Here is a 55,740-nt window from a genome sequence, read left to right as displayed (position 1 = left end):
GATGGAGCTCCATGAAGGGGGCGCAGTCCTCGACCCGGATGCCGATCTCCTCCCACAGCTCCCTGTCCAGGGCCGCCAGCAGATCCTCTCCCGCCTCGACCTTGCCCCCCGGGAACTCCCAGCGATCACCCTGATGGCGATCCGAAGAGCGCCTGGCGATGAAGATGTCACCCCGTTCGTTCTCGATGACGCCGACCGCCACCCATATCCGCTTCTTCTGTTCCATCTCAATCCTCAACCTAAGCACGACAACCTGGCGATCCAGGGGGCCAGGCGCCGGGCCTGGCGCTCCCTCTGCGCCGTGAACATATCCTGACCCACATGCTCGCTCCCTTCCGGGGCGGGCAGTGGCCATGGCTGGGTCCCCGGGGGGCTGAAGCAGCGATCCTGGATCAGGCTGCTCTGGCGCAGATAGCGCCACAGACAGTCCCGCAGGAACCACTGGTCGATATTGGGCGTCTCCATGACGCCGGGGCGATAGGCCTCGAGCAGGGGCGCCAAGGGCGGCAATACCCCGGCCACCCCGCCCCACATGCCCGCCAGCACCAGATCGGTGTGGCTCCACCAGTCACGCATGATATGAAACCAGCGCCCCGATGCAAGCCAGCCATCGACGGCGACCCGCTCGCGCACGCTCGGCACCGAGTCCACGTCCCGCACCAGGAAGCGGCCAACCCCGGGATCATTGGCCACCTGAAAACGCCAGCACAGACGCTGGCGCAGGGACTGGCCATCGGGCTGCACCCGGATCTCGGCGCCCTGCTCCTGCAGGCAACTCAGCAGCTCCGCCGGCACGCTCTCATCGACGTAGAAGCGCAGCCGCCAGCCGGGGTAGAGGTAGGGGGCGGCCAACACGTTGTCGAGCGCCCCCCGCAAGTAACGGGCCTGCCTGCCCCACAGGGAGAAGGCGATGACCAAGGGCTTGTCGCCCTGCCCGGCCAGCCAGGCGTCCGGCCCCTCTGTCGGCAGCGCCCACCCTGCGACGGGCTGCGAGACGGCCTCATCCTTGAGTGTCAGGGCACGGGTCCCCGCTTGCGCCGCCTCTTCATGGCGTCCGAGCTTGGCAAGGGAGGTGCAAAGCCCGTCATGGACCAGATAATCATCCGGTTCACGCGCCGCCAGTTCGGTCAGGTGCGCCACCGCCCTCTCATGCTGGCCCGAGCGCGACAGGCAGACACAGAAATTGCGCAGCACCTCGTCGTTGTCGGGGGCGGCCTGATGGGCCAGGGCCAGCACCTGGGCGGCCGAGGTCGGATCCCCGGACAGGAAGAGGTAATAGGCAAACTGCAGTTGCAGGGGAACCGGTTTGAGCGGCTCCTCGTTCAGCCGTGCCAATACCCGCTGGATCGCCTCCTGGCGATGGCCCCGCAGCCAGTCGGCCTGCGCCTCCCCGTCCCATCCCGTCGGCAGCTTGCTCATCCTCAGCCCTCCTCCTTGATGACCCTCAAATGAATGCACCGCCCGGAGGCGGTGCATTCATCAGCATAACGCAGTCAGGTCAACTGACCGTGACAGTGCTTGTATTTTTTACCCGAACCACAGGGGCAGGGGTCGTTGCGACCTATCTTCTGCTCGTCGCGCACGAAGGTGGTCCTGGCATCCCCCTCCTCGGCCCCTTCCTCCGCCAGCGGATCCCCGGCGCTGGCATGGGTGTAGGTGCGGGGAGCGGCTTCGGCCTGCTGGCGCTGCTGCTCTTCCAGGGCTTCCACGTCGCGCTCCTGCACCTGGACCCGGCTCAGGATGCTGACCACGTCGCGCTTGAGGGTTTCCAGCATCTGGGTGAACAAGTCGAAGGACTCGCGCTTGTACTCCTGCTTGGGGTTCTTCTGGGCGTAGCCGCGCAGATGGATGCCCTGACGCAGGTGATCCATGGCCGCCAGATGCTCCTTCCACAGGCCATCCAGGGTCTGCAGCATCACCGCCTTCTCGAAGTTGCGCAGCACCTCGAAACCGACCAGCTCTTCCTTGCGGGCGTAGAGCTTGGCCGCCTCTTCCAGGATGCGCTCGCGCAGCTTCTCTTCATACAGCTTGTCATCCGCCGCCAGCCACTGCTGGATGGGCAGGACCAGGCCAAAGTCAGAGGCCAGGCGGGTCTCCAGGCCCGGCACGTCCCACATCTCTTCCAGGGACTGGGGCGGGATATATTCGTCGATGACGGCGCCATAGACGTCGTCGCGGATGATGCGGATGGTCTCGGAGATGTCGTTGGTCTCCAGCAGTTCGTTGCGCTGCTCGTAGACCACCTTGCGCTGATCGTTGGCCACGTCATCGAATTCCAGCAGATTCTTGCGGATGTCGAAGTTGCGACCCTCCACCTTGCGCTGGGCGTTCTCGATAGCCTTGGTCACCCAGGGGTGCTCGATGGCCTCGCCCTCTTCCATGCCCAGCTTCTTCATCATGCCGGTGACGCGGTCGGAGGCGAAGATCCGCATCAGCTGATCTTCCATGGAGAGGTAGAAACGGGAGGAACCCGGGTCACCCTGACGGCCGGAGCGGCCGCGCAGCTGGTTGTCGATCCGGCGCGATTCGTGACGCTCGGTGCCTATGATGTGTAGGCCACCGGCCTCGAGCACGGCGTCATGACGCAGCTTCCAGGCGGCCTTGATCTCGTTGATCTGTGCCTCGCTCGGAGACTCCAGCGCGGCTATCTCCGCCTGCCAGTTGCCCCCCAGCACGATATCGGTACCCCGACCGGCCATGTTGGTGGCGATGGTGACGGCGCCGGTCTGGCCCGCCTGGGCGACGATCTCCGCCTCCATGGCGTGGAACTTGGCGTTCAGCACCTTGTGGGGGATCTTCTCCCTGGTCAGGATGCCGGACAGCAGCTCCGAGTTCTCGATGGAGACTGTGCCTACCAGCACCGGCTGGCCGCGCTCGACGCAACCACGGATGTCTTCGACGATGGCGGCATACTTTTCTTGCGCCGTCAGATAGACCAGATCGCCCATGTCCTTGCGCACCATGGGACGGTTGGTCGGAATGACGACGGTATCCAGGCCATAGATCTGCTGGAATTCGAAGGCTTCGGTATCCGCCGTCCCCGTCATGCCCGCCAGCTTGTCGTACAGACGGAAGTAGTTCTGGAAGGTGATGGAGGCCAGGGTTTGGTTCTCGTTCTGGATCTTGACCCCTTCCTTCGCCTCGACCGCCTGGTGCAGGCCGTCTGACCAGCGACGACCCGGCATGGTACGGCCGGTATGCTCGTCGACGATGACGATCTCGTCCTTCTGGACGATGTAGTCGACGTTGCGCTCGAACAGGGTGTGGGCCCGCAGACCGGCGTTGACGTGGTGCAGCAGGCTGATGTTGGTGGCGGAGAACAGGGAGTCCTCTTCCGCCAGCAGCCCTTCCTTCTTGAGCAGCTCTTCCACGAAGATCTGGCCGTTCTCGGTCAGCAGCGCCTGGCGGTTCTTCTCGTCCACCGTGTAGTGGCCGTCGCCGGTGTACTCTTCCGAATCTTCCTTGTCCTGCTTGACCAGCAGCGGGATCAGCTTGTTGATCTGGATATACATGGCGGAGCTGTCTTCCGCCGGGCCGGAGATGATGAGCGGGGTGCGCGCCTCATCGATGAGCACGGAATCCACCTCATCCACCAGGGCGTAGTTGAGCGGGCGCTGCACCCGCTGCTCGGGCGAGAACGCCATGTTGTCGCGCAGGTAGTCGAAACCGAATTCGTTGTTGGTACCGTAGGTGATGTCGGCGGCATAGGCGTCGCGCTTCTGGGACGCATCCATGCCGGGCACGTTGCAGTCCACGGTCAGGCCGAGGAAGGTGAACAGGGGGCGGTTCGCCTCCGCATCACGCTTGGCCAGATAGTCGTTCACCGTCACCACGTGCACGCCGCGACCGGTCAGGGCATTCAGGTAGGCCGGCAGGGTCGCGGTGAGGGTCTTGCCTTCACCCGTCTTCATCTCGGCGATGCGGTTGGAGTTGAGCACCATGCCACCGATCAGCTGGACATCGAAGTGACGCATGCCGAACACCCGGCGAGACGCCTCGCGCACCGTGGCGAAGGCTTCCGGCAACAGCTGCTCCAGGGTCTCACCCTGCTCCAGGCGCTGACGGTATTCGGCCGTCTTGGCCTGCAGCTCGGCATCGGACAGCGCCTCGAACTGAGGCTCCATCGCATTGATCTGTTTTACAATTTTGCGCAAAGCCTTGAGCGTTCTGTCGTTCCGGCTGCCGATAATCTTGGTAAGCAGTGTGCTAATCATGGGTACCAACTATTTCTGGTTATAAGGTTCCGTCACTGGAACTGGAGAGAAAAAAACCTAACCCCGTCTGGCATTGAGAAATCGACTGGGGTTGACCTGACGACCATCTTTCAACACTTCGTAATGCAAATGGACCCCGGTCGCCCGACCGGTGCGTCCCATCAGGGCTATCTTCTGGCCCTGATCGACTAGGGTGCCTACCTCCACCAGCAGCTTGGCGTTGTGGGCATAACGGGTCACCAGGCCGTTGCCGTGATTGACCTCGACCATGTTGCCAAATTCCGGGTGGCGCCCAGCCCAGCTGACGATCCCCTTGCCGGTCGCCAGTATGGGGGTGCCCGGCTTGCCACGAAAATCCACACCCTTGTGCATCTTGGCGCGGCCGTTGAAAGGATCGACCCGGCCACCAAAGCCAGAGCTGATCCAGACCCGCTCCTGCTGCACCGGCGAGCCGGAGATGAAGCCCGCGTCAGTGATATGGTGATTGAGCACGAAGGATTCAAGTACCGACAGCTGTTCTTCGCGGCTGCTGAGCTGTTTGCTGAGGTGGGCCATGGAGCTTTGCAGCTCATCCAGGTTCACTTCGAGATCGGCATCATAGGAGGGGCCGCCCATGGGAGGCAGCTCTTTGAAATTGAATTCGTCCGGATCGAGATCCGCCTGTTCGGTCAGGCGCTCGCCGAGGGCATTGAGCCGGCCGAGCTGACCCTGCATGGTCCCCACCTGGGCGGCCAGCATGGCGAGTTGCTCGCGGGCCTGTTCGGTGGTCTGGGTCACCTGTTGCTGCTCGGCCTGGGCCAGGGCGAGCTCGAGGGCCGCCATCTTCTGGTGCCAGCTCTGCCACAGCAGCACGCCTGCCAGCATCAGGGTGGAAAAGAATAAACCGCCGACCCAGGCCAGACGCTGTTTGGGGAAGTGCAGCTTGCGCCGCTGCTTGCCATTGAGGATCAGGGTAATGCTCATAGAAATCTGTCTTCTCGGTCAGGTGAGGCCAGCAGCCTGCACGGGCAATAAAACCGGGAGATAATCGGTATTAAAGGATGGAATAAACAAATGACAGGACGTCGGCGCGGAGAGGAGACCGACGTCCTGTTGCACAGCTATCAGGCCAGAACCAGACCGTTGTCGTAGTAAGCGATGGGCGCTTTGTCGCCCTCCGCCTCGAAGGTCACCAGTTCCCATGCCTCCTGCTGGGCCAGCAGGGCACGCAGCAGCTTGTTGTTCAGGGCATGGCCCGTCTTGTAGGCGCGAAATTCGCCGATGATGCTGCGGTTGCACATGTACAGATCACCAATGGCATCCAGCATCTTGTGTTTGACGAACTCGTCTTCGTAGCGCAGACCATCTTCGTTCAGCACCCGATAGTCATCCAGCACCACGGCGTTTTCCAGGCTGCCGCCCAGGGCCAGGTTCTGGGAACGCAGGTACTCGATGTCGCGCATGAAGCCGAAGGTACGGGCCCGGCTGATCTCCTTGACGAAAGAGGCGCCGGAGAAGTCCAGTACGCAACGCTGGTTGCGGCCTTCGAACACCGGATGCTGGAAGTCGATCTCGAGATCCATTTTGAAGCCGTTGCGATAGGGGTGGAATTCCGCCCACTTGTCGCCGTCTTCCACCCGGATGCTCTGCTTGATCCGCACAAACTGCTTGGGCGCATTCTGTTCACGGATCCCGACTTCCTGCAGCAGGTAGATGAAGGGGTGTGCACTGCCGTCCATCACCGGGATTTCGGGGGCATCAACCTCGACGTAGAGGTTGTCGATCCCCATCCCGGCCAGAGCAGCGGAGAGGTGCTCTATGGTGGAGACACGCACACCGGCCTCATTGACCAGAGCGGTACAGAGTACGGTATCACGCACCTGGTCGGCATTTGCTGGCAGCGCAACCACAGGATTCAGATCGGTACGCAAGTAAACGATCCCTGTGTTCACAGGTGCCGGACGGAACGTCATCGTGACTTTCCGGCCCGAATGCAGGCCCACACCAGTGGCCTGGACACTCGTTTTCAAGGTTCTTTGTCTAATCATGGGCGTATCCACAGCTAAATTCCGGACCAGATGGTCGTTGACGGGCCATCTTAGCACATTCCTTAAACAACAAACAAACCAGCCTCGTTAGAGGCTTAGTCTGCCTGCTTGCGCAGGAAAGCCGGAATATCCAGATAATCCGGTTCGCGACGAGCTTGCGGCTCGGCGTTCACCACCTTGGCCGGGGCGTCTTCCATCACGCGAGACTGCAGGGCTTCGCTGATCAGGGGCTGACGGGCCGGACGCTCTTGAACCATGTTGTTCTTGACCAGCGTGATGTCGCTCTTGCGCTCGGCACCGATACCGGTCGCCACCACGGTCACCCGCAGTTCGTCCTGCATTTCCGGGTCGATTACAGTACCCACCACCACGGTGGCGTTCTCGGAGGCGAAAGCCTTGACCGCGTTGCCCACGGTCTCGAACTCTTCGATGGTCATGTCCATGCCGGCGGTGATGTTGACCAGGATGCCACGGGCACCGGCCAGATCCACGTCTTCCAGCAGCGGGCTGGAGATGGCCTTCTCGGCCGCTTCCTCGGCGCGATCGTCACCGGAGGCGGAACCCGTCCCCATCATGGCGGTGCCCATCTCGCGCATCACGGTACGCACGTCCGCGAAGTCGACGTTGATGAGGCCCGGACGGGTGATCAGCTCCGCAATGCCCTGCACCGCGCCCAACAGCACGTCGTTGGCCGCCTTGAAGGCGTCCAGCAGGGAGATGCCGCGACCCAGCACCTTCAGCAGCTTGTCGTTGGGGATGGTGATCAGGGAGTCGACGTTCTTGGACAGCTCCTCGATACCGTGGGCGGCGAAGCCCATCCGCTTCTTCCCTTCGAAGGAGAACGGCTTGGTCACGACGGCAACGGTCAGTATGCCCATCTCGCGGGCCACCTCGGCCACGATGGGGGCGGCGCCGGTACCTGTACCGCCACCCATGCCGGCGGCGATGAACACCATGTCTGAACCGGTCAGCAGCTCACGCAGCGCTTCCCTGTCTTCCATGGCGGCATCGCGACCCACTTCCGGGTTGGCCCCGGCACCCAGACCCTTGGTGATGCCACCGCCGATCTGCAATGTGGTGTTGGCACTGGAGTTGCGCAGTGCCTGGGCGTCGGTGTTGACGGTAATGAACTCAACACCCTCGATGTTTTGACGAACCATGTGTTCGACGGCATTACCACCGCCGCCACCCACGCCAATCACCTTGATGACGGCTTCGTCCGTGTGGCTATCCATAAATTCAAACATGTTGTCTCTCCGCTTTATTTGCCTGACTCAGCAAAATCTTTTAGAACTCGCCGCGCAACCAGTTGCTGACTCGTTTGACCAGCCCACCGACGCTTGCCTTGGCGGTGTAATCGTTGCTACTGCCTGTGGATTGATGGGTACGGCCGTATTGCAGCAACCCGACCGCGGTCGAGTAGACTGGCGCCTGCACGTAATCGCTCAATCCGCGCACATTCATGGGTTCACCGACCCGGACCTGGCACTGGAACAACTGCTCTGCGCACTCCACTATGCCTTCGATCTGGGCAGCACCGCCTGTCAGTACTACACCGGCGGCCAGCTGATGCTTGACCCCCTGCTGTTTCAATTCACTCTGCACCTTCACCAGCTCGTCATTGATCATGGAGAGCAGCTCGGTGTAGCGGGGTTCGATCACCTCGGCCAGGGTCTGCCGTTGCAGACTGCGGGCCGGGCGTCCGCCGACGCTGGGCACCTCTATGTTGTCTTCCTTGCTCACCAGACGGCCGAGGGCGCAGCCGTAACGCACCTTGATGGCCTCGGCGTCCAGGGGCGGCGTGCCGAAGGCGTAGGCGATGTCGCTGGTGACAGTGCTGCCGGCGTACGGGATCACCTTGGTGTGACGCAGGGCACCGCCGGTAAACAGCGACATGTCCATGGTGCCGCCACCTATGTCCACCACGCAGACACCCAGCTCTTTCTCGTCTTCGGTCAGCACCGCATAGCTGGAGGCCAGGGCCGAGAAGATCAGCTGATCCACCCGCAAGCCCACCTTCTCCACACATTTCTCGATGTTGCGAGCCATGTCGTTGTGGCAGGTGATCAGGTGCACCTTGGCGGCCATCCGCACCCCGGACAGACCGACCGGGTTCTTGATACCCTCCTGATAGTCGATGGCGAACTCCTGGGGCAGCACGTGCAGCACCCGCAGTTCGTCAGACAGACGCACCGACTTGGCGGTATGGATGACGTTGTCCACGTCCTCCTGGGTCACCTCCTCGTCGGAGATGGGCACCATGCCGGTCTCGTTGCGGCAATCGATGTGCTTGCCGGACAGCCCCAGATAGACGGAGCTTATCTGGCAGTCTGCCATCATCTCGGCCTCTTCCACCGCACGGCGCAGGGACTTGACCACGGAATCCAGATCGTTGACCCCGCCCTTGTCCATGCCACGGGAGGTATGGCTGCCCATGCCGATGACATTCAGCTCACCGTCCGGCAGCACTTCTCCCACCAGAACCGCCACCTTGGTAGTGCCGATATCCAGCCCAACAATCAGATTTCTATCTGCGGTTTTGGTCATGCGCTTTCTCTTCGTTCTTCTTCCAGCCAACCGCCATCCCGGTGTCGTATCGAAGGTCCACATAAGCCACTTGCTCACGGGGTTCGATGACAGGGAAGACATCGATAAATCGCTGCAGACGGAGCGCCATATCCGAGCGCCCCACAAACAGTTGAATATTGTTATCCAGCGTCAGCTCCCAGCCGTAACGGGGAGTCAGATTGACCGCCTCCAGCTGGTAGCCACGCTCTGCCAGCTGCGCCTCAAACTGACGGCTGGTCTCCAGTACCTTGGCCGCCTGGTCATCCGGACCGGACAGCTGCATCAAGGGGCTCTTCACCCTGTTGGGGGCGCTGAACACCTCCCCCTTGGCATTGACGAAGCGGTTGCCGTTCCAGCGGGCCGCCACCGCCTGCTCGGTGAGGTAGACCTTGATCTTGTCTGGCCACTTCTTGCGTACCGACACTTGGGCTACCCAGGGCAGGGCCGTCAAGCGCTCCTGCAGTTCATTCACATCCAGCTCGAAGAAGTTGCGTGGCGCATCGCCATCGAGCACGGCGCTGCGCAACTCCTCCGCCTTGATATATTGGTGTTGCCCCTGTACCAGCAAGGCACTGATGGGCAACCGGTTGGCATCTGTCAGCCACTCTTTAACATCCAGCGCACTCTGGTAGAGCCCCATCATCACCAGGAGGAAAAACATGACCCCTATGATGAAGCCACCCTTGGTGCGCCCTTGTGCCCTTGCCTCCACCCGTTATATCCCCGTAAAACGCGGCCAGGCCGCCTGCCGGGCCGGGTGCGCCATTATATAGGCCCCGGCTTGGCGGTCAAAATACTCATTAGGCCCTCAGGCGCCGGATTTCATGCTCTCTATGCTCAATTTCATCTCCCCCAGACGGCGGGCCAGGGCGCCCACGTTGCCGGCCCCCTGGGTCAGCACCAGATCCCCCTCGCCGATGAGGTCCGCGAGCACGGCGGGCACATCCTCCGGGGTGGCGACAAACACCGGCTCCAGGCTGCCACGGGAGCGGATGGAGCGGCACAGGGCGCGGCCATCGGCCCCGGGGATCGGCTCCTCGCCGGCGGCATAGACCTCCAGCATCACCAGCACATCCACCTTGGAGAGCACGTCGGCGAAATCTTCGTAGAGATCCCGGGTACGGCTGTAGCGGTGGGGCTGGAACACCATCACCAGCCGCTTGTCCGGCCAACCGGCACGGGCGGCATTGATGGTCACCTTCACCTCGCTCGGGTGATGGCCATAGTCGTCCACCAGCATGGCCTTGCCACGCCCGGTCTCGAACTCGCCGTATTGCTGGAAGCGGCGCCCCACCCCTTCGAACTTGGCCAGGGCATTGATGATGGCCTCATCGCTGACGCCATCTTCGGTCGCGACCGCGATGGCGGCGGCGGCGTTGAGGGCGTTATGAACACCCGGCAGATTCAGGGTGACGGTCAGCTCGCCGGCCTCTTTGCGACGCACCCGGAAGCGGCTGCGATTGCTGGTCTGCACGAAGTCCAGCACTTGTACGTCGGCATCGTCGCACAGACCGTAGGTCAGGGTCGGGCGCGCGATCTCAGGCAGCATGCCACGGATCACGGGATCGTCAACACATACCACGGCCAAGCCGTAAAAAGGCAGGTTGTGGAGGAACTCGATGAAGGTGGCCTTCAGCCTGGAGAAGTCGCCGCCATAGGTGTCCATGTGATCCGCTTCGATGTTGGTCACGATGGAGACCATGGGTTGCAGATGCAGGAAGGAGGCATCGCTCTCGTCCGCCTCGGCGATCAGATAACGGCTGCTGCCCAGGCGCGCATTGGTGCCTGCGCTGTTGAGCAGGCCGCCGATGACGAAGGTGGGATCCCGGTCCGCTTCGGCATAGATGCTGGCCACCAGACTGGTGGTGGTGGTCTTGCCGTGGGTGCCGGCGATGGCGATGCCGTGGCGAAAACGCATCAGCTCCGCCAGCATCTCGGCGCGGCGCACCACGGGGATGCGCTGCTCCCGGGCGGCCAGCAGTTCGGGGTTGTCGGCCCTGATGGCAGTGGAGACCACCACCACGCTGGCGCCATCCACATGCTCGGCGCTGTGGCCGATGCAGATCTGGGCCCCCAGGCTGGCAAGCCGCTCGGTCACCCCGTTGGTGGCCAGATCCGAGCCGGAGACCTGATAGCCCTCGTTGGCCAGCACCTCGGCAATGCCCCCCATGCCCGCGCCACCTATGCCGATGAAGTGGATGCGGCGCACGCGGCGCATTTCGGGGATCACGGTACGCAGTTTTGCCAGTTCAACCTTGTTCATATTTCTCTCTTTACTCTGCCGTCAGTCCCGCGCGCATCTGCGACGGGGTCTGCGGCCTCAATACATTGAGGGGTAAGACGGCACGGCTTGGCCTGTGCTGTCTTGATCAGCATGCCTTGTCACCGGTGGCGAGCCGCTTGCACTCATCGGCAACCCGCTCTGCGGCATCGACGATGGCGACGCGCCGCGCCGCCTTGGCCATGTTCAACAATATGTCCCTGCGTCCGGCCAGCCAGGCGAGACGCGCCGCCAGGGTCGACGGGCTCAGCTCGGACTGGGGCAGAAACTCTGCCGCCCCGCCATCGACCAGGGTCAGGGCGTTGCGGGTCTGGTGATCGTCCACCGCATGGGGCAGCGGCACGAAGATGGCTGCCACACCGGCGGCGGCCACCTCGGAGACGGTCAGGGCCCCGGCGCGGCACACCACCAGATCGGCCCAGGCGTAGGCATCGGCCATCTCCTTGATGAAGTCGCTCACCTCCGCCTCCTGACCCAGGGCAGCATAGGCAGCGGCAACGGCGTCCCGGTTGCCCTTGCCGGTCTGGTGACGCACCGCGATGGGTACGCCGGCGGCGGCGACCGCGGCGGGCACCTGTTCGTTGAGCACCCGGGCCCCCAGGCTGCCCCCGATGACGAGCAGGCGCAGTGGCGCGGCCCGGGTGCCGATGCGGCTGGCCGGATCCGGCAGGGTGACCACCTCGGGCCGCACCGGATTGCCCACCACGGCGGTGCGACGACTCGGTGCAAAGGCCCCCGGGAAGGCCATCAGGACGCGACTGGCGATGCGGGCCAGCAGCTTGTTGGTCATGCCGGCGGCGGCGTTCTGCTCATGGAGCAGCAAGGGGATGCCAGACAGCCAGGCCGCCACCCCGCCGGGACCGGAGGCGAAGCCCCCCATGCCGAGCACCACGTCCGGCTTGATCGTCTTCAAGACCTGACGGGCCTGCAGGATGGATTTGACGATGCGATAGGGGGCCACCAGCAGTCGCTTGAGGCCATTGCCACGCACCCCCTGAATGTCGATGAAGGAGATGGGGTAGCCGTGGGCCGGCACCAGCTCGGCCTCCATCCGGTCGGCGGTACCGAGCCAATGGATGCGCCAGCCCTGGGCCCTGAGCCTGTCGGCCACCGCCAAGCCGGGGAACACATGGCCCCCGGTACCACCGGCCATTACCAACAACGTCTTGCTACTCACACAACCTCCCGCACGCGCGCCTGGGCACTGGCCTGACGCAATTCGAAATCGATCCGGATCAACATGCTCACCGCCACCGTCATGATGATGAGACTGGAGCCGCCATAGCTGACCAGGGGCAGGGTCAGCCCCTTGGTGGGCATCATGCCGCTGGCGGCGCCGACGTTGACGAAGGTCTGAAAGCTGAACCAGATGCCGATACCGATGGCCAGGTAACCCTCGTAGAGCTTGTCGGCCACCAGGGCCTGGTGACCCAGTTTGAGGGCCTTGATCGCCAGGGCGAAGATGAGGAAGAGGGCGCCGAGCACGCCGAGGTAGCCCAGCTCTTCCCCCAGGATGGCGAACACGAAGTCGGTGTGGGCCTCCGGCAGGTACTCCATCTTCTGGATCGAGTTGCCGAGCCCCTCTCCCAGCCAGCTGCCGCGGCCGAACGCCATCAGGGACTGGGTGAGCTGATAGCCGCTGCCGAAGGGATCGGCCCAGGGGTCGAGGAAGGAGGTGACCCGCCGCATCCGGTAGGGTTCGGCGATGATCAGAGTCACCACTGCGCTGATCCCCACCAGGATGAGGCCGATGAACTGCACCAGGCGCGCCCCGGCCAGGAACAGCATGCCGAGCGAGGTGACGAACATCACGATTACCGAGCCCAGATCGGGTTGGGCCAGCAGCAGGATGGCCACTACGAACAGCACCGCCATGGGCTTCATGAAGCCGATGAAGCGCTCGCGCACCTCGCTCTGGCGCCGCACCAGGTAGCCCGCCAGGTAGACGAACAGGGCCAGCTTGCCGAACTCCGCCGGCTGCAGGTTGAAGGGGCCGAGCGGCAACCAGCGCACCGAGCCGTTGACGCTGCGCCCCACCAGCAGCACCAGCACCAGCATCAGGATGGCGAGCAGCAGCATGGGGCCGTTGTAGTGTTGCCAGCGGGCCATGGGCACCTGCAGCACGAACCAGGAGATACCCAGCGCCATCACCAGGAACATGCCGTGACGCTTGACGAACATGAAGGGATCCCCTGCCAGGGCGATCCCTTCCGGAATGGAGGCGGAGGCCACGATCACCAGCCCTACCGTCATCAGGGAGAGGGCCAGCACCACCAGCTGCCGATCGTAGAGCGCACCGGGCCTGGCGGGAAGCAGGAGCCGCTGCAGCAAGCCGAGGGTCGCGCGCAGGGCGTTCATAGGGCCATCACTCGTTCGGTGAAGCGATCGCCGCGGGCTTCGAAGGAGGCGAACTGATCCAGGCTGGCGCAGGCGGGGGCCAGCAGCACCCAGTCACCAGGCCTGGCGTCCAGCGCCGCCTTGGCGACGGCGGCATCCAGGTCCGCCACCTGCTCGGTCTGCTCGCCCAGGGCCAGCAGCCGCTCGGCATCCTGACCGAAGCAGTACATGTGATCGATCTGGTGGCCGAGCAGCGCCTGGATGGGGCCGAAATCCTGTCCCTTGCCCTGGCCACCGGCCAGCAGCAGCAGACGCCCCTTGACGGCTTCACGCACCCCGGCCACGGCGGCCAGGGTCGCGCCCACGTTGGTGGCCTTGGAGTCGTTGATCCAGCGTACCCCGTTCACTTCGCGCACGAAGCGGGCACGGTGGGGCAGACCCTCGAAGCGGCGCAGCACGGCGAGCTGGGGTTCACGGGGGATGCCAACCGCATCGCACAGGGCCATGGCCGCCAGGGCATTGGCCTGATTGTGGGCGCCGACTATCTTCATCTCGCTCACCGGGAGGAGCGGCTCGCCGTGCAGGGTCAACCAGAGCTCGCCATCGAACTCGCCACGGCCATAGGCATTGCCGTCGAGGCCGAAGCTGCTCCAAAGTTCTCCCACGTCGGGCAGGGTCAGGGCATCGTCCCGGTTCACCAGGATGTGCTGGGAGTGCTGATGGATCTCCTGCTTGGCGGCGCGGTAATCGGCCATGCCGGCATAGCGATCCATGTGATCCTCACTGAGATTGAGTACCACGGAGGCGGCGGCGCGCAGGCTGTGGGTGGTCTCGAGCTGGAAGCTGGAGAGCTCCAGCACGCAGAGATCCATGGGCTGCTTGAGCAGGCTCAGGGCCGGGGTGCCGATATTGCCGCCCACCCCCACCTTGAGGCCCGCCTCGGCGATCATCTCGCCCACTAGCGTGGTGACCGTGCTCTTGCCGTTGGAGCCTGTGATGGCGATGACGGGGGTACTGGTCTCGCGCACGAACAGCTCTATGTCACCGACGATGTCGATGCCGCGCTCGGCGGCGGCTTTCAGCGCCGGGGTCGCCAGGGCGATGCCCGGGCTCGCGACGATGAGGTGTGCCTGGGTGAGCAGGGCTTCATCCAGCCCCTCGCGCAGCTCGACCCCGGCCGGCAGCTGGTCGCGGCCGGGGGGATGCTGGCGGGTGTCCATCACCAGGGGCGTCACGCCACGGCCGAGGAAGTAATCGACGCAGGAGAGACCGGTTTTGCCCAAACCCAGGATGATGACCATGATCAACGCACCTTCAGGGTGGCGAGACCCAGCAGCACCAGCATCAGGGTGATGATCCAGAAGCGCACTATGACGCGCGGCTCGGGCCAGCCCTTCTTCTCGTAGTGGTGGTGGATGGGGGCCATGCGGAAGATACGCACGCCGCGTAGCTTGTAGGATCCCACCTGCAGGATCACCGAGACCGTCTCCATCACGAAGACACCGCCCATGATCACCAGCAGAAACTCCTGGCGCACCAGCACGGCGATGGTGCCAAGGGCTCCGCCGAGGGCCAGGGAACCCACGTCTCCCATGAACACCTGGGCCGGATAGGTGTTGAACCAGAGAAAGCCCAGGCCCGCCCCCACGATGGCGGTACAGACGATCACCAGCTCGGAGGTGTAGGGCACATAGGGAATGTGCAGGTAGTTGGCGAAGTTGACGTTGCCGGTGGCCCAGGCGATGAGGGCGAAGCCCCCCGCCACCATCACGGTGGGCATGATGGCCAGGCCATCGAGACCATCGGTCAGATTGACCGCGTTGGAGGTACCGACGATGACGAAGTAGGTCAGTATGATGAACATCAGGCCGAGCTGGGGCATCACGTCCTTGAGGAAGGGCACCACCAGCTGGGTCTGGCCGTCGTGGGTCGCGGTGGCATAGAGGAAGACCGCCACGGCCAGGGCGACCGCCGACTGCCAGAAGTACTTCCAGCGGGCGATCAGGCCGTCGGTGTTCTTGCGCACCACCTTGAGGTAGTCGTCGGCAAAGCCGATGGCGCCGTAGGCGCCAAGCACGAACAGCACCAGCCAGACATAGGGGTTGTCGAGGCGGCTCCAGAGCAGCACCGAGATGAAGATGGCGGCGATGATCATCAGGCCGCCCATGGTCGGGGTGCCCCGCTTGCTGAGGTGGGACTCGGGGCCGTCGTTGCGGATCACCTGGCCGAATTTCAGGATCTGCAGGCGGCGGATGAGGCGCGGCCCCATCCAGAGCGCCACCACCAGGCCGGTGATGATCGACAGGATGGCGCGAAACGTCAGGTAGGAGAAGACGTTGAAGAAGGTGAAGTGCGGGGTGAGCAGTTCTGCCAGCCAGACTAGCATGAGGCTTGCTCCTGATGGTCGGCGACCATGTTGACGATATCTTCCATGCGCGAACCCCGCGCCCCTTTCACCAGAATGGCGATGCTTTGTTCTGTCGTGATCATCTGTGCCAGCACGTCATAGAGAGACGCCTTGTTATCGAAATGTCGGCCGCCCGCGGCGTCTGCGGTATGGCGGCTCTCCTCGCCGACCGTGAGCACGGCATCCAGCCCGCACGCGCGGGCATGGTGGCCGACCCGGGCGTGCTGCTCGGCCGAGCCCTCGCCCAGTTCTCGCATGTCGCCGAACACCAGCACCTTGTAGCCACCCATGGCGGTCAAGGCATCGATGCCCGCCAGCACGGACTCCACGCTGGCGTTGTAGGTGTCATCTATCAGGGTCAGGCCACCCCAGCGGCGCACGCAGAAGCGCCCCTTGACCGGTGCCATCTGCTCCAGCCCCGCCTTGACTGAGGCAAGCGAGGCCCCCAGCGCCAGACAGCCGGCCGCGGCGGCCAGGGCGTTGGCCACGTTGTGGCGACCGGGAATGGCCAGGGTCAGGTTGACTTCCCCCTGGGGAGTCACCATCACGAACCCGGCACACCCCTGCTCGTTGAGCACTATGTCGCGGGCGTGGAAGGGCTGGCTCGGGTCCTCGAGGGAGAAGGCGCAGCGGATGCCCTTTTCACGCCACTTCGGCCAGAACGCGTTGTCGGCATTGACGATGGCGCTGCCGCCCTCGCGCAGGCCCTCAAAAATTTCGCTCTTGGCGTGGAACACCCCTTCCAGGGAGCCGAAGCCTTCCAGATGGGCCGCCGCCACGTTGTTGATGATGGCGGCATCGGGCCGGGCCAGGGAGGTGGTCCAGGCGATCTCGCCCGGGTGGTTGGCCCCCAGCTCCATCACCGCAAACTGGTGCTGCGGCTCGAGGCGCAGCAGGGTGAGCGGCACCCCCACCTCGTTGTTGAAGTTGCCGGCGGTGGCCAGCACCTCCCCCTCACAGCGCAGGATGGCGGTCGCCATCTCCTTCACCGTGGTCTTGCCGCAGCTGCCGGTGATGGCGAGCACTTTCGGGTTGATGCGCTCGCGCACCAGCTTGCCGAGGCGCCCCAACCCCTTGAGGCTGTCGTTCACCACCAGCTGGGGAATGGCCAGGGGCAGTTCACGCTCCACCAGCAGGGCAGAGGCCCCCGCCAGCACCGCCTGATCGCAGAAATCGTGGGCGTCGAACCGCTCGCCGCGCAGGGCCACGAACAGGGCACCGGCGCCCAGGGTGCGGGTGTCGGTGCTGACGGCGGTGATCTCGTGATCGCCGCCAATCAGGCGGGCATCGAGCGCCCGGGCCAGTTCGGCAAGCCTGAGGGTCATCATCTGAATGACTCCATTAATGTGTGCAACGCGGCCGCGACGGTTTCCCGGTCGCTGTAGTGCCGCTTGTCTTTGCCAATGATCTGATAATCCTCGTGACCTTTGCCGGCCACCAGGATGATGTCCTCTTTGCTCGCCTGCGCCAGCGCCAGCCCTATGGCCTTGACCCTGTCGTGCTCTATGGTCACGGCGCCAGGATCGGCAAGACCCGCCACCATGTCGGCCATGATGCGGGCCGGCGATTCGGTACGGGGATTGTCATCGGTCAGGATCACGCAGTCCGCATGCAGCTCGGCCACGGCGGCCATCATGGGACGCTTGCCGCGATCGCGGTCGCCACCGCAACCGACGATGCACCACAGCCGCCCCTCGCAGTGCACCCGCAGGGCCTGCAGCGCCTTCTCCAGCGCATCCGGGGTGTGGGCATAATCGACCACCGCCAGCGGCGCATCGCCGCCGCCGAAACACTCCATGCGACCTGTTACCCCCTGCAGGCGGGGGGCGGTGGCGATCAGCTGCTCGAACCCGTGGCCGAGCACCAGCATGGCCCCCATGGCCGCCAGCACATTGCTGACGTTGAAGCGGCCGAGCAAGGGGGCGGATAATACACCATTCCCCCAGCTGGAGTTAATGGTTGAACTGAATCCCTGCTGATGAAATTGGGGATGCTGCGCCGTCAACTGTCGCCCTGGATGGTTTTCAATCGGGCCATTGGTGCCGAAGGCCACCGCCTGGGGATAACGGGCCAGCCATTCGCGGCCCAGCGGGTCGTCGTCATTGATGACGGCACAGTGCTCATCGACCTGCTTGAGCAGCAGCGCCTTGGCCTCGCCATAGGCGGCCATGGAGCCGTGATAGTCGAGATGATCCCGGCTCAGGTTGGTGAAGACGGTGGCGGCGAAGTGGAGATCCGCCACCCTGTGCTGCACCAGACCATGGCTGGAAACCTCCATGGCCACCAGGCTGGCGCCCTGGTCGCGCAGGGCGGCCAGATTGGCCTGCACCTCGAGGGCGCTGCCGGTGGTGTTGGCGGCTTCCACCAGCTCGCCGAACAGGCCATTGCCTATGGTGCCCATCACGGCCGCCTTGCCGGCCCCGCTCTGCTCGGCGAGCAGGCTGTGCCAGTTGGCCACCAGCAGCGCCGTGGTGCTCTTGCCATTGGTGCCCGTGATGCCGATCAGTTGCAGCGCCCTGGCCGGATCGCCGAAGAAGCGCCCGGCCAGGGCACTGAGCCTGGCGGGCAGGTCGCCCATGCCGATGCAGGGGATCGCCAGCGCCGGGGGCAGGAAGGCGCCGTCATCTTCGAACAGCACGGCGCTCGCCCCCCGGGCCGCCGCCTGCTCGATGAACTGCCTGCCGTCGGCCTGATGCCCCTTGAGTGCCACGAACAGGCAACCCGGGCCGACCCGTCGGCTGTCGAGCTGCATGTCGGTCAGGGGGAGCGCCTGGGCTTCGATGCCGAAGGGGCGCACCAGCGCATCAAGTGTGAGGGACAACGGCGGCCTCCAGTCGGGCGAGTGAGGGGGGCGGCGCATTGGGCACCGCATCGGGACGAATGTTGTAGAGCTGCAGCACGCCGCCCATGGCTTCGGCAAAGGGCGGGGTCGCCACGGCACCGCCGTAATAGGCACTGCCCTTGGGCTCGTTGACCACCACCACCATGACGAAGCGGGGGTTGCTGGCCGGGGCGAAGCCGGCAAACCAGGCCATGTAGTCCTTGCCGTAGCCGCCGGCGACGGCGACCTTGGCGGTGCCGCTCTTGCCGCCGACGCGGTAGCCGGGCACCTTGGCCTTGGGAATGGCGTTGTCGACCACGAACTCCAGGGCCTGCATCATGGCCTTGGCATTGTTGTGGTCGATGACCTGCTCACCCTGGGGCGCCTTGTCCAGCTTGATGGTGGAGATGGGCACCCGCTTGCCCTGGTTGGCCAGGGTGGCATAGGCGGAGGCCAGCTGCAGCGGGGTGACCCGCAGGCCGTAGCCGAACGACAGGGTGGCCCGCTCGATATCGGACCAGCGCCGGCGCTGGGGCAGCATCCCCAGGCTCTCGCCGATCAGGCCGCTGCCGGTGTCATTGCCAAAGCCGAACAGGCTGAGGGTGTTGATCATCTCCTGGGCCGGCATGCGCAGGGCGATGCGGGACATGCCGATGTTGGAGGAGTAACGCAGGATGTCGAACAGGTTGTTGGCGTTGTGGATGCTGACATCACGGATCTGCTTGGCCCCGATATAGAGGGGGCCGCCCTGGATGTGATCCTTCCAGCTCGTCACCCCGGCCTGCAGGGCGCTGAGCAGGATCAGCGGCTTGACGGTGGAACCCGGCTCATAGGTGTCCGTCACCACCCGGTTGCGCACCCGGAAGCTCTGGTACTGACCCCGGTTGTTAGGGTTGTAGGAGGGGGTGTTGACCATGGCCAGCACCTCCCCCGTCTTCACATCCAGCATCACCAGGGAGCCGGACGTGGCCTTGTTCTCGTCGGTGGCCCGTTTCAGGGCGCGATAGGCCAGGGCCTGCACCCGCTGATCGATGCTCAGGGCCAGGTTGTTGGCGTTCTTGCCCTCCTTGACCACGCCGAGCCGCTCTATGACCCGGCCCTGTCTGTCCTTGCGCACCCGCTGCTCGCCCGGGGTCGCGCTCAGCCACTGATCGTAGCTGCGCTCGATCCCCTCTATGCCATGGCCATCTATGTTGGTCACCCCCACCAGGTGGGCGCTGATCTCCCCCGTGGGGTAGAAACGGCGCGACTCGGGACGCAGGAAGACGCCCCCCAGCTTGAGGCCCTTGATGTACTCGGCCACGGCCGGGGTCACCTGACGCTGCAGATAGACGAAGCGCTTCTTGGGGTTGGAGATGCGGTGCTTGAGGGTGTTGATATCGACCTTGAGCACGGCGGAGAGGGCCAGCCAGGCCCGCTCGTTGTGGATGGAGCCGGACTCGTGGACCGTCTTGGGATCGGCCCAGACCGCCTCGACCGGCACCGAGACCGCCAGCTGCTCGCCGTTGCGATCCGTGATCATGCCGCGCACCGCCTGGGTCGAGGTGGTGCGCAGGGAGCGCATGTCTCCCTCCTGGCGCAACCGGTCCGGGCTTATGACCTGGATCCAGGCCAGACGCAGGATCAGGCCGACAAACGCTATCCCGATGAACAACACCAGGGTGCGAAAACGCCATGGGTAGAGTGACGGGGCTTTGACCTGCGCCTTGGCGGGCGTCTTGCGTTTCATGGTTGGCTGATTACCTTCTCGGTGGTCACCAGGGGGCGAGCCATCTGCAACTTGTCCATGGCCAGTGCCGCCACCCGGGAGTGCTCGGCCAGGGTGCCCTGCTCCAGCAAGAGGTGGCGCCACTCTATGTTGAGCCTGTCCTCCTCGGCCATGAGATCGTTCTGGGTCGAGGTCATCACCCGGGTCATGTTGGTCACTAGGATCACCGCGAAGCAGGTGACCAGCACGGCAATGGCCAGGGCCAGCTGCAGCTTGTGACGCCAGAGGTCCTGCACTATCTCCTTGCCGAGGTGGACGCGAAACTCACTCATGACTCACTCCGCCAGCCGCTCTGCGACCCGCAGCACAGAGCTGCGGGACCGGGTGTTTTCGGTGATTTCGTGTTCCGACGGCTTGAGCGCCTTGCCCACCGATTTCAGCTTGCGGCCACCGGCCAGCTGGGCTTCGGTCAGGGGGATGCCCCGCGGCACCTCCGGCCCCTTCTCATGCTTGCGGATGAAGTGTTTGACCAGCCTGTCTTCCAGGGAGTGGAAGCTGATGACGGAGAGGCGCCCCTCGGGGGCCAGTGCCTGCAGGGCACCATCCAGCGCCGTTTCTATCTCGTCCAGCTCGCTGTTGATATAGATGCGGATGGCCTGGAAGCTGCGGGTGGCCGCGTGCTTGCCCTTCTCCTTGCTCGGGTTGACCCTGGCAATCATCTCCGCCAGCTGGCGGGTGCGCACATAGGGTTCGGTCGCCCGATCGTGGACGATGGCGCGGGCTATCTTCTTGGCGAAACGCTCCTCGCCGAAGGTCTTCAATACCCAGGCGATGTCATCCACGTCGGCCTTGGCCAGCCACTGCGCCGCGCTCTGGCCCGTGGTGGGGTCCATGCGCATGTCGAGGGGGCCGTCCTTCATGAAGCTGAAGCCGCGCTCGGCATCGTCCAACTGGGGGGAAGAGACCCCCAGATCCAGCAGGAAGCCGTTGACCTTGCCCAGCAGACCGCGATCGGCCAGGTAGCCGGTGATCCCGGAGAAGGGACCGTGCACTATCTCGAAACGGGGATCCTGGATCTTGGCGGCTTCGGCGATGGCCTGAGGATCGCGGTCAATCGCGATCAGACGGCCATTGGGACCGAGTTTTTGCAAGATGAGACGGGAGTGACCGCCACGGCCAAAGGTGCCGTCGACGTAGATGCCGTCCGGCTGGATGGCCAGACCTTCGACGGCTTCGTGCAACAGCACTGTGATATGTTCAGCGGCTTGGCTCATTTATAGCGAGAAATCCTGTAAGCGATCCGAGCCGGCCCAGTCATCCTCGGGCAGGCTCGCGATATCGGTATCGATCTGATGTTGCCAGCGGGCTTCGTCCCACAGCTCAAACTTGTTGAGCTGGCCCACCAGCATGATTCTCTTGTCCAGCCCGGCATGGGTGCGCAAGGGCTGGGAGAGCAGAAGACGGCCATTGCCGTCCAGTTCACATTCGGTCGCGTGCCCCAGCAACAGGCGCTGCAGACGGCGTTGCGCGGGATCCATGCTGGAGAGCGTCTTCAGCTTGCGTTCTATCTCCTCCCATTCATGCAGGGGGTAGAGCAGCAGGCAGGGGTGGGCAATATCTATGGTGCAGACCAGCTGGCCGTCGCATTCGTCGCGCAGCCAGTCACGGAACTTGGTCGGAATCGCCAATCGCCCTTTGACATCCAGGCTGATGGCGTGAGCGCCACGCAACAAATTTGCCATCCCCGATGAATAAATGGTGGGTCTCTGCCCAGAAAAACCACTTTGATCCACTTTTCTCCACTGTGAAGTTTAAGGACGAGTAAAGGGCTTTTCAAGCAAGGATCCTTGTGGCGGGGAACATATTGACGCAGCGTTTGGCAGGCTCGGATTAAGCGGGTTGATTTTCCACGAGTTATTTCAGGGAAAGTGCATGCGATTAATGTGAGTCCCCATGAAAGAGGCCCGCGATTCAGGGGGAAATAATAAAGCGATAGAGGATCAAGGTACACTCGAAGCCTATTTATACCCGGATGACGGGACGGGCAAGACGAGGGGACCAGTCGAGTTGAAGCGACCAAAATGGGCGGGAACTGTATTACAAAATCGAAAAAGGCGCCATCGGGCCGAACCGGGCCCATAAAGAAAAATCCCGGACCAGAAGGTACCGGGATTCTTGTGGGTAGCATCTACCCTGGAATAAGGTCGGAGTCGGCCTGTAAGCCGGGTTCTGTACCGGGTTGCCCCGGTGACAATCATTCCTCTAGGCCAGCAATCGCTCACTGGCTCCAGCAACCTACCCGCCCCCAACGCGGGCCGCGCCAATAGGGGCCTATTTGGTCTTGCTTCGGGTGGAGTTTACCGTGCCACGAACTGTTGCCAGTCGCGCGGTGCGCTCTTACCGCACCCTTTCACCCTTACCTGATCCCTTGCGGGCCATCGGCGGTTTGCTCTCTGTTGCACTGGTCGTAGGCTCACGCCCCCCAGGCGTTACCTGGCACCCTGCCCTATGAAGCCCGGACTTTCCTCCCCTCCGCCCGTCTGTCCCGAGGGACACAACGACGAAGCAGCGATTGTCCGGCCGACTCCGAGGCGCGGATTATAGCCCTGCCCCGCCGCCCGGGTAAACCGGCAATTGCCCTTTCGCCGGATTAATCGTGCCCGAGACCATATTGGCAGAGGAGATTCGCCTTCATCCTGTGGATGCCGGCGGTCAGGGCTGCTCTCTTTGTGTTCGAATGATGTTCGGATGGAGCACCCCTGCCTTCAATCGGGCTCAATAATGCTCCAGGCCGTATTTGTAGAGGGCATTCTTCTTCACGCCGTGGATGTCGGCGGTCAGGGCCGCCGCTTTTTTCAGGGGCAGCTCGGCCACCAGCAGTCCCAGGGTGCGGATCGCCTCGGCAGGCAATGCTTCATCCAGCTTGCTGGCACCGGCGACCACCAGCACGATTTCGCCGCGGCAACGGTTCTCGTCCTCCCCCAGCCAGGCCAGCATCTCGGAGGCGGGCAGGCCGTGAATGGACTCGAAGGTCTTGGTCAGCTCGCGGCACACCACCACCTGACGCTCCCCCAGGATGCGGGCGATGGCCTCCACCGTCTCCTGGACCCGACGCGGAGACTCATAAAACACCAGAGAACGGGTGTCTTCGATGACGGCCTGCAGCCTGTCATCGCGCCCCTTGGTTTTCGCCGGCAGGAACCCTTCGAAGGCGAAGCGGTCGGTGGGCAGACCGGCGGCGGAGAGCGCCGTGATGGCGGCGCAGGGACCCGGCAGCGGCACCACCTTGACCCCGGCCTCGCGACAGCGGGTGACCAGGTGGTAGCCGGGGTCGCTGATGAGGGGGGTACCCGCATCCGAGACCAGGGCGACGCTCTTGCCCTCCTTGATCTTCGCTATCAGGACGTCGGCCTTCTGCTGTTCGTTGTGGTCATGAAGGGGGAAGGTCGCCACCGAGATCTGGTAGTGATGCAGCAGTATGCCGGTGTGACGGGTATCTTCCGCCGCCACCAGATCGACACGGCGCAGGGTGTCCAGGGCGCGCTGGGTGATATCCGCCAGATTGCCTATGGGGGTGGGGACTATATAGAGGGTTGGGGTATCACTCATGGGATCTCCGAGCGTCCCGACAATTGTGTCGCCATATTGGCCCGTTTACACTATGGGGAACTTCAACACTGGTCGGGGAATAAACTTGAACCGGGTTACAAAGCAGCTAAGTGTATCACGACTCTTCGGCATCCTACTCGCGGCCTTGCTGCTCGCGGGTTGTGCGTCGGAACCCAATCAACCGTCAGGGCAGGAAGGGGGCCTCTCCGCCTTCGCCAAACTGACCCAGACCCCGGATGCCTATCTCGCCAAGGTGGACCCGGCCAAGCCGGACGAAGCCTTCATCTGGCAGGCCCTGGCCGCTCGCAGTTATCTGGCCCAGGGTCAGATCAATCCGGCCCAGGCCCTGTTGCAGCAGTTGCAAAAGCAGGCAAAAACCCCGCAGCAGCAGGCTCAGGCCCAGCTGCTGGAGGCTCATCTGCTGCTGGCCCAGGGCAATGCCAACCAGGCCTTGATCCTGCTGGAGGCCAAGCCGGCGGTGGCGCTCGATGGCGATACCCAGCGTGACTGGTATCGTCAGCGCACCGTGCTGCAGCTCGACATCAACAACAAGTTTGGCGCCGCCAAGTCATTGATCCTGCTCGAGCCCTACCTGAGCCAGGGGGACATCGCCACCAACCACAAGCAGATCTGGTCCCTGCTCAAAAGCATGACCCCCTCCACCCTGCTGGCGCTGGAAGAGGCGCCTGCCCCTGATGTGGTCACCGGCTGGCTGCGACTGGCGGCCCTGGTCAACGAGTTTGGCGCCCAGCCGAGCCAGCTGGCCCGCCAGCTCGATGGCTGGAAGCGTAACTTCCCGAACCACCCCGCCCAGCAGGACATGCCGGCCGGTCTCGGCGACCTGGCCAGCACGGCGGGGCTTGCTCCCCAGCAGATCGCCGTCCTGCTGCCCCTGTCCGGCAATCTGGAACAGCAGGGGTCGGCTATTCGCAACGGCATGCTGATGTCCTACAAGGAGCAGGGCGGACAATACAGCCTGAACTTCTACGACACCCAGACCAAGGCCGTCGGCGATCTCTACCGGCAAGCCCTCCAGGATGGAGCCGACATGATCATAGGCCCCCTGCTCAAGGACAGGGTCGACGAGCTGCTCAAGCTCAACCCGACCGTGCCCGTGCTCGCCCTGAACGAGCTGGACAAGCCGGTGGTCAATGACAATACCTTCTACTTCTCCCTCTCCGCCGCCGCCGATGCGAGCCAGGCCGCCAGCTACCTGTTTGGCCAGGGCTATCGCAAGCCCTTGCTCATCGCCGCTCAGGGCCGCATCGGCTATGGCAGCATCAAGGCGTTCGAGCAGACCTGGAACGGCCTGAGCCAGGACAAGCCGGTGGTCGCCACCTTTGGCTCGCGCAAGGAAGTACCCGGCATGGTGAAGAATGCCCTCAGTGGCCGCTCCACCGCCCGGGCCGGCGAGATAGTGCAGCTCAGCGATGAGACGCCCCGCAGCATAGACGTGGTCTACCTGGTCGCCAACAACCTGGAGACCCGGATGGTGAAGCCCTATGTGGATATCTCGGTCAATCCCATGGGCAGCCTGCCCATCTACACTGGGCCGCGCGGTTATGACAGCGGCGCCACCGAGGTCACCTCCGAGCTCAACGGCCTGCACATCGGCGACATGCCGCTGATGCTGGGCGAATTCAACGAGCTGCGCGGCAAGGCACAGCTGCTCTGGCCACAGACCCAGGGCGATCTGCTGCGCCTGTTCGCCCTCGGCTATGACGCCATCAGCCTGAGCCCCAACCTGATGCAGATGCGCAGCGTCGGCGCCATGAAGCAGGCGGGCCTGAGCGGCCAGCTCAGCGTCGGCCCGGACGGGGTGATACAGCGTGAACAGAGCTGGGCCACCTATCGGGATGGCTCACTGCTCGACGCCGCCGGCAACCCCATCGGCATGGCGCAACCCCAGCTCCCCGACACCCCGGAGTCCAGCGATGAAGAACCGGCTCAAGCCCCTGATACAGCGTTGCCTGAACCTGTTTCAGACGCCGCAGACACCGGGTCAACACTTTGAGTCAGCCGCGGCGGACTGGTTGCAGGCCCGGGGCCTGCAACTGATCAGCCGCAACTACCGCTGCCGGGGTGGTGAACTGGATCTCATCATGCGCCAGGGCGAGACCCTGGTGTTTGTCGAGGTCAGATACCGGGCTGATGGCGGCCATGGCGGCGCCGCCGCCTCGGTCACCCCTGCCAAACGGCGCAAGCTCATGCTGGCCGCGCGCCACTATTTGACGCACCATGGCATCAACGAGGCCAGCCAGGCCTGTCGATTCGATGTGCTGGCGTTCGAGGGCAACCAGCCTGACTGGATCCAGAACGCATTTTAAGAGGACCCCATGACAGATCGCATCAAAGAGAATTACACGGAAAGCATTCAAACCAAGATCGCCGCCGCCGAGGCGCTGCCGGATGCCATTCACACCGCCGCCCAGATGATCACCATCTGCCTGCTCAACGGCCACAAGGTGCTGGCCTGCGGCAATGGTCCCTCCGCCGCCCTGGCCCAGCTGTTCATCAGCGAGCTGGTCAACTGCTACGAGACCCAGCGCCCCTCCCTGCCCGGCATGGCCCTGACGGCAGACATGGCCACCATCAGCGCCGTCGCCACCGACCATGGCTTCGAAGAGGTCTATGCCAAGCAGATCCGCGCCCTGGGTCAACCCGGCGACATTCTGGTGGTCATCACCACCACGGGCAACAGCCGCAGCCTGATCAAGGCCGCCGAGGCCGCCCTCTCCCGCGACATGACCATAGTCGTGCTCGGGGGCGGCGATGGTGGCGAGATGGCCGGCCTGCTCGGCCCGAATGACGTGGAGATCCGGGTTCCCTCCTCCCGCCGGCCACGCATTCTGGAAGTCAACCTGTTGACCCTGCACTGCCTGTGTGATCTCATCGATCAGACGCTTTTCCCGCAACAAGAGGACTGACATCTTGAAAAAGACCATGATAATGGCCTTGGTGACCGGCACCCTGCTGCTGCAAGGCTGTGCGGCCGTGCTGGTCGGCGGCGCCGCCGGCACCGCAACGAGCGCGGGGGATCGCCGCACCCTGAGCACCCAGTGGGACGATCAGGCCATCGAGCTGAAAGCGGCCAACCTGCTGGCCGACAACAAGGCGCTCTCTGCGGCCAGCAAGATCAGTGTCTACAGCAACAACGGCCGCGTGCTGCTGGTCGGCCAGACGCCGACCGATGCCTACAAGCTGGCGGCGGGTCAGACGGTCGGCCGCATCGAGGGGGTGCGTCACGTCTACAACGAGCTGCGCCTGGGCAAGCCGGTGAGCATAGCCACCCGCAGCAACGACTCCTGGATCACCTCCAAGGTCCGTGCCGACATGCTGGCCACCAAGAACTTCGACAGCACCAAGGTCAAGGTGGTCACCGAAAATGGCGAGGTATTCCTGATAGGCCTGGTGACCCGCAAGGAGGGGGAGCAGTCGGTCGAGATTGCCCGCCACGTCAGTGGCGTCACCCGGGTCATCAAGGCATTCGAATACGCCCAGTGAGCCCCCTGAATAGAAAAACGCAGCCCATGGGCTGCGTTTTTTATTGGTTTCAGGCGATCACTTGATGACCTTGAGACTCGGTCTGCCGCTCGGCCGTGGCGGCTCAGGATCCGGCAGTTCCTGCTCCTGTGCCTGCTCCAGCCAGAGATCATAACCAGGCTCGGGCGGGAACAGGGTGCCCACACCGTTCTCCCTGGCATGGATGGCCAGGATGGCCGCCATCGGGATATAGACCTGCTGGGATACGCCACCGAAACGGGCACTGAAGCTGACCGCATCATTGTCCATGTGGAACTGCATTACCGCCCGCGGCGCTATGTTCAGCACTATCTGCCCATCCTGGGCATACTGCAGGGGCACCTGCACATGGGGGATGTTGACGTTCACCACCAGGTGCGGGGTCAGGTCATTGTCCAGCAGCCAATCGAAGAACGCCCGCAACAGGTACGGGCGACTCGGCGTCATTGTCGGTTCCATGCTCATACGCCGGCGCGGATCTCGCGCTCGGCTTCGGTCAGGGAAGCCTGGAAGGATTCACGCTCGAACAGGCGAACCATGTAGGCTTTCAGCTCTTTCGCGCCACGGCCACCCAGATCGATGCCCAGGCTCGGCAGACGCCACAGCAAGGGGGCCATGTAGCAGTCGACCAGACCGAACTCTTCGCTCATGAAGTAAGGCATTTCGCCGAAGATGGGCGCGATGGCCAGCAGGTTGTCCCGCAGCTCGTTGCGTGCCGCCTCGACGTCGTTACCCGCCAGGATCTTGTCTGCCAGCGAGTACCAGTCCAGCTCGATGCGATGCATCATCAGACGGCTGTTACCACGGGCGACCGGGTAGACAGGCATCAGCGGCGGATGAGGGAAGCGCTCGTCCAGATACTCCATGATGATGCGCGAGGTGTAGAGCGCAAGCTCACGATCCACCAGGGTCGGAACGGAGTTGTAGGGGTTCAGCTCCGCCAGTTCATCCGGCAGGTTGCTCGGGTCAACCTGGCAGATATCTACGCTAACACCCTTCTCCGCCAGGACAATGCGCACCTGATGGCTGAACATATCGTTGGCACCGGAAAACAGCGTCATTACCGAACGCTTATTGGCAGCTACAGCCATTGAACCCTCCCGTCATTAAAAAGCAGAAACGGCAATGAAGTAGCTTGGACCTCATTGCCGTGCATTATATTACTCGGATCTGGTCGCTTAGTGAACGTCGCGCCAGAATTCCTTCTTCAACAGCACAGTGAAGATGAAGAAGATAGCGATAAAACCCAGCACCCAGAAGCCCATGCGTTCGCGCTCCAGTTTGACCGGCTCAGCCGAGTAGACCAGGAAGTTTACCAGATCCAGCACCGTCTGATCATACTCTTCGTTCGTCATTTCACCATTGCCGTCGGATTTGATGCCGACAACCTCGTGCACCTCCTGACCATCGACCAGACGGGTCTCCTGTTCCAGACGCGGCGTGCCCTGGAGCGGTTCCAGCACGTGGGGCATGCCCACCGACGGGAACACCAGGTTGTTCACCCCGAACGGACGGGTCTCGTCCACGTAGAAGGAGCGCAGGTAGGTGTAAATCCAGTCAGCGCCACGCACCCGGGCAACCAGGGTCAAGTCCGGCGGCGGAGCACCGAACCAGCGGGCCGCATCCTTCTCGGCGATGGAGCTCTTCATCAGATCCCCCACCTTGGCGCCGTTGAAGATGAGGTTGTCCCGCATCAGATCTTCGGGAATATCCAGATCCGCGGCCACCCGGTTGTAACGCTGATACTGGGTCGAGTGGCAGCCGGCGCAATAGTTCATGAAGGTGGTGGCACCGCGCTGCAGGGATGCCTTGTCGCTCAGATCATAGTGAGCCGTGTCCAGTGGCACGCTGGTTCCCGCCGCCATGGCCAACCCGGGCAGCAGCGCGAGCACAGCAAAGATTATCCTTTTCATTTGAATGTGACCCTCTCCGGCAGCGGCTTGGTGTTTTCATTTTTGCTGTAGAAGAACAGCAGGACAAAGAACCCGAAGTAGCCGAGTGAACAGATCTGTGCGATCAGCGTCAGGGTCGGCGTGGAGGGCAGCACCCCCAACACCCCGAGGATGAAGAAGCAGACCACAAACTGAGCGATGTTCAGCTTGTGCAGCATGCTGCGATAGCGCACCGAACGTACCTTGCAGCGATCCAGCCAGGGCAGCAGGAACAGCACCACGATGGAGAGCCCCATCATGATGACGCCGAGCAGCTTGTCCGGTACCGCCCGCAAGATGGCGTAGAAGGGGGTGAAGTACCAGACCGGGGCAATGTGCTCCGGGGTCTTCAGGCCATTGGCCACTTCAAAGTTCGGCTTCTCTAGGAAATAGCCCCACATGTCCGGTTTGAAGAAGATGATGGCGCAGAAGAAGAACAGGAAGCCGGCCACGCCGATCATGTCCTTGACCGTAAAGTAGGGATGGAAAGCGACGGCGTCCAGCGGCCAGCCGTTCTCATCCTTATGCTTCTTGATGTCGATGCCATCCGGGTTGTTGGAGCCCACCTCGTGCAGCGCCAGGATGTGCATGGCCACCAGCAGCACCAGCACCAGCGGCAAGGCGATGACATGGAGCGCAAAGAAGCGGTTCAGGGTAGCCCCCGAGATGACGTAGTCTCCGCGGATCCACAGGGTCAGATCGTCGCCGATGACCGGAATGGCACCAAACAGCGAGATGATGACCTGGGCACCCCAGAAGGACATCTGGCCCCAGGGCAGCAGGTAGCCCATGAAGGCTTCCGCCATCAGCACCAGGAAGATCAGCATGCCGAAGATCCACAGCAGCTCGCGGGGCTTCTGGTAAGAGCCGTAGATGAGACCACGGAACATGTGCAGATAGACCACCACGAAGAAGGCGGAAGCACCGGTACTGTGCATGTAGCGCAGCAACCAGCCGTAATCCACGTCGCGCATGATGTATTCGACGGAGGCAAAGGCGCCTTCCGCCGACGGGTTGTAGTTCATGGTCAGCCAGATGCCGGTGATGATCTGGTTGACCAGCACCAACATGGCAAGGGAACCGAAAAAGTACCAGAAGTTCAGGTTTTTCGGCGCTGGGTACTTGGCCATATGATCGTTGTACATGGCCGTGAGCGGGAAACGATAGTCAATCCAGCCCATCAATTTGGCAAACATGGTCAGGCCTCCTTGCCATCGGCACCGACCAGGATGGTGGTGTCGTTGAGATACTGGTACGGCGGGATCACCAGGTTCAGCGGAGCCGGAACTCCCTGGAACACGCGACCGGCCATGTCAAACTTGGAGCCATGACAAGGGCAGAAAAAGCCAGAGCTGACCCCCTCGACCTGCTCGCCGAAGCTGTCCGGCAGATAGGACGGGGAACAACCCAGATGGGTACAGATACCGACTGCCACGAAGATTTCAGGCTTGATGGAGCGATATTCGTTGTGAGCGTAATCTGGCTGCTGGGGTTCGTCAGAGTTGGGGTCACGCAACAGCTTGTCGTGGGTAGGCAGGCCATCCAGCGTCTGCTTGGTACGATTGACCACCCAGACCGGCTTGCCGCGCCATTCAACGCGAATGAGTTGACCCGGTTCCAACTTGCTGATGTCGACTTCAACCGGAGCACCTGCGGCCTTGGCCTTGGCACTCGGGTTCCATGATTTTATAAACGGCACTGCGGTAAAAGCAGCCCCTACCCCACCAACGGCGACCGTTGACCAGGTAAGAAATCTGCGGCGACCGGTATCAACTGGCGCATTGCTCATCCAAAAACTCTCCCATGTGGACTCCGCGCATTCTTATAATGTCCCTGTTCCCCTGTGACAACAGCGGCGGAAGCAGGAGTTACAATTGTCACAGAAAAATCGAGGAAATTTTAAAGAAAAGATAACAAGTTGACAAGAAAGACAAGCGGAGGGCAAAAACAATAAAGACACAAATTTTTGTCTTTTGTGACGTGAGGTTAGCAATGGCGTGCAAAATGTTACGCATAAAAAAAGCCTGGCGGTCGCCAGGCTTTTTTGACACTCGAAAGAGTGAGTACCAAAAGCGAATTAACGCTTGGAGTACTGCGGACGCTTACGAGCTTTGTGCAGACCGACTTTCTTACGCTCAACCTTACGGGCATCGCGAGTAACAAAGCCTGCTTTACGCAGTTCGGAACGCAGGGTTTCATCGTACTGCATCAGAGCACGAGTGATACCGTGGCGGATCGCACCAGCTTGACCGGAGATGCCACCACCGTTAACGGTGATGTACAGATCCAGTTTCTCGGTCATCTCAACCAGTTCCAGCGGCTGACGAACTACCATGCGGGCAGTCGGACGACCGAAGTACTGCTCCAGGGAGCGCTGGTTGATTACGATTTTACCGCTACCCGCTTTGATAAATACGCGAGCAGTGGAGCTTTTGCGACGGCCGGTACCGTAGTATTGATTTTCTGCCATGTTGCCAGTTCCCGATTAGATATCCAGTACTTGAGGTTGCTGAGCAGCATGAGCGTGCTCGGCGCCTGCGTAAACTTTCAGTTTACGGAACATGGCACGGCCCAGCGGGCCCTTCGGCAGCATGCCTTTAACAGCAGCTTCGATAACCATTTCCGGTTTACGCTGAATCAGCTTGTCAAAGCTGATTGACTTGATACCACCCGGGAAACCGGAGTGAGCGTGGTACATTTTGTCGGTAAATTTCTTACCGGTTACGTGTACCTTCTCGGCGTTTACCACGATGATGTAATCACCGGTGTCAACGTGCGGAGTGTACTCGGCTTTGTGCTTACCACGCAGACGAGCAGCGATCTCGGTTGCGATACGACCCAGAGTTTTACCTTCTGCGTCCACAATGTACCAGTCACGTTTTACGGTTTCTGGCTTGGCAACGAAAGTTTTCATTAAGTTAAACCCAATTACCTGTTACAGACCCAATTGCTTATGGGGGCTCTCCCACAAACAACAAACGATGGCCTACCTGTACCCCTTCGAATACAAGTAAAGCTTTAAAGTATTGCTGTCTTATCGACAGCTGTAACGTGGGCCGGGCGATTATAAGTGAAGTTGCCTTAAATATCACCTGCTAATTTCACTGCCATGAAGCTAGCAAATGTCGCCCGGCCCTACCTGCCGCAGATGCCCATCCGACTGGCAGGCGCGGTATTGTGACTAAGGAAGGTGCACTCTGGCAAGGTATTCGTGCGATTGCATCTCTTGCAGCCGTGAAAGACAGCGCCGGAACTCGAAGTTGAGCAAGCCGCTGCCATAGAGCTCGGCCATGGGAACCGCGGCCGAGACGATGAGTTTGACGTGTCGCTCGTAGAACTCGTCCACCATGGCGATGAAGCGGCGCGCCGCATCGTCTGAGCCCGCCCCCATGGGTTGGACTCCGGCCAGCAAGACGGAGTGGAACAGCCGCGACAACTCTATGTAGTCCCCCTGGGAGCGGGCGGTGCAGCAGAGCTCGTCGAAGCTGATGTAGAGCACGCCTTCCTCGGCACCCAGGCAGTTCAGTTGGCGGTGGTTGATCTCTATGGTGCCTGGCTGCGCCTGCTTCTTACCCGCCAACTGCTGAAAATAGCGATCCAGGTTGGTCCTCGCCTGGGTGTCGAGGGGATAATGATAGATCTCGGCCTGCTCCAGGGTTCGCAACCGGTAATCGACCCCGCCATCGACGTTGAGGATCTCGCAATGCTGCTCGATGAGCGCGATGGCCGGCAGGAAGCGCGCCCGTTGCAGGCCATTGCGATAGAGATCCACGGGGGGGATGTTGGAGGTAGCCACCAGCACCACGCCATGGCCAAACAACGCCTGAAACAGGGTGCCAAGCAGCATGGCATCCGTGATGTCGGAGACAAAAAACTCGTCAAAACAGATGATGTCCGTCTCATCGGCCAGGCGACGCGCGATGATCAGCAGGGGATCGGCCTGCCCGGTCAGCCCCTTGAGTTCATCGTGCACCCTGTGCATGAAACGGTGGAAGTGGACTCGCAGCTTGCGCTCCCCCGGCAGGCTGTCGAAGAAGGTATCCATCAGCCAGGTCTTGCCTCTGCCCACGCCGCCCCACATATATAACCCCTGGATGGGTTGCCGCGCCTTGGGCTTTTGCCACCACCCCAGCAGGCCGCGGGATCTGGTCGGAGTCGGGCGGGCGCAGAAATCCTGATAGAGTCGCTCCAGGTGTGTCACTGCCATCGCCTGGGCCGGATCGGCCTGAAAATCAGCGCGTTGCAGATCTTGCTGATATTTTTGCTGCGGGGTCATCCTGTCAAACGCCTCCAAGTCCCTGAATTGAGGACAAAAGGGTATCACGGCCTCGGGGCGCACGGTATAGTGCCCCCAGGTCTGACGGCCATCCTGAGCCGTCATCCACATGTTGAATCTGCTGTAACAAGGAGCATCTATGAGTCTGTTGAATGGGATACTGCTGGCCATCGCCGCCCTGATTATCGGAGTCCTGATCGGTCGTTTTACCGTGCGCAGCCGCGATGCCGGTCGCCTCGAGCGCGAACTCAACACCGCCCGCAAGGACATGGAGAACTACCAAGGCCAGATCAACAACCACTTTGCCGACAGTGCCGCCCTGATGGAACAGCTGGCCGAGCAGTATCAGACCCTGTATCGCCACATGGCCGAGCAGAGCAAGTTCCTGGCCAAGGCCGAGGAGCCACTGTTCCGCGAGCCGGAAGTGGAAGCCGCTCCCGCCGACGAGGAAGCGAATCAGGGCCTGCCCCCGCGGGACTACGCCGGCAGCGCCTCCGGTCTGCTGAAGCAATCCAGTTGACACGTTTCGGGAACTAATCCCTTGATCTGCGGTCAGATCCTTGGCGAAAGCACAGTCAATTAACTGGGAGCTGTTATTCATATGCGTAAACCTCTTTCTCTGCTCAGCGTGCTAGCCCTCAGCGTCGGTATCGCCCTCTCTGCGGCCCCCGCCCAGGCGGCACTGCCCTCCCTGATGGGCAATCAGGATATTCCGAGTCTGGCCCCGGTGCTGGAACAGGTGACCCCTGCCGTGGTCAACATCTCCGTCTCCGGCAAGAAGATCACCAGACAGCGTCTGCCCGAGCAGTTCCGCTTCTTCTTCGGCCCCAACATGCCCAATGAACAGGTGAGCGAGCAGCCCTTCCAGGCGCTCGGGTCCGGGGTCATCATCGATGCCAAGAAGGGTTACGTGATCACCAACGCCCACGTGATCCACGAGGCGGACGAGATCAAGGTCAGCCTGAAGGATGGCCGCGAGTTTACCGCCAAGAAGATCGGTGAAGACAAGCAGTCCGACATCGCCCTGCTGCAGATCAAGAGCGATGACCTGACCGCCATCAAGCTGGCGGACTCCGACGATCTGAGGGTCGGCGATTATGCCCTGGCCATCGGCAACCCATTCGGTCTGGGCCAGACGGTCACCTCCGGCATCGTCTCCGCCCTGGGCCGCAGCGGCCTCAATATCGAGAACTTCGAGAATTTCATCCAGACCGATGCGGCCATCAACTCGGGCAACTCGGGCGGCGCCCTGCTCAACCTGCGTGGCGAGCTTATCGGCATCAACACCGCCATCCTTGGCCCCAATGGCGGCAACATCGGCATCGGCTTCGCCATCCCGTCCAACATGGTGCGCGACCTGTCCGAGCAGATCATCAAGTATGGCGAGGTGCGTCGCGGCCAGCTGGGCATCACGGGCGCCGAACTGACCTCTGATCTGGCCAAGACCTTTGGTTCCACCAAGCAGAATGGCGCCTTCGTCAACCAGGTCATGCCGGACTCGGCCGCCGACAAGGCTGGCATCAAGGCCGGTGACATCATCTCCAGCATCGATGGCAAGGCCATCCGCTCGTTCGGGGAGCTGCGTGCCAAGATCGCCACCATGGGCGCGGGCAAGCAGGTCACCCTCGGCATAGTGCGCGATGGCAAGGAGGAGAGCGTCAAGGTCACCCTGAAACAGGCCGATGACAGCGAGGTGCGCGCCAGCGCCCTGCATCCCGCCCTGGAAGGTGCCAAACTCAGCACCACCACGGATCCGGTGACCGGCGTCGCCGTGTCCGACATCGATGCCCGCTCCCCGGCGGCCGCGTCCGGCCTGCAGAAGGGGGACGTGATCATCGGGGTCAACCGGCTGAGGGTGAACACCCTGGCCGACCTGACCAAGGCGCTGAAGAACAAGCCGGATGTGCTGGCCCTCAACATCCAGCGGGGCGACTCCTCCCTCTATCTGGTGATCCGCTAGGGCCACATCCCTTACTTGTAGCCTCCATCACCCGCGACCCAGGTCGCGGGTGATTTTTATTCATCGTTAGTGTTATTCTCTGCTGGCAGCGACCAGCAATGAGAATGACATGAAAATCCCACCTCTGATCAGTTACTTGGGCAAGTCGATCGCCTTTGGCCTCATGGTCGCAGCCCTGTTGCTGTTATTCTTTCCCACCCTCAGAGGCGGCGCCCTGCTGCCCGACCTCATCAGCAACAGCCGGGAGATGAGTTTCTCCTATGCCGCCCACCGTGCCGGCCCTGCCGTGGTCAACATCTATACCCGCAGCTTTGCCGGCGCCCGCGGCGAGAAGGCGGAACTGAGACCTCAGGGGCTGGGCTCCGGGGTCATCATGAACCAGCGCGGCCATGTGCTGACCAACTACCATGTCATCGCCGACGCGGACCAGATCATCGTCGCGCTGCAAGATGGCCGCGTGTTCAGCGCCGAACTGGTGGGAACCGATCGCCTGACCGACCTCGCCGTGCTCTACATCGAATCGGACAACCTGCCGGTGATCCCACAGGATCCCGAACTGCGCCCGGACGTGGGGGACGTGGTGCTCGCCATCGGCAACCCCTACAACGTCGGCCAGACCATCACCCAGGGCATCATCAGCGCCACCGGCCGTCTCGGCCTCTCCAGCATGGGACCCGACAGCAACGGCCGCCAGGATCTGCTGCAGACCGACGCCGCCATCAACGAAGGCAACTCGGGTGGCGCTCTGGTCAATGCCAACGGCGATCTGGTCGGCATCAACACCGCCGCCTACCACCTCAACGGCAACCAGGAGAGCTACGGCATCAGCTTCGCCATTCCCTATCGCCTCGCCAAGCGCATCATGGACGAGCTGATCACCAACGGCCGGGTCATCCGCGGCTACCTCGGCATCTCCAGCGTCGAGATCAACCCCATAGTGGCGCGCATGATGAACCTCGGCGATCTGCGCGGTCTGGTGGTGGAGAGCCTGGATCCCGCCGGCCCCGCCGCCAAGGGCGGCCTGAGGCGCGGGGACGTCCTGCTCAAGATCAACGGCGAGGCCATCAGCGGGGTGCGGGCCGCCATGGACAAAATTGTCGAGAGTCGCCCGGGCACCCAGATGAAGATCTCCGTCATCCGCGACGGCAAGCCCTTCGAGCTGACCGTCATCATAGAGGAAGATCTGCGCTACCAGAATCAGCAGGCCGCCAGCGCGGCAGGGGCCAGCTGACCCCAGACTCCCGCGGGCGGCCCCTCGCCGTCCGCCCCGCCTCGCGCCGACAAGATGATCCGGCTCACACTCTCACCCGGCTCCTGGAGCGCCCCCTCCCTTGTACCATCTGTGAATCCCTCACAGATCCCCATGCGGCTGCGCGACGGGGACAACGCCACCTTCCGGGTGCTGGAGGCCAGCATACGCCGGGAATACCTCCAACTGAGGCTCACCAGCCTGGACTCGGTGCGCGAGTATGAGGCCCTGACGCGGCTGGAGCAGGACTTCGTCATCAGCACAGTGAGAGTGAGCGAGAAGGGGGGTGCCCGTGGTCCAGGGCGCCCCCTTCCCGACCCAGTATCAGCTGGAGCAGCTCGGCAAGCTGGTGCTGATCGATCGCACTCGCCCCTACCTGCTCGACAAGTATTTCAGCGAGGAGCACTTCCTGATCCTGGATGCCCCCCTGACCCAGCAGCAGCTGCTGGATCGGGTGTGCAGCCAGCTGGAGGCGGAGGAGAGGGTCGAACCCGGCTTTCGCGCCTCCCTGTTCGAACGTGAAGCCATCGTCTCCACCATGCTGGGGGACGGCATGGCCCTGCCCCACTCCCTCGGGCTGCTGGCCAAGCGCACCTGCGTCTATACGGTGCTGGCGCCCCAGGGCATAGAGTGGGGCAATGGCGAGATCGCCAGCCTCAGCTTCGTGCTGGCCATCAGCAAGCGGGACTATGAGGAGGCCATGGGCCTGTACGATCTCTTCATCAGACTGATGAACGAAAAGGCCAGCAAGAGTCTGCTGGCCTGTGGGGACTTTGCCAGTTTCAAGGCGCTGGCGCGCACCGGGCCTCACTAGCGGGGCCCCTACTCCTCGTTGAACCCCGAGGTGAACAGGGCCACCACGGCGGCCAGGGCCGCCTCTTCCTGGGGCCCCTCGGCTTGCACCTCCACCCGCTTGCCCTGGGCCGAGTCCAGCATCAGCATGCCGATGACGCTGTCGGCATCGGCCTCGACCCCCTCTTCGTTGCGCAGCAGCACATGGGCATCGAAACCCTGTACCAGTTCGAACAGCATCATGGCCGGGCGCGCATGCATGCCCAGCTTGTTCTTCACTTCTACCGAGGCGGAGACTGTCATCTGACCTCCCGTTGCGCCATCAATGTTGCGGATCCCGTTTGTCCAGGGTGCGATGGCGGATCTGCACGTTCTTGCCGAGCCCCTCGAAGGTCCGCGCCAACTGTTCGGCGATGAACACGGATCTGTGCTGGCCGCCGGTGCAGCCAATCCCGACCGTGAGATAGCTGCGGTTGTTGCGCTCCAGGGCCGGCAACCAGGTCGCCAGCATGTTCTCGATCTGCAGGGTGAACTGCATCACGTCGGGCTGGCTCGCCAGGTAGCGGGCCACCGGCTCATCCTTGCCGGTGAACGGCTTGAGCTCGGGGATCCAGTGGGGATTGGGCAGGAAGCGGGCATCGAACACGAAGTCGGCATCCTTGGGAATGCCGTACTTGAAGCCGAACGACTCGAACACCAGCACCAGCTCATTCTCCTTCTTGCCGAGCACCCGGGTCTTGATGAGCTCGCTGAGGTCATGAATGCTGAGGCTGGTGGTGTCGATACGCAGATCGGCGCTCGCCGAGATCGGCGCCAGCAGATGGGTCTCTTCGCGGATCGCCTCGTCCAGGGAGAGGCGCTTGCGAGAGAGGGGGTGCAGGCGACGGCTCTCGCCGTAACGTTTGAGCAGGGTGCTGTTCTCCGCATCGAAGAAGAAGCTGCTGTATTGCACCCGACCATCACCGCGCACCTGGGCCAGCAGGGTCTCCAGCCGCTCCGGATCACCGGGCAGGTTGCGCACGTCTATGCTGACCGCCAGCTTGTCGTACTGGCGCTCGACCGAGACGATCAGCTGAGGCAGCAGATTGACCGGCAGATTGTCGACACAGTAATACCCGAGATCTTCCAGTACCCGCAACGCAACGGTCTTGCCCGAACCGGAGCGGCCACTGACTACGATAAGCTGCATCTTGCAACCTCCACAGCGACGAGTTGATTAGCGAGGGCGACTGCCCATCAGGCGGAGATCATGATCTGGTAGAGATCATCATCGCTGGCAGCCTGGCGCAGCTGGCGGCAGACCGCCTTGTCACCCAATTTGGCGGCCATCAGGGAGAGGGTCTTGAGATGCTGCTTGCACTCACTCTCCGGCACCAACAAGGCAAAGAGCAGATCGACGGGCTGATTGTCGATGGAATCGAAGGGGATGGGCTCGGCAAAGGTCATCAGCACCGCCGTCGGCGGGAACTCGTCGCCGATGCGGCCATGGGGAATGGCAATGCCGGCACCTATGCCGGTGCTGCCCATCTTCTCGCGGGCAAGCAGACATTCGAACAGGGCCTGGCGCGGGGTACCCAGCCGCTCGGCGGCCAGCTCGCTGATGATTTCCAAGGCGCGTTTCTTGCTGGTACAAGGGACCGCACTTTTGGTGCAGTCCCGACTCAGTATGTGTTCAAGTTGCATGGTTATTTTTGATTTAACTTGTCTTTGTGCTTGATGATCTGTCGATCAAGTTTGTCGAGCAGGGTATCTATCGCGGCGTACATATCCGCGTGTTCCGAGTTGGCGAACACTTCGCCCCCGCTGACGTGTAGCTTGGCTTCGGCAATCTGGTTCAGTTTTTCTACGCTCAACACCACATGAACATTGTTGATGTGGTCAAAGTGACGCTCGAGTTTGGCAAACTTGTTATTCACATAATCACGCAGCGCTTCGGTGATCTCTACGTGGTGTCCGGTCAAGTTAATTTGCATAACGTCTTCCTTCTGTGTTGCCTAAACCAGGCGTTTGCGCTGATTGGACGGTGGTATCAACAAGGATTCACGGTATTTGGCGATCGTGCGTCGAGCCACCATAATACCCTGTTCGGCCAGCAAATCCGCGATCTTGCTATCACTTAGCGGTTTCGCCGGGTTCTCCGCCGTCACCAGCTTCTTGATCAGGGCACGAATTGCGGTCGATGAGCACTCACCTCCTCCTTCTGTGTTGACGTGACTGGAGAAAAAGAACTTCAGCTCGAAGATGCCACGGTGGGTATGCATGTACTTCTGGGTCGTGACCCGGGAGATGGTCGATTCATGCATCTCCACCGCCTCGGCGATGTCGTTGAGTACCATGGGTTTCATGGCCTCCTCACCGTATTCAAAGAACCCCTGCTGCTGCTCGACGATGCAGTTGGCCACCTTGAGCAGGGTCTCATTGCGGCTCTCCAGACTCTTGATGAACCACTTGGCATCTTGCAGATGGGAGCGAATGAACTGGGTGTCCTGGCTGGTGCGCGCCTGGCGAGCCATGGCGGCATAGGTTTCGTTGACGCGAATGCGGGGCGCCGAATCCGGGTTCAGCTCCACCACCCAGCGGTTCTGGCGCTTGACCACGGTGACATCCGGGATCACGTACTGGGAATCGCTCTGCACCACCCGGTTGCCGGGCCTGGGTTCGAGCTGCTGGATGAGATCGATGACCTCCTTGAGCTCCCCTTCCTTGAGCCGCGTCTTGCGCGCCAGGGTGCGATAGTCCCGATTGCCCAGCAAGTCCATGTGATCACGGACCACTTCACGCGCCTGGGTCAGCCAGGGTTGGCTCGGACTGAACTGACCCAGCTGGATCAGCAGGCACTCCTGTACCGAGCGGGCCGCGATGCCGACCGGATCGAAATGCTGTACCCGCTTGAGCACGGCCTCGATCTCATCGAGCTCCACCTCGACGTCGTCACTGCTCACCGCCTGCTGGATGTCTTCCAGGGTGCTGGTCAGGTAGCCGGACTCGTCGATGCCGTCGATGATGGCCAGGGCGATGGCGGCATCGAGATCGCTGAACGGGGTGAGCCGCATCTGCCACAGCAGATAATCCTGCAGGTTTTCCGTGGTCTCCCCCTGATAGACGCTATCTTCCCCCTCGAAGACGGGGCCGGCGCTCTGGCCGGTGCCGGCGGAGTAGACGTCATCCCAGCTGCTGTCGACCGGCAGCTCGTCAGGCAACTGCTCCTGAGCCATGGCCTCGCTGCTGTCGATCTGGCTCTCATCCTGCTTAATATCGGTATGAGTCTCCTGCTGCTCGACCTCTTCTTGCTCGAGCAGGGGGTTGCTATCGAGGGCTTGCTGGATCTCCTGCTGAAGTTCCAATGAAGAGAGCTGGAGCAGACGAATCGCTTGTTGTAACTGCGGCGTCATGGTCAATTGCTGACCGAGACGCAACTGGAGTGTCGGCTTCATCTACGTCGGGATATCCTTATTTCAGCGAGGCGATCATCAGGAAACGAAGGGCGATTTCCCCTTACTATAGACTGAATTGATCGCCCAAATAGACACGCTTGACCTGTTCGTCGGCCAGGATCTCGGCGGGGGTGCCTTCCGCTATCATCTTGCCGTGACTGACGATATAGGCCTTCTCGCACACATCCAGCGTCTCGCGCACGTTGTGGTCCGTGATGAGCACGCCCAGCCCCCGCTCCTTGAGATGCTGGATGATCTTCTTGATGTCGATGACAGAGATGGGATCGACCCCCGCAAACGGCTCGTCCAGCAGGATGAAGCGGGGTTCGGCCGCCAGGGCCCGGGCTATCTCGACCCGGCGGCGCTCGCCACCGGACAGGCTCTGGCCCAGGTTGTCCCGGATGTGGGTGATGCTGAACTCTTCCAGCAACTGCTCCACCTTGTCTTCCCGCTCTTCACGACTCAGCTCCTTGCGGGTCTGCATGACCCCCATCAGGTTGTCATAGACGGAGAGGCGGCGGAAGATGGAGGCTTCCTGGGGCAGATAGCCGATGCCATTGCGGGCACGTATGTGCATGGGTTGCAGGCTGATGTCCTGCTCGTCGATGGTGATCAGGCCCGCATCCCGCTGCACCAGGCCGACGATCATGTAAAAAGAGGTGGTCTTGCCGGCACCATTCGGGCCGAGCAGGCCCACGATCTGGCCGGTGCCCACTTCCAGGCTGACGTCACTGACCACCATCCGCTTCTTGTAGCTCTTCTGCAGCCCGGCTGCCTTCAACACTGCCATGGCTTATTTATCCTGCTTTTTGTCGGCGGGTTTGTCGAAATTCTCGACCTGATCGGGCAGGAACACCGTCTTGACGCGATTGGTTTCACCCTTGCTCTCGGCGATCATCTTCTGTTTGACGATGTCATAGCGGATCAGATCGCCGTTCACCTGGCTGTCTTCCTGCTTGAGCTCGCCGTTGCCCGTGATGGTCACCAGACGATTCTTCAGCTCGTAGCGAATGCTGTCGCCATGGGCATTGACCGGCTTGCCGTTGTCCAGGATCTGGAAGAAGGTGGCGGGTTTGCCATAGGCGGTCATCACCTCGGCGCCCTTCTCGCCCGAGCGGATCACCACCACCTTGTCGGCCTTAATCTTGATGGTGCCCTGGGTGATGATGACATCCTCGCTGAAGGTGACACGGTTATCCTGCATCTCGGCTATCTGTTTGACGGCGTCCACATACACCTTCTCGGCGAAGTCGGACTCCTTGGCGCTGACGCCCCCGCACAGCAGCAGGGCAAGCAGAGCCAGATTAACGTTTCTCATTGAAATAGATGGCATGGCCTTGGTCCAGTAATTCGAAATATTTGCGATCCAGATGCCCCTTCAGGCCAAGGCCCTCGGTCTGGAACTCTTTGGCGACGATGGCGACCTGACGATTACTTCTCACATCCTGGGTCACCAAGTCCAGCTCCAGGTAGGGAGTGTCCAGGGTGGAGATGAAGGAGGTGGGCAAGAGGCCATCGAGATGGACCTGGTCCCTCAGGATCACGTTGTCGTCGGTGTTGAGCACCCCCGTCTCGGCGGTCACCTTCCATTCGGCATCCCCCTTGTCATCGAACAGATAGACGACGGGCTTGTCAAAAGTGGCCTGCTCGAGCAGCTGAAAATACTCGGCATAGACGGACTCCAGTCGCTCGCTGCGCTTGCCCGTCTCGTCGAAGCGGGTGGTCACCAGATCCTTGGCGATGAAGTCCGGCTGATAATGTTCCGTCTTGGGCGCGGCCGGCGGCGCCAAGGTCACATCCCCCAGTTGCCAGATGGTCAGGGCCACGATGAAGAGGGCGGCGAACAGCAGGGTCTGGCGACTGATCATGCCGATACCTCGGCCAGCTCATCGGCATGCCCCTGGGCCTGCAAGATGAGATCGCACAGCTCGCGCACCGCGCCCATGCCCCCACCCAGCCGGGTCACCAGATCGGCGCGGGCCACGACCAGCGGATGGGCATCGGCGACCGCCACCCCCAGGCCACAGGCCTGCATCACCGGCAAATCTATGGTGTCATCCCCCATGTAGGCCGCCTGGCTGGCGTCCAGTCCCAGTTGCTGCAGCAGGGCCTCGAAATGGGGCAGCTTCTGATCCGCCCCCTGGACCACATGCTTCACCCCCAGGCTCGCCATCCGGTTGCTGACGATGCGCGAGTTGCGCCCCGTGATGATGGCGATCTCGATGCCCGCCCTCATCAGCGCCTTCATGCCGGCGCCATCCCGGGTGCAGAAGGTCTTGAACTCCTCCCCCTCGTTGCCCATGTAGATGAGGCCGTTGGAGAGCACGCCATCCACGTCACACACCAACAGGCGGATACGCGCCGCCTTGTCGTATTGGCTGGCGGTGACCGGACCGTAGGGCGTCGCCATCTGTTGCATCAAATCACTCCCGCCTTGAGCAGATCGTGCATGTTGAAGGCACCCAGGGGACGTTTGTCACCATCGACCACCAACAAGCCATTGATTTTCTTGGTTTCCATCAGTTTTACCGCCTCGGCGGCCATCATCTCCGGCCTTACGGTAACACAGTTGACCGTCATCACCTGCGCGATAGGCGTGCTGTGCACATCGACCCGCAGATCCAGGATGCGACGCAGGTCGCCATCGGTAAACAGACCCGCCAGCAGACCGTCGCCATCGACCACGGCCGTCATGCCGAGCCCCTTGCGGCTCACTTCCAGCAGGGCCTGGCTGATGGTGGCATCTATCCCCACCCGGGGCAACAGGTCGCCGCCGTGCATCAGGTCGCCGACTCGCAGCAGCAGACGCTTGCCCAGCGACCCGCCGGGGTGGGAGAGCGCGAAGTCATCGGCGGTGAAGCCGCGAGCCTCGAGCAGGGCGACGGCCAGGGCATCCCCCATCACCAGGGTGGCCGTGGTGCTGGAGGTCGGCGCCAGCCCCAGGGGACAGGCTTCCTGCTCGACCCGGACGCAGAGGTGTACGTTGGCCTCCTTGGCCATGGTCGAGGCCGGATTGCCGGTCATGCAGATAAGCGGGATGCCGCGGCGCTTGAGCACCGGCAGCAGGGCCAGGATCTCGTCGCTCTCCCCCGAGTTGGAGATGGCGATGATGAGATCCCCCCCCGAGATCATTCCCAGATCCCCGTGGCTGGCTTCGCCCGGGTGCAGGAAGAAGGCGGGCGTCCCTGTGCTGGCCAGGGTGGCGGCAATCTTGTTGCCAATATGGCCGGACTTGCCCATGCCGGTGACCACTATCTTGCCGCCGCAACCCAGTATCAGCTGGCAGGCGCGATCGAACGCCTCATCCAGGTACTGATGCAGGCCCTCGATGGCTTGTTTCTCTATGTCCAGCACCGCCTTGGCACTGCGACGAAAATCGAACATTTCAGACAGGTTTTCTGGTTTGACAGACATATGGGAACCGCTCCGGGCCGAAATTAGCTGCGGGATTATAAAAAAGTCTGCCCAGATAAGCGAATCCGATGGTTTCTGACGAGAGCAACGGGGGGCAGACGGCCGGAAACTGTCGCCTGCAAAGCGGGCCAGCCTGTTCAATAGTTGTCCCTTGTTGTTGCTTAGACCTAGACTAGCCCATAAAATTCGCTCTTCATTTGCACCCGATGGACAATTGTTTGAACAACGATCTGATCACCATCTCCGATCTCAGCTTCAGTCACGGCGACCGCCTGCTCTACGACAACATCAGCCTCACCATACCCCGTGGCAAGGTGACTGCCGTGATGGGACCCAGCGGGATCGGCAAGACCACGCTGCTGCGGCTGATCGGCGGTCAACTCAAGCCCGATGCCGGCACCATATTGTTTGACGGCGAGGATGTCCCCCGCCTGTCCCGCAGCCGCCTCTACAGTCTGCGCAAGCGGATGAGCATGCTGTTCCAGAGTGGTGCCCTCTTCACCGGCATGACGGTGTTCGACAACGTGGCCTTTCCCCTGCGCGAGCACTCGGGCCTGCCCGAAGAGCTGATCCATACCATCGTCATGATGAAGCTGGAGGCCGTGGGCCTGCGCGGCGCGGCATCCCTGATGCCCTCGCAGCTCTCCGGCGGCATGGCCCGCCGGGCCGCCCTGGCCAGGGCCATCGCCCTGGATCCGGAGCTCATCATGTTCGACGAGCCCTTCGTCGGCCAGGATCCCATCACCATGGGGGTGCTGGTGAAGCTCATCCGCGAGCTCAACGATGCCCTCGGCATCACCTCCGTCATCGTCACCCATGACGTGACCGAGGTGATGAGCATCGCCGATTACGCCTATATCATCGCCAATCGCAAGATAGTGGCCCAGGGCACACCGCAACAGCTGCGGGAGGAACGCAACCCCGAGGTCGAACAGTTCCTGCAGGGGCTGCCCGATGGTCCTGTCCCGTTCCATTTCCCGGCTGGCGAGCTACTACAGGATCTATGATGTTGATAAGTCAAATAAACCAGTTGGGGCGATCCGGCATTCAGACCCTCACGGCCCTGGGTCGTGCCACCATCATGCTGTTTCATGCCCTGGCCGGCCGGCCCCAGCCCTGCAAGCATTTCCCCCTGCTGCTTCAGCAGCTCTATGTGGTCGGGGTGCAGTCGGTCGCCATCATCCTGGTCTCGGGTCTCTTCATCGGCATGGTACTCTCGCTGCAGGGATACAATGTGCTCAAAGACTTCGGTGCGGAAGGGAGCCTGGGGCCCCTGGTCTCTCTCTCCCTGCTGCGCGAACTCGGCCCCGTGGTGACGGCCCTGCTGTTCGCAGGTCGCGCCGGTTCGGCCCTGACCGCCGAGATAGGCCTGATGAAGGCCACCGAGCAGCTCTCCAGCCTGGAGATGATGGCGGTGGATCCCTTGCGCCGCGTGGTGGCCCCCCGCTTCTGGGCCGGTGTCATCAGCATGCCACTGCTGGCCTTCATGTTCAGTCTGGTGGGCATCATGGGCGGCAAGCTGGTCGGCGTCGACTGGCTCGGTGTCGATGAGGGGGGGTTCTGGTCCGCCATGCAGGCAGCCGTCGACTGGCAGGATGACATCATGCAGGGCGCCATCAAGAGCCTGATCTTCGCCCTGGTGGTCACCTGGATTGCGCTCTTCAACGGCTATGATGCCAAGCCCACCTCGGCCGGGATAAGCCAGGCCACGACCCGCACCGTGGTCAACTCCTCCCTGGCCGTGCTCGGCCTGGATTTTATACTCACCGCAGTCATGTTTGGATAAGGTTAAAGATGAAGTTCAGCAAAGTAGAATTCCTGGTTGGCCTCTTCATGCTGGCAGGCATCGCGGCCATTCTCGCCCTGGCGCTGCAAGTTGCCGGTTTGAGCTTTAAACCGGAGGGAGAAACCTATACCCTGCGCGCCCATTTCGATAATATCGGCGGCCTGAAAGTGCGCTCGCCGGTCAAGGTCGGTGGCGTCGTCGTCGGTCGAGTCAGTGACATCAGCCTGGACGAGAAGAGCCAGGTGCCCGTTGTCACCCTTGAGATGCAAAAGAGTGCCGGCGAGTTCTCCGAGACCAGCAGCCTCTCCATCCTCACCTCTGGCCTGCTCGGTGAGCAATACATAGGTCTGGCGCCCGGTTTCTCCGACGAGGAGATGGGCACCGCCATGCTCAAGAGCGGCGACCTGATCGAAGATACCAAGTCAGCCATAGTGCTCGAGGATCTGATTGGCAAGTTCCTGTACAGCCAATCGTCCGACAGCAAAGAAGACACCAAGTAAGGAGTGACCATGTTGAAAAAAATGACCCTGCTGATCGGTCTGATGGCCAGCATACTGTTCTCCTTGACCGCCCGGGCAGCCGAGTATCCGAGCGACCCCTATGTACTGGTTGATACCGCCGCCAAGCAGACCTTCGCCCGCCTGAAGGCCGACCAGAGCCAGATCAAGCAGCAGCCGGATCACCTGAGGGTGATCATCCGCGAGGAGTTGCTGCCCTATATCGACAACCGCTTTGCCGCCTACAAGGTGCTGGGCAACCAGATCAAGCAGACTACCCCGGCCCAGCGCGATGCCTTCGTCAACGTGTTCACCGAATACATGGTGAGCTCCTACGCCGATGCCCTCGCCCATTTTGACCAGCAGGTGGTCAAGGTCGAACCGGGCAAGCCCGCGAGCGGCAACATCACCGCGGTCAGCGTCAGCGTCAAGGAGAGCGGCAAGCCCGATATCTTCCTGGAGTTCAAGCTGCGCAAGAACAACAAGACCGGCGAGTGGAAGGCGTTCGACATGGTGGCCGAAGGCATCAGCCTGCTCTCTGCCAAGCAGAGCGAACTCGGCGGCCTGATCCGCCAGAACGGCATCGACGCCGTCATCGCCCAGCTGCAGGCCCACAATGCCAAGCCGCTGGTGATCAAGTCATGATGTTTGGAACCGACCTGCAATCCGAACAGGTCATCGACCTGTGGCAGCGCCGCGATGAGTGGTGGCAGCAGGAGAGCCTGGATCTGAGCCGGACAAGCAGTCTGGACTCCGCCGGCCTGGCGCTGCTGGTCAAGTGGGCCAAGGCGGTTCTGGCCCGTGGCGGCCAACCGCAACTGGTCGGTGCCAGTGCAGACATCCATACCCTGGCGACCCTGTACGGGGTCGCCAGCCTTTTTCAGCCCATTGCGCAACAAACTGAGGACTCATAATGCAAGTCTCTGAAATTGAAGCACTACTCCTAGAGGCCTTGCCCCTGTCCGAAGTGCACGTCAAAGGGGATGGCAGTCACTACCAGGTGATCGCCGTCGGCGACATGTTCGACGGCATGAGCCGGGTCAAGAAGCAGCAGGCCATCTACGGGCCGCTGATGGACAAGATCGCCACCAACGCCATTCACGCCCTCTCCATCAAGGCCTTTACGCCGACCGAGTGGGCCCGTGAACGCAAATTTATCCTGCCCTCCTGATTTGGTATTTAAGTAACATGGACAAATTCAAGATCGATGGTCGTTGCACGCTCAATGGCGAAGTGACCATCTCGGGTGCCAAGAACGCCGCCCTGCCCATCCTGTTCGCCACCCTGCTGTGTGACGAAGAGATCCAGCTCTCCAACGTGCCGCGCCTCAAAGACGTGGGCACCACCCTCAAGCTGTTGGAGATGCTGGGGGCCAGCACCAAGGTCAACGGCAACGTGACCGTGCTGACCGGTGCGGTGAACAACCATGTCGCGCCCTACGAGCTGGTGAAGACCATGCGCGCCTCCATCCTGGCGCTCGGCCCCCTGGCCGCCCGTTTCGGTGCCGCGGACGTCTCCCTGCCCGGCGGCTGCGCCATCGGGGCCCGTCCGGTCAACCTGCACGTCCACGGCCTGGAGCTGATGGGCGCCAAGATCACCATCGAAGACGGTTACATCAAGGCCCGGGTCGATGGCCGCCTCAAGGGTGCCCACATCCTGATGGACATGATCTCGGTGACCGGTACCGAGAACCTGATGATGGCGGCTGCCCTGGCCGAGGGCCGCACCGTGATCGAGAACGCCGCCCGCGAACCCGAGGTGGTCGATCTCGCCAACTTCCTCAACGCCCTCGGCGCCAAGGTTCAGGGTGCCGGCACCGATACCCTGACCATCGACGGGGTCGAGCGTCTGCACGGTGGCAGCTACAGCGTCCAGCCAGACCGTATCGAAACCGGTACCTTCCTGGTCGGCGCCGCCGTCACCGGCGGCAAGATTGTCTGCCGCAAGACGGATCCCTCCCTGCTGGAAGCCGTGCTGGTCAAGCTGGAAGAGGCGGGCGCCCTCATCGAGAAAGGGGCCGACTGGATCAGCCTGGACATGACGGGTCGTACCCTCAAGCCGGTCACCATCAAGACCGCCCCCTACCCGGCCTTCCCGACCGACATGCAGGCCCAGTTCACCGTGCTCAACGCCGTGGCCAAGGGCACCGGCATGGTCACCGAGACCATCTTCGAGAACCGTTTCATGCACGTGCCCGAACTGGTGCGGATGGGGGCAGACATCGAACTGCAGGGCAATGTCGCCATCTGCCGTGACACCGAGCAGCTCAAGGGTGCCCAGGTGATGGCCACCGACCTGCGCGCCTCCGCCAGCCTGGTGCTGGCCGGCTTCGTGGCCGAAGGCACCACCCTGGTCGAGCGCATCTATCACATCGACCGTGGCTACGAAGACATAGAGCACAAGCTGCAAGCCCTGGGTGGTCGCATCGAGCGCATCCCTGGCTGATGTCACTGCGGGACACCGCCATATGAAACGGCCCCCGCGCCCGGCGGGGGGGCCGTTCTGTTTTCGGCAAGACCGTCCTGGTGATGGTCAGTGACCGGCCAGTTTCATGTTTTCGACCAGCACGGACCCCGTCTTGAGGCTGGAGCGCTCATCCTGATCCGTGCCCACGGCCACTATCTGGCGGAACATCTCGTTGAGGTTGCCCGCTATGGTGATCTCCTCGACCGGATAGGCTATCTCGCCATTCTCGACCCAGAAACCGGCGGCGCCGCGGGAGTAGTCGCCGTTGACGATGTTGACCCCCTGCCCCATCAGCTCGGTCACCAGCAGACCCGTGCCCATCTCCCTGAGCAGGGCGGGCAAGTCCTGACCCGTGTTCGACACCTGCCAGTTGTGGATGCCGCCGGCATGGCCCGTGGTGGTCAGCCCCAGCTTGCGCGCCGAGTAGGAGGTGAGCAGCCAGCTCATCAAGTGGCCGTCACGGATGATATCGAGATCCCGGGTACGCACCCCTTCCCCATCAAACGGGGAGCTGGCCAGGCCGCCCAGCAGGTGGGGAAACTCCTGGATGGTGAGCCAGTCGGGCAGGATCTGCTGCCCCAGCCGCTCTTGCAGGAAGCTGGACTTGCGATAGAGGTTGCCGCCGCTGATAGCCATGACCAGGTGGCCCCACAGGCCGGCGGCCGTGTCGGGATGAAACAGCACGGGTGCATGGCGGGTCGCTATCTTGCGGGCCCCGAGCCGGGCGACGGTACGGCTCACCGCCTCCTCGGCGATCCGCGCCGGGCTCCACAGCCCGGCCAGATCGCGACTGGAGGAGTAACCGTAATCCCGCTGCATGTCGCCATCCTGCTCGCCGATCAGCATGCAGCTCAACGAGTTGCGTGAGGCCGCATACCCCTTCAGGAAGCCGTGGCTGTTGCCATAGACCTTGATGCCGAGGTGGCTGGAGAAACCGGCGCCGTCCGAGTGCTTGATCCGGCTGTCGCTGCCCAGCGCCAGCCGCTCGCACTCGATGGCGAGCGCGATGCCCTGCTGGGGATCCAGCAAAGTGGGATGGCAGAGTTGCAGATCGGGGGCGTCCCAGGCCAGCATCTCGGGATCGGCCAGGCCGGCGCAGGCATCGGCCGAGGTGTGACGGGCTATCTCGATGGCGGCCTCGACGGCGGCGCGGATCGCTGCGGGACCGAGATCCGTGGTGGACGAGGACCCCTTGCAGCCATCGCGGTAGACGGCGATGCCGAGCGCCCCATCCTTGTTGAATTCGATGCTTTCCAGCTCACAGCCGCGAGTATTGACCGACAATCCGGTCTGCTTGCTGATAGAGACTTCTGCCAGCGAGGCACCCAGCCCTTTGGCAATCTCAAGCGCCTCGGCTACCACGGCCTCCAGTTGCGCCTGATCCTGGCGGATTTGGTCTTGCTGATCCATAACTCAAGTCTGCATGAAGAAAGGAAAGGGGCTCAGCATATCAGACCCCTGCGCCCAGCGGGAGAAGCTGGTACCATATCGCCCAAATATGAATGACAGGACATAAAGACCAATGAGTCACTTTAACGACGAGCAAGAGTTCGAGGACTGGGGCCCCAGCAAGAGCCAGCTAAAACGCGAAGCCGAGATATTGCAGAAGATGGGCGATGAGCTCGTCGACCTCAGCCACAGCGAGCTGGAGAAGATCCCGCTGGATGAAGAGCTGGCCGAGGCGGTCGAGCTGGGCCGCCGACTCAAGCCCAAGAAAGATGAGTCTTTCCGCCGCCACCTGCAGTTCATCGGCCGACTGATGCGCAGCCGCGACATCGAGCCCATCGCCGAGGCCCTGTCGATCATCAAGAATCGCCACTCCACCATCAATGCGCGCCTGCACCGGCTGGAGCAGTGGCGGGAGAGGCTGATCGTCGACGGGGATGAGGCCCTCAACGAGCTCATGTCCCAGTTCCATGAACTGGATCGCCAGAAGCTGCGTCAACTGATCCGCAACGCCAAGAAAGAGCGCGAGCTGAACAAGCCGCCGGCGGCGTTTCGCGAGATCTACCAGTATCTGCGTGGCGAGATAGAAGACAAGCTGTGAGCCTGGCGTCTTGACACCATAACAAACGGGGCCTGTCGGCCCCGTTGTCGTTTCGGTGGCGGTCTCAGCCCGCCTCAGGTGCCAGACACTGGGTCTGGGTATGGGGCACCAGATAAGGGGTCAGCAGGGGGGCCATCCCCTTGAGCACCTGGACCGGCAATGCAGAGGTGAAACGGAACTTGTCCGACTGACTGCCAGGCACATAGGCGGTCAGGGTACCGAAGTGATCCTCTCCGATGTAGAACACGAAGGTCGCGGTCCGGTTGCGGGCGAGCGAGCTGGTGACATTGCCATAGCGTCCCACCGTCTCGAGCCGGTTGTCCCCCGTCCCCGTCTTGCCCCCCAATGCCAGCACAGTGCCATCTGGCAGGGTGAAGGCCCCCGAGATGCGCCGGGCCGTGCCCCCTTCCACCACCTTGGAGAGGGCGCCACGCAGGGCCGTCGCCACCGCCGACGGCAGCACACGCACACCCTGACCATGGGCGGGTTCAAACGCCGTCTCGAACGGCGTGCCTTTCGCGAAGGAGAGGTGCTCGATGCGCAGGGTCGGCGTCCGGATGCCGTCATTCTGGATGATGCCCATCAGCTCGGCCAGGGCGGCGGGTCTGTCACCCGAGCTGCCGAGGGCCGTCGCCAGGGAGGGCACCAGATGACCGAACGGATAGCCGAGCTTGGCCCAGCGCTGATGAATGTCGAGGAAGGCTTCCACTTCCAGCATGGTACGTACCCGGGTGTCACGGGCGCTGCGATGACGGGTCTTGAACAGCCAGCTGTAGACCTCCTGACGCTCATCCCGGCTCGCCATGACCACATCATTGAAGGTCGCCTTCTCATAGGCCTTGAGGTAGGAGACCAACCAGAGCTCCAGGGGGTGAACGCGGGCGATATAACCCTGATCCGGTAGTGAATACTTACCAGGCCCATAGGAGTCATACAGCTGGGCGATCCGCCGCTCGTTCAGTTGATTGCGCAGTACCTTGGGCAGCCGACCATCGAGGAAGGCGGTAAAGGTCGCCAGATCCGCCTCCGGATAGAGATAGCGGTGCACCGCTGCCAACCGGATGGCACTGGGTCTGAGACCATCGAGGAAGGCATCGATCCGCTCGGCCGGCGTCTTGCCCTGATACTTGCGCCAGAAGCGCAGCAGGTAAGTCTGGCCCTCCTTGTCCGCGAACCGGACCAGGTACTCGGTGCGACGGGGATCCCTGTCATCCTTGAGCAACTGGCTGCGGTTGCCATCCTTGTAGAGGGTGTAGCGCACCAGGTCCCGCATCAGCCGCACGAACGGCAGATTGATGGACTCGCGCAGCGCGTCCCGCAGGGACGGATTACGATTATTGTCGTACTTGTTGAAGTTGTTAAAGGTATGCATGCCGCCACCGGTGAAGAAGCCTTCATAGGGGCTGGCCGAATACTTGCGGTCCAGGGCCGCCTCCAGCATGGGGGGCAGGCTCTTGTCTCTGGCATTGATCAGGTAGGAGACGGCCCAGCGGCTGATGTTGTCCTGGGGGGAGATGTCGAGTTTGCGCAGGCTCTCGGTTGGCATCTCGGCGTAGCTGTCATGGAGCTCAGCCACCATCTGCAAGTAGGTGGTCAGCACCCTCAACTTGGCGGTAGAGCCCAGCTCCAGCTTGCTGCCTTCGTTGATGTCAAAGGGCTGATCCGTGTTGTCGGTCTGCACCCTGACCTTGAAGCCATCGGGCGATTTCTCGAACAGGGTGAAGCTGTAGCGCACATCGGCCGTTTTCTCCGGGGAGAGTAACCGCTCACCATACAATCCGATCTTTTCGGCGAATACGGGGTCGGCAAGCTGCTGCAGATAGCCGGTGATCTCTTTTTGCAGCGGCATGTTGAGGCTGGTCTCCGCGGTCAGGTCCATCCGGTCCAGATCGTAGAGCTGAACCCCAAGATGACTGCTCAGGCGGGTGCGCGCCACCTGCAACCCCTTGTTGTTATTGACCCGGGTGATGGCGGGTGACTGCAGGAAATCACGATACTTGATCTGGGCCTTGAGGGCGGCGGCCATCAGATCCGGCGTGATCATTCCCTCCTGCACAAACAGGCGCAGATAGCTGTCGGTCAGCGCGGCCAGCGCATCCCGCCCCTGAGCGAGGTAGTAGGAGGGGCGACGATGGGCAATCATCAGGGAGACTACCTGACGCAGGGCCAAGCCCTTGTCATCCAGGGAGGCATCCTGATTGCGGGCGGGATCGAGCAGACGGTTGACCTCGGCCACATCGGCCCCAAACCATACCCAGAGCCCATCCCCCAACCCATGGACCTCACCATGACCCGGTGCCGCCGAGAGGGGCACTGAGTTGAGATAGGCCCAAGCCACCAACTTGCGTGCCTCCAGAGTCTCGGGGCCGAGGCGATAAGCCCGTACGCTGGCCGAGATCATCTGGCGGATCTTCTCGGTGGCCGACACAGTCAGGCCATCGGGGGAGTGACGGTACTTCTCGACCTGGGTCGCCAGCGTGCTGCCCCCCGCCGACTGGCCCTCCATGTCCAGCGCCTTGCCCAGCTGCGACACCGCCGCCTTGGCAAAGCGTGGCCAATCAACGGCCGGGTTGGCCAAGGGCTGTTCATCGCTGAGCAGATCCCGGTTCTCGATAAACAACAGGGATTGCACCACCAGGGGCGGAATAGAGGCAAAGTCCGGATAGTAATGGCTTGGATAATGGAAGTCATAGAAAGGGGCCGCCCGACAGTCATTCAGGGTCAGGCCGGCCTGGACCTTCTCGGTATAAGGCACGAAGAAGCCACGCTTGGCATAGTCATAGAGTGCATCGGAGAAGCGAACCTGCTGGCTCACCTCATAGCCACGCTTGAGCAAACGCTCCTGCATCATGGGCAGCAAGACATAACCGAGCCGTTTGTCGAAGGGGCCATCATCGGGAAAGATGATCTTGTCGCTCGGACCCGGCTCGACCTGATAAGTCAGCTTGGCGGCATAGTGAGAGATCTCCTGGGACTGCAGCTTGGAGGTCTTCATCTCATAGCCAACCAGCAGAGCCACCGCGATCAGACAGAGTAAGAAGAGCAGGCAAAGCAACCAGCGCCACCATGAGCGACGCTTACGCTTCTTGGGACCGTCCTCTGTGGGGACGGGAAACTCTTGAGGTGCCACTTTATCCAGATCCGTCCGTTGTAATGCGCCCATATCTGCCACCATGGTTACGCAATTTATTGTATTTCACTCAAGCTTAGTCTTTTCAAGTCAATGGCTTGAAAACAATTAGTGCTGAATGTCGATGGTAGCAGGGCTATCCGCAAAATGGGAGTCGATTGTCTCGGCTCAACACGCTATATGATGCAAAAACACCGGCCATAGGCCGGTGTCCGATATGTCCATCTTGATGGATTACTTGTGAGAGCTGATCGCCTTCAGCTTCGCGCTGAGCTCCTTGCGCTCCTTGGAGAGCTCGGCATTCTTGATGATGTGATCATCGACCCGCTCTTCATAGTCGGTGCGCATATTCGCGATGATGGCCTGCACCTCGTCTATGCTCATACCGGGCTTGATGTAGTCACTCAGGTTGTCGAGCAGCAGCACCCGCTTCTGGTTATCACGGATCTTCTTCTCATTGTCAGTGATCTCGCGTTTGAGCTTGTTCTGACGACGAGACATACGCACATATTCCAATACATCGCTGAAGGTGGACTTGTTTACTTGTTCCATATCGTTACCACTGACTCAAGGTTGATAAAATCGGGGCAGGTGACGCCTGAGAGGAAAGGCGTTCATCAAGAAACGCAGGCGCACATTGAATGCCTTTACTCTACCGAGTTATGTGACAGATACAAGCCAATTGCGTATGAACCACCGAAGTCGGGCCAGTAACACCCTGATTTGCAAAGAAGATGTCAACATAACGTAACAAAGTGCATGGTTAATGCTGTTTTTCAGGCAATAAAAAACCCCGCTCGATGAGCGGGGTTTTTCGTGTTGGCTGCCTGCCAAGAGCGTTTAGCTCTCGCGTGGCCGACGATGCGGTCGCATCATCACTAATTGGGTGCCTGGCAGTGTCCTACTCTCGCATGGCGAATGCCACACTACCATCGGCGCTACCGCGTTTCACTTCTGAGTTCGGCATGGGATCAGGTGGTTCCACGGCGCTATGGCCGCCAGGCAAAAAACTTCATCCAGAAAGCTGACGTGAATAACGACTTAGCTTGTTTGCTTTGTCGTTATCACTGAATTTGAGTAGTTCTTCACTTGCTACAAGGCCAGAAACACTTCTTGGGTGTTGTATGGTTAAGCCTCACGGGTAATTAGTATGGGTTAGCTCAACACATCACTGCGCTTACACACCCCACCTATCAACGTTGTGGTCTCCAACGGCCCTTTAGGACCCTCAAGGGGTCAGGGATGACTCATCTCAGGGCTCGCT

Annotated in this window: 56 protein-coding genes, 2 rRNA genes, 1 other RNA gene and 1 pseudogene (1 of these 60 only partly in view); 16 read left to right on the top strand and 44 right to left on the bottom strand. The window is 61.9% G+C overall.

Annotated elements, in window-relative coordinates; all coding sequences use genetic code 11:
* The 21 genes from mutT to rsmI all read right to left on the bottom strand — a co-directional run.
* Positions 1-226 carry the 5' portion of an 8-oxo-dGTP diphosphatase MutT gene (gene mutT, locus ACW5W4_RS01870; RefSeq protein WP_456688203.1) on the bottom strand. It extends 182 nt beyond the left edge of the window, so 226 of the gene's 408 nt are visible here — the first part of the coding sequence; it begins with the start codon at positions 224-226; the stop codon falls past the left edge of the window.
* Between the two features lie 8 nt (positions 227-234).
* Positions 235-1,419, bottom strand: coding sequence for a tetratricopeptide repeat protein (locus tag ACW5W4_RS01865; protein ID WP_456688202.1), 1,185 nt, complete (start codon positions 1,417-1,419; stop codon positions 235-237).
* Between the two features lie 74 nt (positions 1,420-1,493).
* Positions 1,494-4,214 carry a preprotein translocase subunit SecA gene (gene secA, locus ACW5W4_RS01860; protein WP_456688201.1) on the bottom strand — a complete coding sequence of 907 codons (2,721 nt, stop codon included), beginning with the start codon at positions 4,212-4,214 and terminating at the stop codon, positions 1,494-1,496.
* Between the two features lie 57 nt (positions 4,215-4,271).
* Complete coding sequence (locus ACW5W4_RS01855; protein WP_427261029.1) at positions 4,272-5,177, bottom strand: M23 family metallopeptidase; 906 nt, start codon at positions 5,175-5,177, stop codon at positions 4,272-4,274.
* Between the two features lie 140 nt (positions 5,178-5,317).
* Entirely contained in the window at positions 5,318-6,241 is a 924-nt protein-coding gene (gene lpxC / locus ACW5W4_RS01850) for a UDP-3-O-acyl-N-acetylglucosamine deacetylase (protein ID WP_408793882.1), read from the bottom strand.
* 95 nt (positions 6,242-6,336) lie between these two features.
* Positions 6,337-7,488 (bottom strand): cell division protein FtsZ, encoded by a 1,152-nt coding sequence (gene ftsZ, locus ACW5W4_RS01845; RefSeq protein ID WP_456688200.1) that lies wholly within the window; start codon positions 7,486-7,488, stop codon positions 6,337-6,339.
* A 40-nt stretch (positions 7,489-7,528) separates the two neighbouring features.
* On the bottom strand, positions 7,529-8,788 hold the full coding sequence (gene ftsA, locus ACW5W4_RS01840; RefSeq protein WP_042001690.1) for a cell division protein FtsA: 1,260 nt from the start codon (positions 8,786-8,788) through the stop codon (positions 7,529-7,531).
* The gene (locus ACW5W4_RS01835) at positions 8,769-9,521 is read right to left on the bottom strand and encodes a cell division protein FtsQ/DivIB (RefSeq protein WP_427261031.1); all 753 of its coding nucleotides are present in this window, start codon (positions 9,519-9,521) and stop codon (positions 8,769-8,771) included. Before ACW5W4_RS01835 ends, ftsA begins: the two co-directional genes overlap by 20 nt.
* A 96-nt stretch (positions 9,522-9,617) precedes the next feature.
* Positions 9,618-11,072: a UDP-N-acetylmuramate--L-alanine ligase gene (gene murC, locus ACW5W4_RS01830; protein ID WP_456688199.1), complete on the bottom strand. Its 1,455-nt coding sequence runs from the start codon at positions 11,070-11,072 to the stop codon at positions 9,618-9,620.
* 106 nt (positions 11,073-11,178) lie between these two features.
* Positions 11,179-12,267, bottom strand: a complete 1,089-nt coding sequence (gene murG, locus ACW5W4_RS01825; RefSeq protein ID WP_456688198.1) for an undecaprenyldiphospho-muramoylpentapeptide beta-N-acetylglucosaminyltransferase — start codon at positions 12,265-12,267, stop codon at positions 11,179-11,181.
* Positions 12,264-13,448 carry a cell division protein FtsW gene (ftsW, locus tag ACW5W4_RS01820; protein WP_456688197.1) on the bottom strand — a complete coding sequence of 395 codons (1,185 nt, stop codon included), beginning with the start codon at positions 13,446-13,448 and terminating at the stop codon, positions 12,264-12,266. Before ftsW ends, murG begins: the two co-directional genes overlap by 4 nt.
* A complete protein-coding gene (gene murD, locus ACW5W4_RS01815) occupies positions 13,445-14,728 on the bottom strand; it encodes a UDP-N-acetylmuramoyl-L-alanine--D-glutamate ligase (protein ID WP_456688196.1) in 1,284 nt (427 codons plus the stop codon). The genes ftsW and murD overlap by 4 nt, the downstream gene beginning before the upstream one ends.
* Positions 14,729-14,730: 2 nt before the next feature.
* Positions 14,731-15,813, bottom strand: a complete 1,083-nt coding sequence (gene mraY / locus ACW5W4_RS01810) for a phospho-N-acetylmuramoyl-pentapeptide-transferase (protein ID WP_408793875.1) — start codon at positions 15,811-15,813, stop codon at positions 14,731-14,733.
* Positions 15,807-17,162 carry a UDP-N-acetylmuramoyl-tripeptide--D-alanyl-D-alanine ligase gene (locus tag ACW5W4_RS01805; protein WP_456688195.1) on the bottom strand — a complete coding sequence of 452 codons (1,356 nt, stop codon included), beginning with the start codon at positions 17,160-17,162 and terminating at the stop codon, positions 15,807-15,809. The genes mraY and ACW5W4_RS01805 overlap by 7 nt, the downstream gene beginning before the upstream one ends.
* Positions 17,159-18,694 carry a UDP-N-acetylmuramoyl-L-alanyl-D-glutamate--2,6-diaminopimelate ligase gene (gene murE / locus ACW5W4_RS01800; RefSeq protein ID WP_456688194.1) on the bottom strand — a complete coding sequence of 512 codons (1,536 nt, stop codon included), beginning with the start codon at positions 18,692-18,694 and terminating at the stop codon, positions 17,159-17,161. The genes ACW5W4_RS01805 and murE overlap by 4 nt, the downstream gene beginning before the upstream one ends.
* Positions 18,639-20,384, bottom strand: coding sequence for a penicillin-binding transpeptidase domain-containing protein (locus ACW5W4_RS01795; protein WP_456688193.1), 1,746 nt, complete (start codon positions 20,382-20,384; stop codon positions 18,639-18,641). Before ACW5W4_RS01795 ends, murE begins: the two co-directional genes overlap by 56 nt.
* On the bottom strand, positions 20,381-20,695 hold the full coding sequence (gene ftsL, locus ACW5W4_RS01790; RefSeq protein ID WP_042001660.1) for a cell division protein FtsL: 315 nt from the start codon (positions 20,693-20,695) through the stop codon (positions 20,381-20,383). Before ftsL ends, ACW5W4_RS01795 begins: the two co-directional genes overlap by 4 nt.
* A gap of 3 nt (positions 20,696-20,698) precedes the next feature.
* Positions 20,699-21,637 (bottom strand): 16S rRNA (cytosine(1402)-N(4))-methyltransferase RsmH, encoded by a 939-nt coding sequence (gene rsmH, locus ACW5W4_RS01785; RefSeq protein ID WP_408793867.1) that lies wholly within the window; start codon positions 21,635-21,637, stop codon positions 20,699-20,701.
* Positions 21,638-22,096: a division/cell wall cluster transcriptional repressor MraZ gene (mraZ, locus tag ACW5W4_RS01780; protein WP_042001653.1), complete on the bottom strand. Its 459-nt coding sequence runs from the start codon at positions 22,094-22,096 to the stop codon at positions 21,638-21,640. It lies immediately after the preceding gene.
* Positions 22,097-22,565: 469 nt separating this feature from the next.
* An RNA gene (rnpB, locus tag ACW5W4_RS01775) (RNase P RNA component class A) lies at positions 22,566-22,951 on the bottom strand.
* Between the two features lie 187 nt (positions 22,952-23,138).
* Positions 23,139-23,972, bottom strand: a complete 834-nt coding sequence (rsmI, locus tag ACW5W4_RS01770; protein WP_427261039.1) for a 16S rRNA (cytidine(1402)-2'-O)-methyltransferase — start codon at positions 23,970-23,972, stop codon at positions 23,139-23,141.
* An 85-nt stretch (positions 23,973-24,057) separates the two neighbouring features.
* On the opposite strand from rsmI, the gene ACW5W4_RS01765 reads away from it, so the two are divergent.
* The 4 genes from ACW5W4_RS01765 to dolP are packed head-to-tail and all read left to right on the top strand — an operon-like array spanning position 24,058 to position 27,476.
* Positions 24,058-25,986, top strand: a complete 1,929-nt coding sequence (locus tag ACW5W4_RS01765) for a penicillin-binding protein activator (RefSeq protein WP_456688192.1) — start codon at positions 24,058-24,060, stop codon at positions 25,984-25,986.
* On the top strand, positions 25,907-26,299 hold the full coding sequence (locus ACW5W4_RS01760; RefSeq protein WP_456688191.1) for a YraN family protein: 393 nt from the start codon (positions 25,907-25,909) through the stop codon (positions 26,297-26,299). The genes ACW5W4_RS01765 and ACW5W4_RS01760 overlap by 80 nt, the downstream gene beginning before the upstream one ends.
* A gap of 9 nt (positions 26,300-26,308) precedes the next feature.
* Positions 26,309-26,899: a D-sedoheptulose-7-phosphate isomerase gene (locus ACW5W4_RS01755; protein ID WP_042001540.1), complete on the top strand. Its 591-nt coding sequence runs from the start codon at positions 26,309-26,311 to the stop codon at positions 26,897-26,899.
* 16 nt (positions 26,900-26,915) lie between these two features.
* Complete coding sequence (dolP, locus tag ACW5W4_RS01750; protein WP_456688348.1) at positions 26,916-27,476, top strand: division/outer membrane stress-associated lipid-binding lipoprotein; 561 nt, start codon at positions 26,916-26,918, stop codon at positions 27,474-27,476.
* 57 nt (positions 27,477-27,533) lie between these two features.
* Here dolP and ACW5W4_RS01745 read toward each other — a convergent pair whose 3' ends face one another.
* From ACW5W4_RS01745 to zapE, 8 genes are all read right to left on the bottom strand, one after another.
* The gene (locus ACW5W4_RS01745; protein WP_042001538.1) at positions 27,534-27,959 is read right to left on the bottom strand and encodes a ClpXP protease specificity-enhancing factor; all 426 of its coding nucleotides are present in this window, start codon (positions 27,957-27,959) and stop codon (positions 27,534-27,536) included.
* Positions 27,956-28,585, bottom strand: coding sequence for a stringent starvation protein SspA (gene sspA, locus ACW5W4_RS01740; RefSeq protein WP_042001535.1), 630 nt, complete (start codon positions 28,583-28,585; stop codon positions 27,956-27,958). The genes ACW5W4_RS01745 and sspA overlap by 4 nt, the downstream gene beginning before the upstream one ends.
* Positions 28,586-28,672: 87 nt before the next feature.
* Positions 28,673-29,407: a cytochrome c1 gene (locus ACW5W4_RS01735; RefSeq protein ID WP_408793855.1), complete on the bottom strand. Its 735-nt coding sequence runs from the start codon at positions 29,405-29,407 to the stop codon at positions 28,673-28,675.
* Positions 29,404-30,621, bottom strand: coding sequence for a cytochrome b (locus ACW5W4_RS01730; protein ID WP_042001529.1), 1,218 nt, complete (start codon positions 30,619-30,621; stop codon positions 29,404-29,406). Before ACW5W4_RS01730 ends, ACW5W4_RS01735 begins: the two co-directional genes overlap by 4 nt.
* Positions 30,622-30,623: 2 nt before the next feature.
* Positions 30,624-31,214 carry a ubiquinol-cytochrome c reductase iron-sulfur subunit gene (gene petA / locus ACW5W4_RS01725; protein WP_408793853.1) on the bottom strand — a complete coding sequence of 197 codons (591 nt, stop codon included), beginning with the start codon at positions 31,212-31,214 and terminating at the stop codon, positions 30,624-30,626.
* A gap of 288 nt (positions 31,215-31,502) precedes the next feature.
* Complete coding sequence (gene rpsI / locus ACW5W4_RS01720) at positions 31,503-31,895, bottom strand: 30S ribosomal protein S9 (RefSeq protein ID WP_005336286.1); 393 nt, start codon at positions 31,893-31,895, stop codon at positions 31,503-31,505.
* A 15-nt stretch (positions 31,896-31,910) separates the two neighbouring features.
* Positions 31,911-32,339: a 50S ribosomal protein L13 gene (gene rplM / locus ACW5W4_RS01715; protein WP_005336289.1), complete on the bottom strand. Its 429-nt coding sequence runs from the start codon at positions 32,337-32,339 to the stop codon at positions 31,911-31,913.
* A gap of 267 nt (positions 32,340-32,606) precedes the next feature.
* Entirely contained in the window at positions 32,607-33,701 is a 1,095-nt protein-coding gene (gene zapE / locus ACW5W4_RS01710; protein ID WP_456688190.1) for a cell division protein ZapE, read from the bottom strand.
* A 139-nt stretch (positions 33,702-33,840) separates the two neighbouring features.
* Between zapE and ACW5W4_RS01705 the strand changes: the two genes are divergently transcribed.
* The 4 genes and pseudogenes from ACW5W4_RS01705 to ACW5W4_RS01690 form a co-directional block, all read left to right on the top strand.
* Positions 33,841-34,221 (top strand): YhcB family protein, encoded by a 381-nt coding sequence (locus tag ACW5W4_RS01705; RefSeq protein ID WP_408793849.1) that lies wholly within the window; start codon positions 33,841-33,843, stop codon positions 34,219-34,221.
* Positions 34,222-34,302: 81 nt separating this feature from the next.
* Complete coding sequence (locus ACW5W4_RS01700; RefSeq protein WP_427261042.1) at positions 34,303-35,661, top strand: DegQ family serine endoprotease; 1,359 nt, start codon at positions 34,303-34,305, stop codon at positions 35,659-35,661.
* A 109-nt stretch (positions 35,662-35,770) separates the two neighbouring features.
* Entirely contained in the window at positions 35,771-36,892 is a 1,122-nt protein-coding gene (gene degS / locus ACW5W4_RS01695; RefSeq protein WP_427261043.1) for an outer membrane-stress sensor serine endopeptidase DegS, read from the top strand.
* A gap of 138 nt (positions 36,893-37,030) precedes the next feature.
* A pseudogene (locus ACW5W4_RS01690) lies at positions 37,031-37,724 on the top strand (PTS sugar transporter subunit IIA); the annotation flags it as partial.
* 8 nt (positions 37,725-37,732) lie between these two features.
* On the opposite strand, the gene npr reads toward ACW5W4_RS01690, so the two are convergent.
* The 10 genes from npr to ACW5W4_RS01640 all read right to left on the bottom strand — a co-directional run bounded on the left by npr (position 37,733) and on the right by ACW5W4_RS01640 (position 44,550).
* Positions 37,733-38,005 carry a PTS phosphocarrier protein NPr gene (gene npr, locus ACW5W4_RS01685; RefSeq protein ID WP_042001480.1) on the bottom strand — a complete coding sequence of 91 codons (273 nt, stop codon included), beginning with the start codon at positions 38,003-38,005 and terminating at the stop codon, positions 37,733-37,735.
* A gap of 19 nt (positions 38,006-38,024) precedes the next feature.
* Complete coding sequence (gene rapZ, locus ACW5W4_RS01680) at positions 38,025-38,891, bottom strand: RNase adapter RapZ (RefSeq protein WP_042001477.1); 867 nt, start codon at positions 38,889-38,891, stop codon at positions 38,025-38,027.
* A 47-nt stretch (positions 38,892-38,938) separates the two neighbouring features.
* Positions 38,939-39,385, bottom strand: a complete 447-nt coding sequence (gene ptsN / locus ACW5W4_RS01675; RefSeq protein ID WP_408793827.1) for a PTS IIA-like nitrogen regulatory protein PtsN — start codon at positions 39,383-39,385, stop codon at positions 38,939-38,941.
* A gap of 2 nt (positions 39,386-39,387) precedes the next feature.
* Positions 39,388-39,675, bottom strand: coding sequence for a ribosome hibernation promoting factor (gene hpf, locus ACW5W4_RS01670; protein ID WP_042001473.1), 288 nt, complete (start codon positions 39,673-39,675; stop codon positions 39,388-39,390).
* Positions 39,676-39,696: 21 nt separating this feature from the next.
* Complete coding sequence (locus ACW5W4_RS01665; RefSeq protein ID WP_427261044.1) at positions 39,697-41,136, bottom strand: RNA polymerase factor sigma-54; 1,440 nt, start codon at positions 41,134-41,136, stop codon at positions 39,697-39,699.
* A gap of 64 nt (positions 41,137-41,200) precedes the next feature.
* Positions 41,201-41,926, bottom strand: a complete 726-nt coding sequence (gene lptB, locus ACW5W4_RS01660; RefSeq protein ID WP_456688189.1) for an LPS export ABC transporter ATP-binding protein — start codon at positions 41,924-41,926, stop codon at positions 41,201-41,203.
* A 3-nt stretch (positions 41,927-41,929) separates the two neighbouring features.
* Entirely contained in the window at positions 41,930-42,454 is a 525-nt protein-coding gene (gene lptA, locus ACW5W4_RS01655) for a lipopolysaccharide transport periplasmic protein LptA (protein WP_408793823.1), read from the bottom strand.
* Positions 42,441-43,001: an LPS export ABC transporter periplasmic protein LptC gene (gene lptC / locus ACW5W4_RS01650; protein WP_456688347.1), complete on the bottom strand. Its 561-nt coding sequence runs from the start codon at positions 42,999-43,001 to the stop codon at positions 42,441-42,443. Before lptC ends, lptA begins: the two co-directional genes overlap by 14 nt.
* Positions 43,001-43,555 carry a 3-deoxy-manno-octulosonate-8-phosphatase KdsC gene (gene kdsC, locus ACW5W4_RS01645; protein ID WP_042001461.1) on the bottom strand — a complete coding sequence of 185 codons (555 nt, stop codon included), beginning with the start codon at positions 43,553-43,555 and terminating at the stop codon, positions 43,001-43,003. Before kdsC ends, lptC begins: the two co-directional genes overlap by 1 nt.
* Positions 43,555-44,550: a KpsF/GutQ family sugar-phosphate isomerase gene (locus ACW5W4_RS01640; RefSeq protein WP_427261046.1), complete on the bottom strand. Its 996-nt coding sequence runs from the start codon at positions 44,548-44,550 to the stop codon at positions 43,555-43,557. The genes kdsC and ACW5W4_RS01640 overlap by 1 nt, the downstream gene beginning before the upstream one ends.
* A 206-nt stretch (positions 44,551-44,756) precedes the next feature.
* Here ACW5W4_RS01640 and mlaF point away from each other — a divergent pair, with 206 nt between their 5' ends.
* The 7 genes from mlaF to murA are packed head-to-tail and all read left to right on the top strand — an operon-like array spanning position 44,757 to position 49,278.
* Positions 44,757-45,557 (top strand): phospholipid ABC transporter ATP-binding protein MlaF, encoded by an 801-nt coding sequence (gene mlaF, locus ACW5W4_RS01635; RefSeq protein WP_427261047.1) that lies wholly within the window; start codon positions 44,757-44,759, stop codon positions 45,555-45,557.
* Positions 45,557-46,336 carry a lipid asymmetry maintenance ABC transporter permease subunit MlaE gene (gene mlaE / locus ACW5W4_RS01630; protein ID WP_456688188.1) on the top strand — a complete coding sequence of 260 codons (780 nt, stop codon included), beginning with the start codon at positions 45,557-45,559 and terminating at the stop codon, positions 46,334-46,336. Before mlaF ends, mlaE begins: the two co-directional genes overlap by 1 nt.
* A gap of 8 nt (positions 46,337-46,344) precedes the next feature.
* The gene (gene mlaD / locus ACW5W4_RS01625; RefSeq protein WP_408793815.1) at positions 46,345-46,836 is read left to right on the top strand and encodes an outer membrane lipid asymmetry maintenance protein MlaD; all 492 of its coding nucleotides are present in this window, start codon (positions 46,345-46,347) and stop codon (positions 46,834-46,836) included.
* Positions 46,837-46,845: 9 nt separating this feature from the next.
* Entirely contained in the window at positions 46,846-47,478 is a 633-nt protein-coding gene (gene mlaC / locus ACW5W4_RS01620; protein ID WP_427261048.1) for a phospholipid-binding protein MlaC, read from the top strand.
* Entirely contained in the window at positions 47,475-47,747 is a 273-nt protein-coding gene (locus ACW5W4_RS01615) for an STAS domain-containing protein (RefSeq protein WP_427261049.1), read from the top strand. Before mlaC ends, ACW5W4_RS01615 begins: the two co-directional genes overlap by 4 nt.
* On the top strand, positions 47,747-48,004 hold the full coding sequence (ibaG, locus tag ACW5W4_RS01610; protein WP_042001440.1) for a BolA family iron metabolism protein IbaG: 258 nt from the start codon (positions 47,747-47,749) through the stop codon (positions 48,002-48,004). The genes ACW5W4_RS01615 and ibaG overlap by 1 nt, the downstream gene beginning before the upstream one ends.
* 17 nt (positions 48,005-48,021) lie before the next feature.
* Positions 48,022-49,278: a UDP-N-acetylglucosamine 1-carboxyvinyltransferase gene (gene murA, locus ACW5W4_RS01605; RefSeq protein WP_042001437.1), complete on the top strand. Its 1,257-nt coding sequence runs from the start codon at positions 48,022-48,024 to the stop codon at positions 49,276-49,278.
* Positions 49,279-49,365: 87 nt separating this feature from the next.
* Here the strand turns inward: murA and pmbA are convergent, their stop codons facing one another.
* A complete protein-coding gene (gene pmbA / locus ACW5W4_RS01600; protein ID WP_456688187.1) occupies positions 49,366-50,709 on the bottom strand; it encodes a metalloprotease PmbA in 1,344 nt (447 codons plus the stop codon).
* 112 nt (positions 50,710-50,821) lie between these two features.
* On the opposite strand from pmbA, the gene yjgA reads away from it, so the two are divergent.
* On the top strand, positions 50,822-51,346 hold the full coding sequence (gene yjgA, locus ACW5W4_RS01595; protein WP_408793805.1) for a ribosome biogenesis factor YjgA: 525 nt from the start codon (positions 50,822-50,824) through the stop codon (positions 51,344-51,346).
* Between the two features lie 64 nt (positions 51,347-51,410).
* Here the strand turns inward: yjgA and ACW5W4_RS01590 are convergent, their stop codons facing one another.
* From ACW5W4_RS01590 to ACW5W4_RS01575, 4 genes are all read right to left on the bottom strand, one after another.
* Positions 51,411-54,509 (bottom strand): transglycosylase domain-containing protein, encoded by a 3,099-nt coding sequence (locus ACW5W4_RS01590; protein ID WP_456688186.1) that lies wholly within the window; start codon positions 54,507-54,509, stop codon positions 51,411-51,413.
* A gap of 201 nt (positions 54,510-54,710) precedes the next feature.
* Positions 54,711-55,028, bottom strand: a complete 318-nt coding sequence (tmaR, locus tag ACW5W4_RS01585; RefSeq protein ID WP_456688185.1) for a PTS system regulator TmaR — start codon at positions 55,026-55,028, stop codon at positions 54,711-54,713.
* A 336-nt stretch (positions 55,029-55,364) separates the two neighbouring features.
* Positions 55,365-55,479 (bottom strand): 5S ribosomal RNA (gene rrf, locus ACW5W4_RS01580).
* A gap of 121 nt (positions 55,480-55,600) precedes the next feature.
* A 23S ribosomal RNA gene (locus ACW5W4_RS01575) occupies positions 55,601-55,740 on the bottom strand; the annotation flags it as partial.

The organism is Aeromonas crassostreae, from assembly GCF_054052445.1.
The sequence above is the reverse complement of the archived record's forward strand: the minus strand, read 5'-3'. Positions and strand labels throughout refer to the sequence as shown.

Coding starts and splice junctions, on each gene's coding strand:
- ACW5W4_RS01865 (WP_456688202.1), bottom strand. CDS start 1,419: ATGAGCAAGCTGCCGACGGGATGGGACGGGGAGGCGCAGGCCGACTGG.
- secA (WP_456688201.1), bottom strand. CDS start 4,214: ATGATTAGCACACTGCTTACCAAGATTATCGGCAGCCGGAACGACAGA.
- ACW5W4_RS01855 (WP_427261029.1), bottom strand. CDS start 5,177: ATGAGCATTACCCTGATCCTCAATGGCAAGCAGCGGCGCAAGCTGCAC.
- lpxC (WP_408793882.1), bottom strand. CDS start 6,241: ATGATTAGACAAAGAACCTTGAAAACGAGTGTCCAGGCCACTGGTGTG.
- ftsZ (WP_456688200.1), bottom strand. CDS start 7,488: ATGTTTGAATTTATGGATAGCCACACGGACGAAGCCGTCATCAAGGTG.
- ftsA (WP_042001690.1), bottom strand. CDS start 8,788: ATGACCAAAACCGCAGATAGAAATCTGATTGTTGGGCTGGATATCGGC.
- murC (WP_456688199.1), bottom strand. CDS start 11,072: ATGAACAAGGTTGAACTGGCAAAACTGCGTACCGTGATCCCCGAAATG.
- ftsW (WP_456688197.1), bottom strand. CDS start 13,448: ATGAACGCCCTGCGCGCGACCCTCGGCTTGCTGCAGCGGCTCCTGCTT.
- murD (WP_456688196.1), bottom strand. CDS start 14,728: ATGGTCATCATCCTGGGTTTGGGCAAAACCGGTCTCTCCTGCGTCGAT.
- mraY (WP_408793875.1), bottom strand. CDS start 15,813: ATGCTAGTCTGGCTGGCAGAACTGCTCACCCCGCACTTCACCTTCTTC.
- ACW5W4_RS01805 (WP_456688195.1), bottom strand. CDS start 17,162: ATGATGACCCTCAGGCTTGCCGAACTGGCCCGGGCGCTCGATGCCCGC.
- murE (WP_456688194.1), bottom strand. CDS start 18,694: ATGCGCCGCCCCCCTCACTCGCCCGACTGGAGGCCGCCGTTGTCCCTC.
- ACW5W4_RS01795 (WP_456688193.1), bottom strand. CDS start 20,384: ATGAAACGCAAGACGCCCGCCAAGGCGCAGGTCAAAGCCCCGTCACTC.
- ftsL (WP_042001660.1), bottom strand. CDS start 20,695: ATGAGTGAGTTTCGCGTCCACCTCGGCAAGGAGATAGTGCAGGACCTC.
- rsmH (WP_408793867.1), bottom strand. CDS start 21,637: ATGAGCCAAGCCGCTGAACATATCACAGTGCTGTTGCACGAAGCCGTC.
- rsmI (WP_427261039.1), bottom strand. CDS start 23,972: ATGAGTGATACCCCAACCCTCTATATAGTCCCCACCCCCATAGGCAAT.
- ACW5W4_RS01760 (WP_456688191.1), top strand. CDS start 25,907: ATGAAGAACCGGCTCAAGCCCCTGATACAGCGTTGCCTGAACCTGTTT.
- ACW5W4_RS01755 (WP_042001540.1), top strand. CDS start 26,309: ATGACAGATCGCATCAAAGAGAATTACACGGAAAGCATTCAAACCAAG.
- dolP (WP_456688348.1), top strand. CDS start 26,916: ATGATAATGGCCTTGGTGACCGGCACCCTGCTGCTGCAAGGCTGTGCG.
- ACW5W4_RS01745 (WP_042001538.1), bottom strand. CDS start 27,959: ATGAGCATGGAACCGACAATGACGCCGAGTCGCCCGTACCTGTTGCGG.
- sspA (WP_042001535.1), bottom strand. CDS start 28,585: ATGGCTGTAGCTGCCAATAAGCGTTCGGTAATGACGCTGTTTTCCGGT.
- ACW5W4_RS01735 (WP_408793855.1), bottom strand. CDS start 29,407: ATGAAAAGGATAATCTTTGCTGTGCTCGCGCTGCTGCCCGGGTTGGCC.
- ACW5W4_RS01730 (WP_042001529.1), bottom strand. CDS start 30,621: ATGTTTGCCAAATTGATGGGCTGGATTGACTATCGTTTCCCGCTCACG.
- petA (WP_408793853.1), bottom strand. CDS start 31,214: ATGAGCAATGCGCCAGTTGATACCGGTCGCCGCAGATTTCTTACCTGG.
- rpsI (WP_005336286.1), bottom strand. CDS start 31,895: ATGGCAGAAAATCAATACTACGGTACCGGCCGTCGCAAAAGCTCCACT.
- rplM (WP_005336289.1), bottom strand. CDS start 32,339: ATGAAAACTTTCGTTGCCAAGCCAGAAACCGTAAAACGTGACTGGTAC.
- zapE (WP_456688190.1), bottom strand. CDS start 33,701: ATGACCCCGCAGCAAAAATATCAGCAAGATCTGCAACGCGCTGATTTT.
- ACW5W4_RS01705 (WP_408793849.1), top strand. CDS start 33,841: ATGAGTCTGTTGAATGGGATACTGCTGGCCATCGCCGCCCTGATTATC.
- ACW5W4_RS01700 (WP_427261042.1), top strand. CDS start 34,303: ATGCGTAAACCTCTTTCTCTGCTCAGCGTGCTAGCCCTCAGCGTCGGT.
- degS (WP_427261043.1), top strand. CDS start 35,771: ATGAAAATCCCACCTCTGATCAGTTACTTGGGCAAGTCGATCGCCTTT.
- npr (WP_042001480.1), bottom strand. CDS start 38,005: ATGACAGTCTCCGCCTCGGTAGAAGTGAAGAACAAGCTGGGCATGCAT.
- rapZ (WP_042001477.1), bottom strand. CDS start 38,891: ATGCAGCTTATCGTAGTCAGTGGCCGCTCCGGTTCGGGCAAGACCGTT.
- ptsN (WP_408793827.1), bottom strand. CDS start 39,385: ATGCAACTTGAACACATACTGAGTCGGGACTGCACCAAAAGTGCGGTC.
- hpf (WP_042001473.1), bottom strand. CDS start 39,675: ATGCAAATTAACTTGACCGGACACCACGTAGAGATCACCGAAGCGCTG.
- ACW5W4_RS01665 (WP_427261044.1), bottom strand. CDS start 41,136: ATGAAGCCGACACTCCAGTTGCGTCTCGGTCAGCAATTGACCATGACG.
- lptB (WP_456688189.1), bottom strand. CDS start 41,926: ATGGCAGTGTTGAAGGCAGCCGGGCTGCAGAAGAGCTACAAGAAGCGG.
- lptA (WP_408793823.1), bottom strand. CDS start 42,454: ATGAGAAACGTTAATCTGGCTCTGCTTGCCCTGCTGCTGTGCGGGGGC.
- kdsC (WP_042001461.1), bottom strand. CDS start 43,555: ATGCAACAGATGGCGACGCCCTACGGTCCGGTCACCGCCAGCCAATAC.
- ACW5W4_RS01640 (WP_427261046.1), bottom strand. CDS start 44,550: ATGTCTGTCAAACCAGAAAACCTGTCTGAAATGTTCGATTTTCGTCGC.
- mlaF (WP_427261047.1), top strand. CDS start 44,757: ATGGACAATTGTTTGAACAACGATCTGATCACCATCTCCGATCTCAGC.
- mlaE (WP_456688188.1), top strand. CDS start 45,557: ATGTTGATAAGTCAAATAAACCAGTTGGGGCGATCCGGCATTCAGACC.
- mlaD (WP_408793815.1), top strand. CDS start 46,345: ATGAAGTTCAGCAAAGTAGAATTCCTGGTTGGCCTCTTCATGCTGGCA.
- mlaC (WP_427261048.1), top strand. CDS start 46,846: ATGTTGAAAAAAATGACCCTGCTGATCGGTCTGATGGCCAGCATACTG.
- ACW5W4_RS01615 (WP_427261049.1), top strand. CDS start 47,475: ATGATGTTTGGAACCGACCTGCAATCCGAACAGGTCATCGACCTGTGG.
- ibaG (WP_042001440.1), top strand. CDS start 47,747: ATGCAAGTCTCTGAAATTGAAGCACTACTCCTAGAGGCCTTGCCCCTG.
- murA (WP_042001437.1), top strand. CDS start 48,022: ATGGACAAATTCAAGATCGATGGTCGTTGCACGCTCAATGGCGAAGTG.
- pmbA (WP_456688187.1), bottom strand. CDS start 50,709: ATGGATCAGCAAGACCAAATCCGCCAGGATCAGGCGCAACTGGAGGCC.
- yjgA (WP_408793805.1), top strand. CDS start 50,822: ATGAGTCACTTTAACGACGAGCAAGAGTTCGAGGACTGGGGCCCCAGC.
- ACW5W4_RS01590 (WP_456688186.1), bottom strand. CDS start 54,509: ATGGGCGCATTACAACGGACGGATCTGGATAAAGTGGCACCTCAAGAG.
- tmaR (WP_456688185.1), bottom strand. CDS start 55,028: ATGGAACAAGTAAACAAGTCCACCTTCAGCGATGTATTGGAATATGTG.